This window comes from Streptomyces sp. NPDC034111 (assembly GCF_055575375.1).
Map to the genome: position 1 here is coordinate 452,609 of NZ_JBVIST010000004.1, position 56,526 is coordinate 509,134.

Consider the following 56,526-nt stretch of genomic DNA (forward strand, 5'->3'; position numbering starts at 1 on the left):
GTTGATCGTGTTGACCCCGGTGACCTTGACCGAGAAGACCGCCTCGACGGCCTGCTTGATCTGGGTCTTGTTCGCGCCGGGCGCGACGATGAACGTGTACTTGTTCTCGTCCAGCAGCGCGTAGCTCTTCTCGGAAACCACCGGCTTGACGAGAACGTCGCGGGGGTCCGTGAAGGTCTTGCTGGTGACGACGGCCTCAGTCATCAGGCGTCGCTCCCTTCGGTCTCAGCGTTGGCCTTGGGGCCAGACACGAAGGACTCGAAGGCGGCCTTGGTGAAGACCACGTCGTCGGAGACGAGCACGTCGTACGTGTTCAGCTGGCCCGGCTCCAGGATGTGCACCTGGGGCAGGTTGCGGGCGGACAGCCACGCGGCCTCGTCGCTGCGCTCGGCGACCAGGAGCACGTTCTTGCGCTCGCTGACCTTGCCGAGAAGAGCCTTGGCGGCCTTGGTGGAGATGTCGCCCTCGACCACGCCGGAAACGACGTGGATGCGGCTGTTGCGGGCCCGGTCGGTGAGGGCACCGCGCAGGGCGGCGGCCTTCATCTTCTTCGGGGTCCGCTGGCTGTAGTCACGCGGCACGGGGCCGTGGACGATGCCACCGCCGGCGAACTGCGGCGCACGGGTCGAACCCTGACGCGCCCGGCCGGTGCCCTTCTGGCGGTAAGGCTTCCTGCCACCGCCGCGGACCTCGCCGCGAGTCTTGGTCTTGTGCGTGCCCTGACGGGCCGCGGCCAGCTGTGCGACAACGACCTGGTGGATCAGCGGAACGCTGACCTTGGCGTCGAAGATCTCCGCGGGGAGCTCGACGGACCCGGCCTTGTCGCCTGCCGGCGAAAGGATGTCAATGGTGCTCATCGGTTACCTCAGGCCCCCTTGGCCGCGGTACGGACCAGGACGAGGCCGCCGTTCGGACCAGGAACTGCGCCCTTGATGAGCAGCAGACCCTTCTCCGCGTCAACGGCGTGGACGGTCAGGTTCTGGGTGGTGACCCGCTCATTGCCCATACGGCCGGCCATCCGCATGCCCTTGAACACGCGGCCCGGGGTGGCGCAGCCACCGATGGAGCCCGGCTTGCGGTGCACGCGGTGGGCACCGTGCGAGGCCTTGCCGCCGCCGAAGCCGTGACGCTTCATGACACCGGCGAAGCCCTTGCCCTTGCTCTTGCCGGTCACGTCCACCTTGACGCCCGACTCGAAGGTCTCGGCGGTCAGCTCCTGGCCGAGGGTGTACTCACCGGCATCGGGAGTACGGACCTCGACGAGGTGCCGGCGGGGGGTGACGTCGGCCTTCGCGAAGTGGCCCTTGAGGGGCTTGTTCACCTTGCGCGGGTCGATCTCGCCGAAGGCGATCTGGACGGAGTCGTAACCGTCCTGGTCATTGGTGCGCACCTGGGTAACGACGCAGGGGCCGGCCTTGACCACAGTGACCGGGACGACACGGTTGTTCTCGTCCCAGACCTGGGTCATGCCGAGCTTCTCGCCCAGGATGCCCTTGATCTGCTTAGCCATCTCTTCCGCGCCTCTCAGAGCTTGATCTCGATGTCAACGCCGGCCGGAAGGTCCAGGCGCATCAGCGAGTCAACGGTCTTGGGCGTCGGGTCGAGAATGTCGATCAGGCGCTTGTGCGTGCGCATCTCGAAGTGCTCGCGCGAGTCCTTGTACTTGTGCGGCGACTTGATGACGCAGTACACGTTCTTTTCAGTGGGCAGCGGCACCGGGCCCGCGACCGACGCACCAGTACGGGTCACCGTCTCGACGATCTTCTTCGCCGAAGAGTCGATGACCTCGTGGTCGTAGGCCTTGAGCCGGATGCGGATCTTCTGTCCCGCCATGGCTACTTCGTAGTCCTGTCTCTCGTAACGCTCTGGGACCCGGTGCGTTCCCGTTCTTCTCCGACCCACGCGGTCGGGCGTGTCGCACCCCTTCTCGTAAATCTCCGCACGAGAGATCCTTCAAGAAGGAGAAGGCAGGGGAAGAACACCCACCGGGCGCCTGGCCGAGGCACCCCGCTGACGCTTCCCGGAAGATTCCCGTACTTCCGCCCCTGAGAAGGGACGACGAATACCTGGGACTCGCTTCCAGTCCTCCCGGCGGGAGGCGCGCAGCATCGGCACTCAACCGAGCAACCTGGACAGTGTGCCACACCCGGGACGCCCAAGGCCAATCGGGCCCCAACTGTCAAGGAGCCCCGCCCACCTGATGGTGGACGGGGCTCCTTGCCGAACTGCTACCGGATCAACCGGATCAACAATTACTTGTTGATCTTGGTGACCTGGCCGGCGCCGACGGTCCGGCCACCCTCACGGATGGCGAACTTCAGGCCCTCCTCCATGGCGACCGGCTGGATCAGCTCGACCGACATCTCGGTGTTGTCGCCCGGCATGACCATCTCGGTGCCCTCGGGGAGGGTCACGACGCCGGTCACGTCCGTGGTACGGAAGTAGAACTGCGGGCGGTAGTTGTTGAAGAACGGGGTGTGGCGGCCACCCTCGTCCTTCGACAGGATGTAGGCCTGGGCCTCGAACGAGGTGTGCGGCGTGACCGAGCCCGGCTTGATGATGACCTGGCCGCGCTCGACGTCCTCGCGCTTGATGCCACGGAGGAGCAGACCGACGTTCTCACCGGCCTGGCCCTCGTCGAGGAGCTTCCGGAACATCTCGATACCGGTGACCGTGGTGGTGGTCTTCTCGGTCTTGATGCCGATGATGTCGACGGTCTCGTTGACCTTGAGGACACCACGCTCGATACGACCGGTGACGACGGTGCCACGACCGGTGATCGTGAAGACGTCCTCGATCGGCATCAGGAACGGCTTGTCGACGTCACGCTCGGGCTGCGGGATCGACTCGTCGACGGCGGCCATGAGCTTGAGGACGGAGTCGCCCCACTCCTTGTCGCCCTCGAGCGCCTTGAGCGCCGAGACCTTGACGACCGGAACGTCGTCGCCGGGGAACTCGTACTCGGAGAGGAGCTCACGGACCTCGAGCTCGACGAGCTCCAGGATCTCCTCGTCGTCCACCATGTCGGCCTTGTTCAGGGCGACAACGATGTACGGAACGCCGACCTGGCGGGCCAGGAGCACGTGCTCCTTGGTCTGCGGCATCGGGCCGTCGGTCGCGGCGACCACGAGGATGGCGCCGTCCATCTGCGCCGCACCCGTGATCATGTTCTTGATGTAGTCCGCGTGACCCGGGCAGTCGACGTGGGCGTAGTGACGGTTCTCCGTCTGGTACTCGACGTGCGCGATGGAGATGGTGATACCGCGCTGGCGCTCCTCAGGAGCCTTGTCGATCTGGTCGAAGGCCGAGGCCTCGTTCAGGTCCGGGTACGCGTCGTGCAGCACCTTGGTAATGGCGGCCGTGAGGGTCGTCTTACCGTGGTCAATGTGACCGATGGTGCCGATGTTGACGTGCGGCTTAGTCCGCTCGAACTTCGCCTTCGCCACTGGGGTCCTCCTGTGGAGTGGTTCTGTACGCCTTACTCATCGGCGCCAGGTGATCTTTGCTGGGGTGCCGGCTGCCGGGGCAATCCTCACGGATTGCGGGGATTGCCCCGTCAGACGGTGTCAAGCCTAAAGCGTGTTGCGGTCCGACTCTTACGAGACCGGACTTACTCGCCCTTGGCCTTCGCGATGATCTCCTCGGCGACGTTCCGCGGAACCTCGGCGTAGGAGTCGAACTGCATCGAGTAGCTTGCGCGACCCGACGTCTTGCTGCGGAGGTCTCCGACGTAGCCGAACATCTCCGAGAGGGGAACCAGGCCCGTGACGAGCTTGGCGCCGCTGCGGTCCTCCATGGACTGGATCTGACCACGGCGGGAGTTGATGTCGCCGATCACATCGCCCATGTAGTCCTCGGGCGTGGTGACCTCGACCTTCATCATCGGCTCGAGCAGGGCCGGGGAGGCCTTGCGGGCGGCCTCCTTGAAGGCCATCGAACCGGCGATCTTGAAGGCCATCTCGGACGAGTCGACCTCGTGGAACGCACCGTCGAGGAGCGTGACCTTGACACCGGTCAGCGGGTAGCCGGCGAGAACACCGAACTCCATGGCCTCCTGGCAGCCCGCGTCCACGGACGGGATGTACTCCCGCGGGATACGGCCACCGGTGACCTTGTTCTCGAACTCGTACCCGTCGCCCTCGAGCGGCTCGAGCGCGATCTGCACCTTCGCGAACTGGCCGGAACCACCAGTCTGCTTCTTGTGCGTGTAGTCGAGGCGCTCCACCGGCTTGCGCAGGGTCTCGCGGTAGGCGACCTGCGGCTTGCCGACGTTGGCCTCGACCCGGAACTCGCGCTTCATACGGTCGACCAGCACGTCGAGGTGCAGCTCGCCCATACCCGCGATGATGGTCTGGCCGGTCTCCTCGTCGGTGTGCACCTGGAACGAGGGGTCCTCTTCGGCGAGACGCTGGATGGCGACACCCAGCTTCTCCTGGTCGCCCTTCGACTTGGGCTCGATGGCGACCTGGATGACCGGGGCCGGGAACTCCATCGACTCCAGGATGACCTGGTTCGAGGCGTCGCAGAGGGTCTCACCGGTGGTGGTCTGCTTCAGACCCATGACGGCGACGATGTCACCGGCACCCACCGAGTCGATCTCCTCACGCTTGTTCGCGTGCATCCGGTAGATCTTGCCGATGCGCTCCTTCTTGCCCTTCACCGAGTTCTGCACCTGCGAGCCGGCCTCAAGGCGGCCCGAGTACACCCGGATGAAGGTGAGCTTGCCCAGGTGGGGGTCGCTCGCAATCTTGAACGCCAGGGCGGACAGCGGCTCGTCCTCGGACGGCTTGCGCTTGACGACCTCCTCCGGGTCGTTGACCGCGTGGCCCTCAATGGCCTCGACGTCCAACGGGGAGGGGAGGTAGCGCACGACCGCGTCGAGCAGCGGCTGAACACCCTTGTTCTTGAACGCGGTACCGCAGAACACCGGCGTGACAGTGGTGGTGTCAGCCTTGCCGGAGGCGATGGTGATCCGGCGGATCGCCGCGTAGAGCTGCTCCTCGGTGGGCTCCTGGCCCTCCAGGTAGAGCTCCATGATCTCTTCGTCGTTCTCGGCAACGACCTCGAGGAGCTTGCCGCGCCATTCGTCGGCGGCCTCGATGTGCGTGTCCGGGATGTCGACGGTGTCGTACATCTCGCCCTTGGCGGCCTCGGCCGACCAGACCAGGGCCTTCATCTTGACGAGGTCGACGACACCCTTGAAGTCCATCTCGGTGCCGATGGGCAGCTGCATCACGATCGGGGTCGCGCCAAGGCGGTCCGTGATCATGTCGACGCAGCGGTGGAACTCGGCGCCCGTACGGTCAAGCTTGTTGACGAAGCAGATACGCGGAACGCCATAGCGGTCCGCCTGACGCCAAACGGTCTCGGACTGGGGCTCGACACCGGCAACGCCGTCGAACACCGTCACCGCACCGTCGAGCACGCGCAGCGAACGCTCCACCTCGACGGTGAAGTCGACGTGGCCCGGCGTGTCGATGATGTTGATGGTGTTGTCGACGTTCTCCAGCGGCCAGTGGCAGGTCGTCGCGGCGGACGTAATCGTGATGCCGCGCTCCTGCTCCTGCTCCATCCAGTCCATCGTGGCAGCGCCGTCGTGGACCTCACCGATCTTGTACGAAACGCCGGTGTAGAACAGGATCCGCTCGGTGGTGGTCGTCTTGCCCGCGTCGATGTGGGCCATGATCCCGATGTTGCGGACCTTGGCCAGGTCAAGCGAAGTGGTAGCCATAGTGGCTCAATCTTCTCTCGGTCTCGATGTGGGTTGCGACTACCAGCGGTAGTGCGCGAAGGCCTTGTTGGACTCGGCCATCTTGTGCGTGTCCTCACGCTTCTTGACCGAAGCGCCGAGGCCGTTGGAGGCGTCGAGCAGTTCGTTCATGAGGCGCTCGGTCATGGTCTTCTCGCGGCGGGCGCGGGAGTAGCCCACGAGCCAGCGGAGCGAGAGGGTGGCGGCACGGCCGGGCTTGACCTCGACCGGAACCTGGTAGGTCGCGCCACCGACGCGGCGGGACTTGACCTCAAGGGTCGGCTTGATGTTCTCGAGCGCGCGCTTGAGCGTGATGACCGGGTCGTTGCCGGTCTTCTCGCGCAGACCCTCCATGGCGCCGTAAACGATGCGCTCAGCGGTGGAGCGCTTGCCGTTCAGCAGAACCTTGTTGATGAGGGAGGTCACCAGAGGAGAGCCGTAGACCGGGTCGATGATGACCGGGCGCTTCGGGGCGGGGCCCTTACGAGGCATTCTTACTTCTCCTTCTTGGCGCCGTAGCGGCTGCGAGCCTGCTTGCGGTTCTTGACGCCCTGCGTGTCGAGGGAGCCGCGGATGATCTTGTACCGAACACCCGGCAGGTCCTTCACACGGCCGCCACGCACGAGCACGATCGAGTGCTCCTGGAGGTTGTGGCCCTCACCCGGAATGTAAGCGGTGACCTCGATCCCGCTGGTCAGACGCACACGCGCGACCTTACGCAGGGCCGAGTTCGGCTTCTTCGGGGTGGTCGTGAAAACACGCGTGCAGACGCCACGGCGCTGGGGGGAACCCTCGAGCGCGGGCGTCTTGTTCTTCTCGACCTTGTCCTGCCGGCCCTTGCGGACCAGCTGCTGGATCGTAGGCACCGTTTCTCCGGTTTCTGTGTGCCAGTCTCGGTAAAGCTAACCTGGAACATCCCCGACCCACGCGGTCGGGTGTGTCGAATGCTGCAGTCCGGTCCCTCGCTGGAACGAGTGAGGCGGCAGATTGCGGTGTCAAAACCTGGCTTCCGTACTGATGGCCCTCCCGGTCGGAACTTGGGAGGATTGCGCGCACGGCAGCCCAGGGACACCCCAGGCACAAGGTCAGAGCGTACCTACCGCATTGGCTGCGGTCAAAACAAATGCACACGCGAAGGACACGCCGGACTCGTCACGGCGTTGCGGCCACCGTAGTGCGATCGACCGCCGTACGGAAGAAGGCGCCGCACCCCCGCAACACAACCGCGGCACCCCCGTGAACCGGTCAGAGGACCACCGCGGACAGAATGAACACCAGAAGGAACAGCGCCCAGCCGCCGATCGCCAGCCAGCCCAGGATCAGGCCCGTAATGGCCTGCCCGTCCCCGCGCTCGCCCGTACGACGGATCTCGGCCCGCGCCTTGTGGCCCAGGATGACCGCCGGAATCGCGGTGAGCCCCCACGTCACCGGCGTCATGATCCCGCAGACCAGCGAGCCGGTCGCCGAGCTGTTCGTCGTCACCGGCGCCGGCATGTGCATCGGCATGAACGTCGCAGGCACCGGCCGCTGCGGGACGAACTGCGCCTGCGGCACCGGCCCCATCGGCAGGTCCGAGACCAGCATCTGAAGCTCGGCATGCGTCTGCGCCTTGTAGGCCCGCGTGATCCGCTGCTCGTACTCCGGCTGCTGCAGCCGGCCCTCGGCAAACCCCGCCTTGAGCACATCGACCGTCCGCTCACGATCGGCGTGCGAGGCACGCATGGCCGGCACCTGATTCGCCGGCTGAACGGGCTGCCCACCCTGCCACGGCTGGAATGCCACTTCGCGCCCCTCCCCCCGCTCGACAGTTCTCCCCATCTTCTCATCAGAGACGCAGAGATGGGAGCACAAGTTCCCCTGCGCGGCCACCAATGCCGCAGGGCGGCCACCCCGTGAGGGATGGCCGCCCTGTTGCTGCGTACGGACCGGGATTACTGGTTGTACGGGCCGTAGTCGTAGTCCTCCAGCGGGACCGCCTGGCCGGAGCCGGTGCCGAAGGGCGAGTAGTCGATGTCGTCGTAACCGACGGCCGAGTACATCGCGGCCTTGGCCTCTTCGGTGGGCTCGACCCGGATGTTGCGGTAGCGGGACAGGCCCGTACCGGCCGGGATGAGCTTACCGATGATGACGTTCTCCTTGAGGCCGATCAGGGAGTCCGACTTGGCGTTGATCGCCGCGTCGGTCAGGACCCTGGTCGTCTCCTGGAAGGACGCCGCCGACAGCCAGGACTCGGTGGCCAGCGAAGCCTTGGTGATACCCATCAGCTGCGGACGGCCGGAGGCCGGGTGGCCGCCTTCCGCCACGACCCGACGGTTCTCACCCTCGAACTTCGTGCGCTCCACGAGCTCGCCCGGCAGCAGCTCCGCGTCGCCGGACTCGATGATCGTCACACGGCGCAGCATCTGCCGGATGATGATCTCGATGTGCTTGTCGTGGATCGCCACGCCCTGGCTGTTGTAGACCTTCTGGACCTCGCCGACCAGGTGGACCTGGACGGCACGCTGGCCGAGGATCCGCAGCACGTCGTGCGGGTTGATCGCACCCACGGTCAGCGGCTGGCCGACCTGGACGTGATCGCCCTCGCCCACCAGGAGACGGGCACGCTTGGAGACGCCGTAGGCCGTCTCGTCGCTGCCGTCGTCCGGCGTGACGATGACCTTCTTGGTCTTCTCGGTCTCCTCGATCCGGACGCGGCCGGCCGCCTCCGAGATCGGGGCGACACCCTTGGGCGTACGGGCCTCGAAGAGCTCGACGACACGCGGCAGACCCAGGGTGATGTCGTCACCGGCCACACCACCGGTGTGGAAGGTACGCATCGTCAGCTGGGTGCCGGGCTCACCGATGGACTGGGCGGCGATGATGCCGACCGCCTCACCGATGTCGACCAGCTTGCCGGTGGCCAGCGAACGGCCGTAGCAGTAGGCACAGGTGCCGACCGCGGACTCACAGGTCAGGACCGAGCGGGTCTTGACCTCCTCGACGCCGGCGTTGACCAGCGCGTCGATGAGCACGTCACCGAGGTCGACGTTCGCCGGGGCGACGACCTTGCCGTCGACGACGACGTCCTCGGCCAGCATGCGGGCGTAGACGCTGGACTCGACGTCGTCCGCCTTGCGCAGCACACCGTCCGCACCCTTCGAGGCGATCCGCAGCTTGAGGCCACGCTCGGTGCCGCAGTCCTCCTCGCGAATGATGACGTCCTGGGAGACGTCGACCAGACGACGGGTGAGGTAACCGGAGTCGGCGGTACGAAGGGCGGTGTCCGCAAGACCCTTACGGGCACCGTGCGTGGAGATGAAGTACTCCAGCACGGACAGACCCTCGCGGAACGACGCCTTGATCGGACGCGGGATGGTCTCGTTCTTCGCGTTCGACACCAGACCACGCATACCGGCGATCTGCCGCATCTGCATCATGTTTCCTCGGGCACCCGAGTCAACCATCATGAAGATGGGGTTGGTCTTGGGGAAGTTCTCGTTCATCGCCTCGGCGACCTCGTTGGTCGCCTTGGTCCAGATGTTGATCAGTTCCTGAGTGCGCTCGTCCTTGGTGATCAGACCGCGCTCGTACTGCTTCTGGACCTTCTCGTCCTGGGCCTCGTAGCCCGCGACGATGGCCTTCTTGGCCTCCGGCACGACGATGTCCGAGACGGCGACGGTGACGCCGGAACGGGTCGCCCAGTGGAAACCGGCCGCCTTCAGGTTGTCGAGCGTCGCCGCCACGATGACCTTCGGGTAGCGCTCGGCCAGGTCGTTGACGATCGCGGAGAGCTGCTTCTTGCCCACCGAGTAGTCGACGAACGGGTAGTCCTCGGGCAGCAGCTCGTTGAAGAGCGCACGGCCCAGGGTCGTCCGCAGCCGGAAGCTGTCACCCTGCTGCCACTCGGGCTCGCCCTCCTCCGGAACCGGCGGGGTCCAGCCGCGGGGCGGAACCGTACCGATCGGGAAGCGGATGTCGACCTTCGCCTGGAGCGAGAGCTCGCGGGCGTCGAAGGCCATGATCGCCTCGGCGACCGAGCCGAAGGCCCGGCCCTCGCCCTTGACCTCGCGCTCCTCTTCATCCGTGGTGAGGAAGAAGAGACCGAGCACCATGTCCTGGGTCGGCATGGTGACCGGACGGCCGTCGGCCGGCTTGAGGATGTTGTTCGAGGACAGCATCAGGATGCGGGCCTCGGCCTGCGCCTCCGCGGACAGCGGGAGGTGGACGGCCATCTGGTCACCGTCGAAGTCCGCGTTGAACGCGGTGCAGACGAGCGGGTGAATCTGAATGGCCTTGCCCTCGACCAGCTGCGGCTCGAAGGCCTGGATGCCGAGGCGGTGCAGGGTGGGCGCACGGTTCAGCAGCACCGGGTGCTCGGCGATGACCTCTTCGAGCACGTCGTAGACGACCGTGCGGCCGCGCTCGACCATGCGCTTCGCCGACTTGATGTTCTGCGCGTGGTTGAGGTCCACCAGGCGCTTCATCACGAACGGCTTGAAGAGCTCCAGCGCCATGGCCTTGGGCAGACCGCACTGGTGCAGCTTGAGCTGGGGGCCGACGACGATGACGGAACGCGCCGAGTAGTCGACTCGCTTACCGAGCAGGTTCTGACGGAAGCGGCCCTGCTTGCCCTTGAGCATGTCGGACAGCGACTTCAGCGGACGGTTGCCGGGACCCGTGACCGGGCGGCCGCGGCGGCCGTTGTCGAAGAGCGCGTCGACGGCCTCCTGGAGCATGCGCTTCTCGTTGTTCACGATGATCTCGGGCGCGCCGAGGTCGAGAAGCCGCTTCAGGCGGTTGTTGCGGTTGATCACACGGCGGTACAGGTCGTTCAGGTCGGAGGTCGCGAAGCGGCCACCGTCCAGCTGCACCATCGGACGCAGGTCCGGCGGGATCACCGGGATGCAGTCCAGCACCATGCCCTTGGGGCTGTTGCGGGTCTGCAGGAAGGCGGAGACGACCTTGAGGCGCTTGAGCGCACGGGTCTTCTTCTGGCCCTTGCCGGTACGGATGATCTCGCGGAGGCGCTCGGCCTCCTCCTCGAGGTCGAAGGTCTCCAGGCGCTTCTGCAGCGCAGCGGCACCCATCGAACCGTCGAAGTACGTGCCGAAGCGGTCCCGCAGCTCGCGGTAGAGCAGCTCGTCGCCCTCCAGGTCCTGGACCTTGAGGTTCTTGAAGCGGTTCCAGACCTCGTCGAGACGGTCGATCTCGCGCTGCGCACGGTCACGCAGCTGCTTCATCTCGCGCTCGGCACCCTCGCGCACCTTGCGGCGCACGTCCGCCTTGGCGCCCTCGGCCTCCAGCTCGGCCAGGTCGGTCTCGAGCTTCTTGGCGCGGGCCTCCAGGTCGGAGTCACGGCGCTGCTCGATCTGCTGACGCTCGACGGAGACATGGGCCTCCAGCGAGGGCAGGTCGCGCGTACGGCGCTCCTCGTCCACCCACGTGATCATGTAGGCGGCGAAGTAGATGACCTTCTCGAGGTCCTTGGGCGCGAGGTCCAGCAGGTAGCCCAGCCGGCTCGGCACGCCCTTGAAGTACCAGATGTGGGTAACGGGAGCGGCCAGCTCGATGTGGCCCATCCGCTCACGTCGCACCTTGGCGCGAGTGACCTCGACGCCGCAGCGCTCGCAGATGATGCCCTTGAAGCGGACGCGCTTGTACTTACCGCAGTAGCACTCCCAATCCCGGGTCGGACCGAAGATCTTCTCGCAGAAGAGTCCGTCCTTTTCGGGCTTGAGGGTGCGGTAGTTGATGGTCTCCGGCTTCTTGACCTCGCCGTGGGACCACTGACGGATGTCGTCAGCGGTGGCAAGGCCGATCCGCAGCTCGTCGAAGAAGTTGACGTCGAGCACTATGCGTCAATCCCTCTCAGGGTCGTGTCTCTATGGTCTGTACGGGGTCCGGGGCGGGGCCGGGACCTCCTCTGCACGAGGCGGTCCCGACCAGACCCGTCAGACCTCTTCGACGCTGCTCGGCTCGCGCCGGGACAGGTCGATGCCGAGCTCCTCCGCTGCGCGGAAGACGTCCTCGTCGGTGTCGCGCATCTCGATGGACATGCCGTCCGAGGACAGCACCTCCACGTTGAGGCACAGGGACTGCATTTCCTTGATGAGCACCTTGAAGGACTCGGGAATGCCGGGCTCGGGGATGTTCTCGCCCTTGACGATGGCCTCGTAGACCTTCACGCGGCCGGTCACGTCGTCGGACTTGATCGTCAGCAGCTCCTGGAGGGCGTATGCGGCGCCGTAAGCCTCCAGCGCCCACACCTCCATCTCACCGAACCGCTGACCACCGAACTGAGCCTTACCACCCAGCGGCTGCTGGGTGATCATCGAGTACGGACCGGTCGAACGCGCGTGCAGCTTGTCGTCGACCAGGTGGTGCAGCTTGAGGATGTACATGTACCCGACCGAGATCGGGTCCGGGAACGGCTCACCGGAGCGGCCGTCGAACAGCTGCGCCTTGCCGGAGCCCTTGACCATCCGCTCGCCGTCGCGGTTGGGGAGCGTCGAGTCGAAGAGACCCGCCAGCTCGTCCTCGCGCGCACCGTCGAAGACCGGGGTCGCGACGTTGGTGCGCGGCGCGACGTCGTCGGCGCCGATCGCCTGGAGACGCTGCTGCCAGTCCTCGTTGCCCTCGACCTTCCAGCCCTGGCTGGCGAGCCAGCCGAGGTGGATCTCCAGGACCTGTCCCGGGTTCATTCGGGACGGGACACCCAGCGGGTTGAGGATGATGTCGACCGGGGTGCCGTCCTCCAGGAACGGCATGTCCTCGACCGGCAGGATCTTCGAGATGACGCCCTTGTTGCCGTGACGGCCGGCGAGCTTGTCACCGTCGGTGATCTTGCGCTTCTGGGCGACGTAGACGCGGACCAGCTGGTTCACGCCCGGGGGCAGCTCGTCGCCCTCTTCGCGGTCGAAGACGCGGACGCCGATGACCTTGCCGATCTCACCGTGCGGCACCTTCAGCGAGGTGTCGCGCACCTCGCGCGCCTTCTCACCGAAGATCGCGCGGAGCAGGCGCTCCTCGGGGGTCAGCTCGGTCTCACCCTTGGGCGTGACCTTGCCGACGAGGATGTCGCCGGCGACGACCTCGGCACCGATACGGATGATGCCGCGCTCGTCGAGGTCGGAGAGGACCTCCTCGGAGACGTTCGGGATGTCCCGGGTGATCTCCTCGGGGCCGAGCTTGGTGTCACGGGCGTCGACCTCGTGCTCCTCGATGTGGATCGAGGAGAGGACGTCGTCCTGCACGAGGCGCTGCGACAGGATGATCGCGTCCTCGTAGTTGTGGCCCTCCCACGGCATGAACGCGACGAGCAGGTTCTTGCCGAGCGCCATCTCGCCCTGGTCCGTGGACGGACCGTCGGCGAGGACCTGGCCCTCGACGACCCGCGCGCCCTCGTCCACGACGACCTTCTGGTTGAAGGAGGTGCCCTGGTTGGAGCGGGTGAACTTGGCGACGCGGTACGTGGTGTACGTGCCGTCGTCGTTGGCGACGGTGATGTAGTCCGCGGAGACCTCCTGGACCACACCGTCCTTCTCCGCCTTGATGACGTCACCGGCGTCGACCGCACAGCGGTACTCCATGCCGGTGCCGACCAGCGGCGACTCCGCCTTGATCAGCGGAACGGCCTGGCGCATCATGTTCGATCCCATGAGCGCGCGGTTGGCGTCGTCGTGCTCGAGGAACGGGATCATGGCGGTCGCGGCCGACACCATCTGGCGCGGCGAGACGTCCATGAAGTCCACCTCGTCGGCGGGGACGAGGTCGACCTCGCCACCACGGCGACGGACCAGGACACGCTGCTCGGAGAACCGCATGTCGTCGGAGAGCTTCGCGTTCGCCTGGGCGATCAGGAAGCGGTCCTCCTCGTCAGCGGTGAGGTAGTCCACCTCCTCCGTGACCTGGCCGTCGACGACCTTGCGGTACGGCGTCTCGATGAAGCCGAAGACGTTCACACGGCCGTAGGACGCGAGCGAGCCGATCAGACCGATGTTGGGACCTTCAGGGGTCTCGATCGGGCACATGCGGCCGTAGTGCGACGGGTGCACGTCACGGACGTCGAGGCCGGCCCGCTCACGGGAGAGACCACCCGGGCCCAGCGCCGACAGACGGCGCTTGTGGGTCAGACCCGACAGCGGGTTGGTCTGGTCCATGAACTGGGACAGCTGGCTGGTGCCGAAGAACTCCTTGATGGAGGCGACGACCGGCCGGATGTTGATCAGGGTCTGCGGCGTGATCGCCTCGACGTCCTGGGTGGTCATGCGCTCACGCACGACGCGCTCCATACGAGCCAGACCCGTGCGGACCTGGTTCTGGATGAGCTCGCCGACGTTGCGCAGACGACGGTTGCCGAAGTGGTCGATGTCGTCGGTCTCGACGACGATCGTGTTGCCGTTCTCGCCGATCGTCTCGGTCTCGCCGGCGTGCAGCTTCACCAGGTACTTGATCGTGGCGATGATGTCGTCGGTGGTGAGCACACCGGCGTCGAGCGGCTCGTCGCCACCGAGCTTCTTGTTGACCTTGTAGCGGCCGACCTTGGCGAGGTCGTAGCGCTTGGGGTTGAAGTACAGGTTCTCGAGCAGCGTCTGCGCGGCCTCGCGGGTCGGCGGCTCGCCCGGACGCAGCTTGCGGTAGATGTCGAGCAGCGCGTCGTCCTGACCCTGGGTGTGGTCCTTCTCCAGGGTGGCGCGCATGGACTCGTACTCGCCGAACTCCTCGAGGATCTGCTCGGTGGTCCAGCCGAGCGCCTTGAGCAGGACGGTGACGGACTGCTTGCGCTTGCGGTCGATACGGACACCGACCATGTCGCGCTTGTCGATCTCCATCTCCAGCCAGGCACCCCGGGACGGGATGATCTTGGCCGAGAAGATGTCCTTGTCGGACGTCTTGTCGATGGAGCTGTCGAAGTAGACGCCCGGCGAGCGGACCAGCTGCGAGACGACGACACGCTCGGTGCCGTTGATGCAGAAGGTGCCCTTGTTGGTCATGAGCGGGAAGTCGCCCATGAAGACCGTCTGGGACTTGATCTCGCCGGTCTCGTTGTTGGTGAACTCGGCGGTGACGAAGAGCGGGGCGGCGTACGTGAAGTCGCGCTCCTTGCACTCGTCGATGGAGTTCTTCGGGGGCTCGAAGCGGTGGTCGCGGAACGTCAGCGACATCGACCCGGAGAAGTCTTCGATCGGGGAGATCTCTTCGAAGATCTCTTCGAGACCGGACTTGGTGGGGACTTCCTGCCCACTCTCCAGCGCAGCCTCGACGCGACCCTTCCATGCGGCATTGCCGAGCAGCCAGTCGAAGCTTTCGGTCTGCAGCGCAAGGAGGTTCGGAACCCCGAGGGGCTCCTTGATCTTCGCAAAGGAGATGCGCAGCGGGGCGGTGCTGTCGCCGTTGTTCGTATTGGCAGTCGAGGCGTTGCGCGAGGCGGCCAAGAGGGGGTCCTTCCGAGGGCTCGGACTCACTACGCGCGTACCGGTCCCGAATCGAGCAGACTGAGGGAAAGCCCAGGTCAGGGCGGATCATCCAGCTTTGCTCGGGCTCGGATATGCCCCTGGTGACGGGCAGGGAGCAGCTAACAGGCAGCGCAAAGGGTCAGTGTAGCCACAAGGCCCACTGATGTCCAGAGCGAGTTTCCGAAGACCGGTTCAGCACCGTGATACCGATCTTCTCCCTCCGGGAGTTCGCATCCTCCGCGGCGGAGGATCCCCTCGTTGTTCTTCTCAATGCCCTGCGCCTGCCGAAAGCCCTGCGCCAGTGGTGGCGCACACCGATGCTTCCCTCTTCGTCGGCGATCCATGCCTCGAACCCTGGATCGCTTCTGCGTCGCGTCCCGAGAATTGCGCGCCGCGTCCGGTTCGTCAAGGCCCCCCACCTCTGCGAGATCGTCACATGGGAGCAGGTCCGGGCAACGAAGATCACCATACTCGCACTCCGGCGCGGGGCAATGCAGCCGTGGCGAGCACGCCGAAGGGCGACCACCCGCATGGGTGATCGCCCTTGGCTTGGTGTCCGTTACACCTCAGGTGCTGCGGACGTGAGTCAGAGACTCAGCGGGGTCACTTGACCTCGACGGAGGCGCCGGCGCCCTTGAGGGACTCGGCGGCCTTCTCGGCGGCGTCCTTGGCGACCTTCTCCAGGACCGGCTTCGGGGTGCCGTCCACGAGGTCCTTGGCCTCCTTCAGGCCCAGGGAGGTCAGCTCACGCACGACCTTGATGACCTGGATCTTCTTGTCGCCGGCACCGGTGAGGATGACGTCGAACTCGTCCTTCTCCTCCTCGGCGGCGGCGGCCGGGGCACCCGGGGCACCGGCGGCGACGACGGCGGCCGGGGCGGCAGCGGTGACGTCGAACTTCTCCTCGAACGCCTTCACGAACTCGGAGAGCTCGATGAGGGTCATCTCCTCGAACTGCGCGAGCAGGTCTTCCTGGCTGAGCTTCGCCATGATGGGCGGTCCTTCCACTAATTCGGCTGGTGCCGGATGTACATGTGAGGCGGGCGTACGTCGGGCCCGCTGTGGCCTCTCCGCCTAGACGTGACTAGGCGAGAGCGACCAATGTGCGAGCCGAATTACTCGGCACCGCCCTGCTCGGCCTGCTTGGCACGAAGCGCCTCCGCGGTGCGGACGAACTTCGAGGGAAGCGCCTGGAAGAGCGCGGCAGCCTGGGACTGCTTGCCCTTCATGGCGCCCGCCAGCTTGGCGAGCAGAACCTCGCGGGACTCGAGGTCCGCAAGCTTCTTGATCTCGTCGGCGGACAGCGCCTTGCCGTCAAGGACACCGCCCTTGATGACGAGAGAGGGGTTCTCCTTGGCGAAGTCACGAAGACCCTTCGCCGCCTCGACCGGGTCACCGGTCACAAAGGCGACAGCCGTCGAGCCACTGAGGTGCTCGTCCAGCTGAATCCCGGCCTCATTGGCCGCGATCTTGGTCAGCGTGTTCTTCACCACACGGTACTGAGCGTTCTCGCCGAGCGAACGACGCAGCTGCTTGAGCTGCGCCACAGTCAGTCCGGTGTAAGAGGTCACAACAGCTGCGTTGGAGTTACGGAGCTTCTCCGTGATCTCCTCAACAGCTGCGATCTTGTCGGACGTCGCCATGAGCCTCGGCCTCCTTCCGGGTGATGAGGACCGCGCAGAAGGGGCTGGGCAAAACAAACGCCCCGGCGCAGGCGCACGGGGCGAGACTCAACCAGGCATGTACCCGGGAGTTCTTCCTCATTCACCTGCGCAGGCCGTCCGCAGCTAGCGGATCCTTCGGCCACCACACGCCCGCGATACGGACGCGCAGAGACAACCAGCGGTCTTTGGCTTCCCGGATACGGTACGGGAGCGACCCGCGTCAGGCAAATCGGCCGACGGGGGGCGCCGGCCGCGCCCCCCGCCCGCCGTTCAGCGGCTCACTTACTGCTTGCCGACCTTGTCGAAGTCCACCGTGTCACCGGCCGACGGCTCCGTGACGGTGACCTTGGTGCCGTAGTCCGAGTAGAAGACCGTCGAGTCGTACGCGACCGAGCCTCCGGTCATCTGCTCGCGCTTCTTGACCAGCAGGTTGTCCGAGCTGATCCACAGGTCGATGGTCTCGTTCTTCGCGCCGGACTGCTTCAGCTGCTGCTCCAGCGCCTGCATGTCCGACTCGCTGATGTCCTTGGACTGCATCCGCGTCAGCTCGGACACCGAGAGGGTGCCCGTGTAGTGGGTCGCCTGGACGCCGCGGACGTCCTCCTTGCCGGCTTCCTTGACCTTGCCCGAGGCGATCAGCAGCTGCATCGCGCGGTTCGGGTTGTTGTTGTTCATCTGGTCCTTGAGCAGCGCGCCGCTCGGGCCCATCTTCTTCGCCAGGGCGTCGTAGTCGTACTTGATCCAGGTCTTGCCGCCCATCGGCATGCCCATGTTCATGTACATCGCGTCCGGCGTGTACAGCGCCTTCATCGGCTTGCCGGCCATCGCCCCGGCGGACTGCGTGATGTCGACGGTCATCCGCATGCCCTGGGACCAGTCCATCGCACCCTTCATCGTCTGGGTGGAGGTGGCGTTCTTGACCGTGCCGTCGACCTTCGCGGACTTCTTGCCGTCCGTCTGCTGAGAGGCCTGCTTCAGCGACGCCAGCGCCGCCTCCAGCGGAGACTGGTGTGAGTCCGATCCCGAACCCCCGCCGCTCCCGCCGGCGTTGTCGGTCTTGCCGTTACAGGCCGTCAGACCGGCCACCATGACAACTCCCGCCACGACGGCGGCGATACGCGTGCTGCGCACTGAGGCTCCCCCTTTAGATCTTCCTTACGGACCTCGGGGTGACTCTAGACCAGATGGGTGACACCGCATGCGTCAGGCCCCGTTCTCCGTACGGAAAACGGGGCCTGACGGTAGCTACGCGCTACGAGGCGTCGATCAGGGAGATCAGACGGCCTCGTCCTCGACGAGGAGGTTGCGGGTGCGGTTGGCGTCCACCGGGATGCCAGGGCCCATCGTGGTGGTGATGGTGGCCTTCTTGATGTAACGGCCCTTGGCGGCGGACGGCTTGAGGCGGTTGATCTCCTCGAGCGCCGCGGCGTAGTTCTCCACCAGCTTGGTCTCGTCGAAGGAGACCTTGCCGATGATGAAGTGGAGGTTCGCGTGCTTGTCCACGCGGAACTCGATCTTGCCGCCCTTGATGTCGGTGACAGCCTTGGCGACATCCGGGGTGACGGTGCCGGTCTTCGGGTTCGGCATCAGACCACGGGGACCGAGCACGCGGCCGAGGCGGCCGACCTTGCCCATGAGGTCCGGGGTGGCGACGACGGCGTCGAAGTCCAGACGGCCCTTGGAGACCTCGTCGATCAGTTCGTCCGAGCCGACGATGTCGGCGCCGGCGGCTTCCGCGGCCGCAGCACGGTCACCGGTCGCGAAGACCAGGACCCGGGCGGTCTTACCGGTGCCGTGCGGGAGGTTCACGGTGCCACGGACCATCTGGTCGGCCTTGCGCGGGTCGACACCCAGACGCATGGCAACCTCGACGGTCGCGTCGAACTTGACGGAGGCGGTGTCCTTGGCGAGACGGACGGCCTCGAGGGGGGCGTACAGACGCTCCCGGTCGATCTTCGCGTCCGCGTTGCGAAGAGTCTTGCTGCGCTTCACTTCTGCTCCTGATGCAGTGGGGTGGAGTCGTGGTGCGGACCAGCGCCTGGTCCTGCCACGGGGTGCCTGTAGGGCTGGGATCAGCCCTCGACCGTGATGCCCATGGAGCGGGCGGTGCCGGCGATGATCTTCTCGGCGGCGTCCAGGTCGTTGGCGTTCAGGTCGGGCATCTTGGTGGTGGCGATGTCACGGACCTGGTCGCGGGTGATCTTGGCGACCTTGGTCTTGTGCGGCTCGCCGGAGCCCTTCTCCACGCCCGCGGCCTTCAGGATGAGCTTCGCGGCCGGCGGGGTCTTGGTGACGAAGGTGAAGGAACGGTCCTCGTAGACCGTGATCTCCACCGGCACGACCATGCCACGCTGCGACTCGGTCGCGGCGTTGTAGGCCTTGCAGAACTCCATGATGTTGACGCCGTGCTGACCCAGCGCGGGGCCGACCGGCGGAGCCGGGTTTGCGGCACCGGCCTGGATCTGGAGCTTGATAAGCCCCGTGACCTTCTTCTTCTTGGGAGGCATGCTCTCTCCGGGTCCTAGTGAGAGGTATTTCGCCGATCCACCCGGTCATCCGGATGGAGGCATACCGCACAACGATAACGGGTATCCTCGCGCGGCCAAAAACCGAGCAGGTCAGACCGGCATTCAGCCCGTCTGACCTGTTCGGTAGCTGGTTGTCCGGAAGGACCGCGGCCCTTCCGGATCAGATCTGCTCGATCAGTTCTTCTGGATCTGGTCGAAGGACAGCTCGACCGGGGTCTCCCGGCCGAAGATCTCGACCAGGCCCTTGACCTTCTTCGAGTCGGCGTTGATCTCGTTGATCGTGGCCTGGAGCGTCGCGAACGGACCGTCGGTGACGGTGACCGAGTCGCCCACCTCGAAGTCCAGCACCTGGACCTCGACCTTGCGGGACGGCGCCGGCTTGCCCTCGGCCGCGGCGGCCTCCTTGGCGGCCTTCTCCTCGGCCTCCGGGGCGAGCATCTTGACGATCTCGTCCAGCGTCAGCGGGTACGGGTCGTAGGCGTTGCCGACGAAGCCGGTGACACCCGGCGTGTTGCGGACGACGCCCCACGACTCGTTCGTCAGATCCATGCGCACGAGCACATAGCCCGGGAGCTTGTTCTGGCGGACGGTACGGCGGTCGCCGTTCTTGATCTGGACGACCTCTTCCTGCGGCACCTCGGCCTGGAAGATGTAGTCCTCGACGTTCAGCGAGACGGCGCGCTGCTCAAGGTTGGTCTTCACACGGTTCTCGTAGCCCGCGTAGGTGTGGATGACGTACCACTCACCGGGCAGGCCACGCAGTTCGTCGCGGAGGGCAGCGACCGGGTCGACCGGCTCCTGCTCCTCTGCGGACTCGTCCTCGGCGACCTCGGCGGTGGCCTCGGCCTCCTCCTCGACGTTCACCGCGGCCTCTTCGGCGGGCTCGCCGGCGGCAGCGTCCTCGGCGTCGAGCTCATCGACGTTGTCGGCGTTCTCGACGATCTCAACCGAGGTGTCGTCGCCCTCGACCTCGGCCGAGGCAGCCGCGTCAACGTCAGCCTCTGCCGCCTCGACGGATTCGGCGGCGTCGTTCAGGTTCGGGTCAGACACGGTGGCTGCTTCTTCCTGGCTTCAAGGGGTTGAACATGCGAAATGGGCGCCCGCGCAGGCGCCCTCCGCGGGATCAGCCGAAGACGTACCCGACGACTCGGTTGAGTCCCAAGTCAATCACGGTTACGAGACCGATGATGATGACAACGAAGACGATCACCACACTGGTGTACGTCGACAGCTGGTTGCGCGAGGGCCAGACGACCTTGCGGAGTTCCGCGATGACCTGACGGTAAAAGAGCGCGAGACGAGCGAAGGGGCCCTTCTTGCCGCGCTTGCCGCCACGACGGGGCTTCTTCCGGTCCGCCGCGGTCTCGTCCTCGGAGCGACCGCGCTCAGGCATGTCGATGGAGCCCAGGGCGTCCGTCACTCGTCCTCACCTGAATCCGGGTCGTGGCCGTGCCGCGCCCGGTGGAGCCGCACGGCGGTGCATACGTACGCGTGCACGCACTGCGGTGAGAGTGCGTGTAGCAGGGCCGGAGGGACTTGAACCCCCAACCGCTGGTTTTGGAGACCAGTGCTCTACCAATTGAGCTACGACCCTTTGTGGTTCCCCCAACCTACCGCATGCGGCCGACTGCACTACGTGCGTTCGTCGCGGCGACCTGTTAGGAGCCAACGGTCAGCGAGTGTACGTGTTTCCGGGCCGGGCGTCGAACAGGATTGTCCCGGTGACGCCCCGCAAACCCGTGTGCCGGGCTCGTGAGGGGTCTGCAACGATGCATCTATGAGCGCTGCAACCCCTCCCGTACCGTCCCCCACCGACCGCCGGGTCTCGGCCCGCGTCGGCTCGATCTCCGAGTCCGCGACCCTCGCCGTCGACGCCAAGGCGAAGGCCCTCAAGGCCGCCGGACGCCCGGTGATCGGCTTCGGCGCCGGTGAGCCCGACTTCCCCACGCCCGACTACATCGTCGAGGCGGCGATCGAGGCCTGCCGCAACCCGAAGTACCACCGCTACACCCCGGCCGGCGGCCTCCCCGAGCTGAAGTCCGCGATCGCCGCGAAGACGCTGCGTGACTCCGGCTACGAGATCGAGCCCGCGAACGTCCTGGTGACGAACGGCGGCAAGCAGGCCATCTACGAGGCGTTCGCGGCGATCCTGGACCCGGGCGACGAGGTCATCGTCCCGGCGCCGTACTGGACCACCTACCCCGAGTCGATCCGGCTCGCGGGCGGTGTGCCGGTCGAGGTTGTCGCCGACGAGACCACCGGCTACCGCGTGAGCGTGGAGCAGCTGGAGGCGGCCCGTACGGAGCGCACCAAGGTGCTGCTGTTCGTCTCCCCGTCGAACCCGACCGGCGCGGTCTACACCCGCGAGCAGGTCGAGGCGGTCGGCCGCTGGGCCGCCGAGCACGGCCTGTGGGTGCTGACCGACGAGATCTACGAGCACCTGGTCTACGGCGACGCCGCATTCTCGTCACTGCCGGTGGTCGTGCCGGAGCTGCGCGACAAGTGCATCATCGTCAACGGCGTGGCGAAGACGTACGCGATGACCGGCTGGCGGGTGGGCTGGGCGATCGGTCCCAAGGACGTCATCAAGGCCGCCGCGAACCTCCAGTCGCACGCCACCTCCAACGTCTCCAACGTCGCGCAGGCCGCGGCCATCGCGGCGGTCTCCGGTGACCTCGCGGCCGTCGAGGAGATGAAGGTCGCCTTCGACCGGCGCCGCAGGACCATCGTGCGGATGCTCAACGAGATCGAAGGGGTGCTCTGCCCGGAGCCGGAGGGCGCGTTCTACGCCTACCCGTCGGTGAAGGAGCTCCTGGGCAAGGAGATCCGCGGCAAGCGCCCGCAGAGCAGCGTCGAGCTGGCCGAGCTGATCCTGGAGGAGGCGGAGGTCGCGGTCGTCCCGGGTGAGGCCTTCGGTACCCCCGGCTACCTGCGGCTTTCTTATGCGCTGGGCGATGAGGACCTGGTCGAGGGCGTGTCCCGGATCCAGAAGCTGCTGGCGGAGGCCAAGTAGGCACCTCCCCATTTCGGTAGGTGATCGGAGCGGGCGGTCGGAGGATTCCGGCCGCCCGCTCATCCGTTCTCCCGGACACCTCATCGGGAAAGGGCCTACCGGCGTGCCGCCCGATACGGCAAGATCCTCAGATGGAGAGCATTCGTGCCCGCGACGGAGCCGCCGCGCGAGACCTGCGCCGGCTGCCGAAGGCCCATCTGCACCTGCACTTCACCGGCTCGATGCGGTCCGCGACCCTGCTGGACCTCGCCGACAAGTACGGCGTCCATCTGCCGGAGGCCCTGCGGGGCGGTGAACCACCCAGACTGAGGGCCACCGACGAGCGCGGCTGGTTCCGCTTCCAGCGGCTGTACGACATCGCGCGCTCGTGTCTGCGCGCGCCCGAGGACATCCAGCGGCTGGTGCACGAGGCCGCCGAGGAGGACGTCCGCGACGGATCGCGCTGGCTGGAGATCCAGGTCGACCCGACGTCGTACGCCCCCCGGCTGGGCGGGCTGATCCCGGCGCTGGAGATCATCCTGGACGCGGTGCGCAGCGCCTCGCGCGACACCGGTCTGGGCATCCGCGTGCTGGTCGCGGCGAACCGTATGAAGCACCCGCTGGACGCCCGTACGCTGGCGCGGCTCGCGGTGCGCTACGCGGACCAGGGCGTGGTCGGCTTCGGGCTCTCCAACGACGAACGCCGGGGGTTCGCCCGGGACTTCGACCGCGCCTTCGCCATCGCCCGGGAGGGCGGGCTGCTGGCGGCGCCGCACGGCGGTGAGCTGTCGGGGCCGGCCAGCGTCCGGGACTGTCTGGACGATCTGCACGCCGGGCGGGTGGGGCACGGCGTACGGGCCGCGGAGGACCCCGTACTGCTGCGCCGGCTGGCCGCGCGCGGGGTGACCTGCGAGGTCTGCCCGACGTCGAACGTGGCGCTGGGGGTCTACGAGAAGCCCGAGGACGTGCCGCTGCGGACGCTCTTCGACGCCGGGGTGCCGATGGCGCTGGGCGCGGACGACCCGCTGCTGTTCGGCGCCCGGCTGGCCGCGCAGTACGAGATCGCCCGCACCACGCACGGCTTCACCGATGCCGAACTGGCCGAGCTGGCCCGCCAGTCGGTCCGCGGCTCACGCGCGCCCGAGGACGAGCAGCAGCGGCTGCTGGCGGAGATCGACGCCTGGCTGGCCTCGTAGGCCCTGAGCGGCGCGCCTGGGGCCCTGAGCGGCGTGCCTGGGCGGTGCGGCCGGGCGGGGTGGCTAGAGGCTGACGCCGACCGTCACCGGTTCGTTGACGAGGGTGATGCCGAAGGCCGCGTGGACGCCGTCACGGACCTCGCGGGCCAGGGCGAGCAGGTCCTCGGTGGTGGCCGTGCCGCGGTTGGTGAGCGCGAGGGTGTGCTTGGTGGAGATACGGGCCGGGCCACTGCCGTAGCCCTTGGTGAAGCCGGCCCGGTCGATGAGCCAGGCCGCCGAGGTCTTCACCAGGCCGTCACCGGCCGGGAAGGCCGGCGGGGCGACCTCGGGGCCCAGGCGCTCCCGGACGCGCTCCAGGAAGGCGGCGTGCTCGGCCTCGGTGAGGATCGGGTTGGTGAAGAAGGAGCCGGCCGACCAGGTGTCGTGGTCCGCCGCGTCGAGCACCATGCCCTTGCCCGCGCGCAGGGCCAGGACGGTTTCCCTGGCGACGGCGGCCGGGACCCGGTCCCCGGGCTCGACGCCGAGGGCGCGGGCGGTCTCGGCGTACTTCAGGGGCGCGGAGAGCCCGCCGGCGTCCTCCAGGGCGAAGCGCACCCGCAGCACCACGAACCGGTCGGGGTGGGCCTTGAAACGGCTGTGGCGGTAGGAGAAGCCGCACTCCTCGCCAAGGAGCGTGACCGTCTCGCCGGACCGGCGGTCGTAGGCGACCACCTCGGTGATCGTGGCGGAGACCTCCTGGCCGTACGCGCCCACGTTCTGGATCGGGGTGGCGCCCGCCGAGCCGGGGATGCCGGCCAGGCACTCGATGCCGGCCAGTCCGGCCTCGACCGTACGGGCGACCGCCTCGGACCAGTTCTCGCCGGCGGCGAGCTCCAGCGCCGTGCCGTCGAGCGTGAAGCCGCTGGTGGCGATGCGCAGGGCGGTGCCGTCGAAGCCCTTGTCGCCGATGACGAGGTTGCTGCCGCCGCCGATGATCAGCAGCGGGGTGCCGGCGTCGTCGGCCGCGCGGACGGCGGCGATCACCTCGTCGTCGGTGGTGGCCGTGACGAGGCGGCTCGCCGGGCCGCCGAGGCGGAAGGTGGTCAGCGGGGCGAGGGGGGCGTCGTGTTCTACGTGGCGTTCCTGCACGCGCCCAAGAGTACGGGGGCGGTCGGACAGTCCCCTCCGGCCGCCCCCGGCACCCGCCCGCGGCCGGCTCAGGCCAGACGGACCACGGCGCGGGACATGCCCAGCACCTTCTGGCCGGCACTCATCGCGGTGAGGTCGACCCGGACCGTACGGGCGTCGTCGTCGAGCTTGGCCGCGACCTTGCCGCTGACCTCGATCTGCGCGCCCTCGTCGTCGTTGGGGACGACGACGGGCTTGGTGAAGCGCACCCCGTATTCGGCGACCGCGCCCGGGTCACCGGCCCAGTCGGTGACCACCCGGATCGCCTCGGCCATGGTGAACATCCCGTGGGCGATGACGTCGGGCAGTCCGACCTCCTTGGCGAACTTCTCGTTCCAGTGGATCGGGTTGAAGTCGCCGGAGGCGCCCGCGTAGCGCACGAGCGTCGCGCGGGTCACCGGGAAGGTCTGCGCCGGGAGTTCGGTGCCGACCTCGACGTCGTCGTAAGAGATCTTCGCGGTCATTTCAGGCCTCCTCGGCGCGACGGGACACCAGCTTGGTGAAGGCGGTCACGACGTGTTCGCCCGCCTCGTCGTGCACCTCGCCGCGGATGTCGATGATGTCGTTGCCCGCCATGGTCTTGACCGCCTCGATGGTGGAGGTGACGGCCAGCCGGTCACCGCTGCGCACCGGCCGGGTGTAGGCGAACTTCTGGTCGCCGTGCACCACCCGGCTGTAGTCCAGGCCCAGTTGCGGGTCCTCGATGACCTGTCCGGCGGCCTTGAAAGTGATCGCGAACACAAAAGTCGGCGGCGCGATCACATCGGGGTGACCGAGAGCCTTGGCCGCTTCGGCGTCGGTGTAAGCGGGGTTGGGGTCCCCGATCGCCTCGGCGAATTCGCGGATCTTTTCCCGGCCGACCTCATAGGGCTCGGTGGGCGGGTATGTGCGGCCGACAAAAGACTGGTCGAGCGCCATGGGCTCGCAACCTCCGTGTACTGATGGTGATAACGCCGTGAGGCCGCCCCCACGAATGGGGACGGCCTCACGGACTAGCCTGTGTTATCGCGTCTCGCGATGCGCAGTGTGCGAGTTGCAGCGCGGGCAGTGCTTCTTCATCTCAAGACGGTCCGGGTCGTTACGCCGGTTCTTCTTGGTGATGTAGTTCCGCTCCTTGCACTCCACGCAGGCCAGCGTGATCTTCGGGCGGACGTCGGTGGCAGCCACGTGAGTGCTCCTTGACGGACGGATGGACGGATGAACGCAGAAAAGAGTAGCCGATCGAAGGACCGACCCCACAATCGGCTACTGTCAGTAGCGGTGACCGGACTTGAACCGGTGACACAGCGATTATGAGCCGCTTGCTCTACCGACTGAGCTACACCGCTGTGATGCGAGGGGACCCCGCCCGAAGGCGGGAACCTCACACATCAGAGCCCCAATACGGAATCGAACCGTAGACCTTCTCCTTACCATGGAGACGCTCTGCCGACTGAGCTATTGGGGCGAGCGATGAAGACATTACACGGCCCGCCGCCAAACGTGAAATCCGTATCCCGGCAACGCCCCAACAGCCCCGCGCACCACACCGGTACGACTATTTCGCGCCTGCGCGAAGCTCTCCCGGCGGCGCCCTAGTCTCGGAAGCACGCTGCGTGATCTTGCACGCCCGGGTGCCTTCGAGGAGCGCGATGTCCGACAGCAGTTCGCCGCAGCCGCAGCCGGGAAAGCCGGGCGGCACCGGCCGGTTCACCAGGTCGGACAGCGGCGCACTGGTCCTGTGCGGCGCCCGGCTCGCCGACGGCCGCACCGTGGACGTACGGCTGGGCAGCGGGCGCATCGAGGCCGTGGGGACGGCCGGCAGCCTCGCCCCGCAGGGCGCCCGGGTCGACCTCGCCGGCTATCTGCTGCTCCCCGCCCCCGCCGAGCCGCACGCGCACTGCGACACCGCACTGACCGCGGACTCCGACGGCCCCGCCTCCGGCTCCCCCGAGGACGTCCAGCGGCGGACCACCGAGGCCGCGTTGCTCCAGCTGGGGCACGGCGCCACCGCCTCCCGCAGCCACGTCAGGATCGGCGACGTACAGGGCCTGCGCTCCCTGGAGGCGGTGCTCCAGGCGCGCCGTTCGCTGCGCGGGCTCGCCGATCTGGCGGCGGTCGCGGTGCCGCGGGTGCTGACCGGCGTCGCCGGCGCCGACGGCCTGGCGATGCTCCGCGACGCCGTCAAGATGGGCGCCTCGGTCATCGGCGGCTGCCCGGACCTGGACCCCGATCCGGCCGGCTATGTCGAGACGGTCCTGGAGCTGGCGGATGAACACGGCTGCCCGGTGGATCTGCACACCGACGGTGACGACCCGGCCCGGCTGGCCCGCTTCGCAGCGATGTCCGGCGGGCTGCGGCCGGGTGTGGCGCTCGGCCCGTGCGCCGGTATGGCGCGGATGCCGCGCAGTGTCGCCGGCCGGGTCGCCGAGCAGCTGGCCGCCGCCGATGTCGCCGTCGTATGCCTGCCGCAGGGCGACTGCACGGGGCTGGAGCGGTACGGCTCACGGGTGGCGCGGCCGGCTCCGGTACGGCTGCTGCGGGCCGCCGGGGTGCGGGTGGCGGCCGGCAGCGGGGCGCTGCGGGACGTGGCGAACCCGGTGGGGCGCGGCGACCCGTTGGAGGCCGCGTACCTTCTGGCATCCCTGGGCGAGGCGACCCCGGAGGCCGCCTACGAGACGGTGAGCTCGGCGGCGCGCATGACGCTGGGCCTGCCGGAGGTACGCGTCGAGGCGGGCTTCCCGGCGGAGCTGCTGGCCGTACGCGGTGAGCGGATCGCCGGGGTGCTCTCGCTCGCGTACAGCCGGATCGTGATCCACCGCGGGCGGGTGGTCGCCCGCACCAGCGCGGTGCGCGAGTACTGCGACTCGGCGGCGGAGGTGGCGCTGGAACTGCCCCGGCAGTCGCAGCGCTGAGCGGCTGATTCCGGGGAGGGGCCGGGGGCGGGAAGGCGCCCCTCGACCGGCCGGTCCCGCATCCGCCGACGGCGCTTCGGCGTACGGTCGGGATCATGCGCATTGTCATCGCAGGTGGACATGGTCAGATCGCGCTGCGGCTGGAGCGTTTGCTCGCCAAGCGCGGGGACGAGGTCGCGGGCATCATCCGGCGGCCGGAGCAGGCCGGCGACGTGCTGGCCGCGGGCGCCGAGCCGGTGGTCTGCGACCTGGAGTCGGCGTCCGTGGAGGACGTCGCCCGGCACATGGACGGCGCGGACGCGGCCGTCTTCGCCGCGGGCGCCGGGCCGGGCAGCGGCATCGAGCGCAAGGACACGGTGGACCGCGGCGCGGCGGCGCTCTTCGCGGACGCGGCCGAGGCCGCAGGCGTACGGCGCTTCCTCGTCATCTCCGCCATGGGCGCGGACCGCGAGCCCCCCGAGGGCACCGACCCGGTCTTCGCCGCGTACCTCCGCGCGAAGGGCGCCGCGGACGCGGACGTACGGGCCCGCGCGGGCCTGGACTGGACGATCCTGCGGCCCGGCCGGCTGACCGACGACGCCGGGTCCGGCCTGGTCACCCTGGCCGACGCCACCGGCCGGGGACCGGTGTCCCGCGACGATGTGGCGGCCGTCCTGGCGGAGCTGCTCGCCGAGCCGGGCACCATCGGCCGCACGCTGGAGCTGATCAGCGGGGACGTACCGGTCGCGGACGCGGTACGGGCGGTGGCGGGGTCCTGAGGGGCCCGGGCCCATGAGGCAGGGGTAACGAAAGGGGCCCCTGAACCGTATTTCTACGATTCAGGGGCCCCTTCACACCTGTGGCGGCGCCAGGATTCGAACCTGGGAAGGCGAAGCCGGCAGATTTACAGTCTGCTCCCTTTGGCCGCTCGGGCACACCGCCAGGGTTTGCTGCCGGGAGAGCCGCTTGGGGGCGGTGCTCCGTGGCAACGACGTAAACCATACCCGATGGCTGGGGGTGGTTCGCCACTCGATTCGAGAGCGCTGGATCTTGGCCGGGTGGCTAGGCTTGGCAGGCGGTCCGGGGACGGTCCGCACCCCTGACGGATCTACGTACGAGGAGCCAACTCAACATGGCCGACTCCAGTTTCGACATCGTCTCGAAGGTAGAGCGGCAGGAGGTCGACAACGCCCTCAACCAGGCCGCCAAGGAGATCTCGACGCGCTACGACTTCAAGGGCGTGGACGCCTCGATCGCATGGTCGGGCGAGAAGATCGAGATGCGGGCCAACGCCGAGGAGCGCGTCAAGGCCGTGCTCGACATCTTCCAGTCCAAGCTGGTCAAGCGCGGGATCTCGCTGAAGGCGCTGGACGCCGGCGAGCCGCAGGCCTCGGGCAAGGAGTACAAGATCTTCGCCTCCATCGAGGAGGGGATCTCCCAGGAGAACGCGAAGAAGGTCGCCAAGATCATCCGCGACGAGGGCCCCAAGGGCGTCAAGGCGCAGGTGCAGGGCGACGAGCTGCGGGTCAGCTCGAAGAGCCGGGACGACCTTCAGGCGGTGCAGCAGCTGCTCAAGGGCAAGGACCTGGACTTCGCCATTCAGTTCGTGAACTACCGGTAGCAGCCCGGTTTCCGGGTGCCATGGATGGGGCGGCGCGCTTCGGCGTGCCGCCCCACCGGCGTTCGGGGGCGGTCCGGTGCCCGGGCGAAGGTTGACCTCGATCGCGGTTGAGGTTGCAGGCTCGGGCCATGACTTCTTCACGGACTTCTTCGCGTGGTGCGCAGGGCGGGCCGGTGGCCGCCCCTCAGGACGGGTTTCTCGTGGATGTGTTCCCCGAGGTGCGGCGGCCGGATGCCGGGACCGTACTGATCAGTGAGTGGGACGCGGGCGGCCCCGAGGGGCAGCGGGCCGTCCTGGACGGTGTCGCCCGGGCGTGGGCGCAGACGCCGCTGCCCGCGGGCTTTCTGTCGCGGGTGCTGTTCGCCGGGACGGACGGGCGCAGCGTGCTCAACTACGCGCAGTGGACGAGCGACGTGGCGCACCGGGAGTTCGTACGGAGCGAGGACACCGGGCTGAGCGGGCGGATCGCGGCGGTGCTGGACGCCGTGGGGGACGTCGGCAATGCCGGGCCGGGCCGTTACCGGCTGTACCGCAGCATGCTGCCCCAGGGGGAGCCGGAGGTCCCGGGCTGCGTCGTCCGCGTGGCCTTCCGGACCACGGGGCACGAAGCGGCCCGGGAGCTCGTCGACGGCCTGTTCGGCCTGCTCGGCGAGCGGCAGCAGGGAACGGGCGGGATCGGCTCGCACTTCCACCTCAGCGAGGACGGCACCCGGGTCGTCAACTACAGCGAGTGGACGTCCCCGGAGGCCCACCAGCGGGTGGTGGACACCTCGCTCCGGGCAGGCGGCGAGGTGCAGAACCTCATCGCGAGCCTGCCCGGGGTCGAGCCGGCCGGGTTCAAGCGGTTCGTGACCCCGCGGGGGCTCGTACGGGTGTGACCACGGGGGGACCCGTACGGCCGGCGGCCGGGCTCGGCGTCAGCGGGTGGCGAACGGCTGGTCCGTGGGGACGATGTCGCGGCCCAGGGGGACGAGGGAGATCGGGATCATCTTGAAGTTGGCGATGCCGAACGGGATGCCGATGATCGTCACGCACAGGGCGAGACCGGTGACGATATGGCCCAGGGCCAGCCACCAGCCCGCGAAGATGATCCAGATGACATTGCCGATCGCCGAGCCGACGCCGGCGTCGTGCCGCACGACGGTCGTACGACCGAAGGGCCAGAGGGCGTAGCCGGCTATCCGGAACGACGCGATGCCGAACGGGATCGTGATGATCAGGATGCAGCAGATGATGCCCGCGACGACATAGCCGAGCGCCAGCCAGAGGCCGCTGAGGACCAGCCAGAGGACGTTGAGGAGGGTTTTCATGATCGGCAGCCTTCCACGGGCACGGCGGAGAACGTAACTGCCCTGCTAGACGCACCGGGACCGGTGAATCGTTGCACTCATGATGCGACGGGCGGGAGGGGGCTGCCACCGGCCGGCCGGCCCGTGGGTCTCAGGGGCGGTGGTGGCCCGCCATCCGTTCGAGGCGGGTGATCCGCTCGCGCATCGGGGGGTGGGTGGAGAAGAGCCGGGACCTGCCCTCGCCGGCCCGGAAGGGGTTGGCGATCATCATGTGTCCCGCGTTCTCCAGACGCGGCTCGGGCGGCAGCGGGAGCTGCTGGGTGCCGATCTCCAGCTTGCGCAGGGCGGAGGCCAGGGCGAGCGGGTCGCCGGTGAGCTGGGCGCCCGAGGCGTCCGCCTGGTACTCGCGGGAGCGGCTGACGGCCAGCTGGATCAGCGCGGCGGCGACCGGGCCGAGGATCATGATCAGCAGCATGCCCAGGATGCCGGGGCCCTCGTCGTCTTCGGAGCGGCCTATCGGGATCAGCCAGGCGAAGTTGACCAGGAACATCACGACTGAGGCCAGCGCGCCCGCGACGGAGGAGATGAGGATGTCGCGGTTGTAGACATGGCTGAGCTCATGGCCGATGACGCCGCGCAGTTCGCGCTCGTCGAGGAGCTGGAGGATGCCGTCCGTACAGCAGACCGCGGCGTTGCGGGGGTTGCGGCCGGTGGCGAAGGCGTTGGGTGCCTGGGTCGGGGAGAGGTAGAGCCGCGGCATGGGCTGGCGGGCCGCCGTCGAGAGCTCGCGGACCATCCGGTAGAGCTGTGGCGCCTCGAACTCGCTGACCGGGCGGGCCCGCATGGCCCGCAGGGCCAGCTTGTCGCTGTTCCAGTACGCGTAGGCGTTGGTGCTCAGGGCGATCAGGACGGCGACGATCAGGCCCGTACGGCCGAAGAAGCTGCCGATGACGATGATGAGTGCGGACAGCCCCCCGAGGAGTACGGCCGTCCTGAGCCCGTTGTGCCGGCGGTGCACGGTACGCCCTCCAAGCGGTGCGGCAGGGGAACCCTGTGCTTCGTTGCTCCACTCTCAGTGGACCCTTACGCACTGGTCAACGCGAGATGAAGGGGCCTGGTTCCCTTGTGCACGGCGAGGGGCCCGGGAGGCTCCCGGGTCCTTCCCCCTAGAGCAGCGCGCCGGACGCGAACCGCAGGACGAGCTGCGGGGCGCCGGAGAGGGCGACGCCGAGGACGGTGGCGAGGCCGATGGCCGTGGCGAGCGGGGCCGGGATCCTGGCGTGCGGCGGCCGCTGGGCCTCCGGTGCGGCCCCGGCCTCCTCGGCGCCCCGGAAGAGCACCGCGGTCCACTGGAGGTAGTAGTAGAGCGCGATCACGACATTGACGGCCATGAGCACGGCGAGCCAGGCCAGTCCGGCGTCGACGGCCGCGGAGAAGACCACGACCTTGGCGAACAGGCCGATGATGCCCGGCGGCAGACCGGCCAGGCAGAGCAGGAAGAAGCCGAGGGCGAGCGCCACCAGGGGGCGCCGGTGGTACAGGCCCCGGTAGTCGGCGATGCGGTTGGCGGGGCGCGTACGGGCCACCAGGGCCGCGACCGCGAAGGCGCCGAGGTTCACCGCCGCGTACATCAGGGCGTAGGCGACGGTGGCGCCGATGGCGTGCGCCGGACGGTGCGCGTAACCGGCCGCCGCGAGGGGGACCAGGAGGTAGCCGGCCTGGCCGACCGAGGACCAGGCGAGCAGACGTACCGCGCTGTGCGCACGCTGCGGGTCCTGGCGCAGGGCCGCGACATTGCCGACGGTCATGGTGAGCGCGGCGAGCACGGCCAGCGCCGGGCCCCAGACGTCGGCGTACGCGGGGAAGCCCTGGACGGTGACGAGGATCAGGCCGGAGAAGCCGACGGCCTTGCCGACCACGGAGAGGTAGCCGGCGATCGGCAGCGGCGCGCCGACGTAGGTGTCCGGCACCCAGAAGTGGAACGGGGCGGCCGCGGTCTTGAAGGCGAAGCCGACCAGGGTGAGCGCGACGCCGGCGCTCGCCAGGGTGGCCAGCCGCGGGTCGGGCAGGCCGGTGAGGGCGTGCGCCACCTTGGAGAGGTACAGGCTGCCGGTGGCGGCGTACAGGAAGCTCACGCCGAGCAGCATCACGGCGGTGGCGGCCACCGAGGAGAGGAAGAACTTCAGCGCCGCCTCGGAGGAGAGCCGGTCCCCGCGCCGCAGCCCTACGAGGGCGAACGCGGGCAGCGAGGCCACCTCCAGGGCGATGACGAGGGTGGCGAGGTCCCGGGAGGCGGGCAGCAGGGCGGCGCCGGCGGCCGACGACAGCAGCAGGAACCAGTACTCGCCGGTGGGCAGGTCGTGGTCCTTGATGGTGTCGATGGACAGCAGGGCGGTCAGCAGCGCGCCGGCGAGCACCAGGAACTGGATGACCAAGGTGAACGGGTCCGCCACATAGCTGCACACGTCGGGCTGCCCGGTGAGGCAGAAGGTGCGGCGGTCGCCGTTCAGGAGGGGCAGGAGCGAGAGGGCCGCGAGCGCGAGGCCGGCCGTGGCGATCCAGCCCAGCAGCGGCTTGCGGGCCGCCGGGAGGAAGAGGTCGGCGACGAGCACCACCAGGGCGACGGTCGCGGCGAGGGTGGGCGGCGCGATGGCGAGCCAGTCGACGGACTGGACCAGAGAGGTGACCTGACTCATCACTTACCGCCTCCGAGGAGCTGCTGGACGGCCGGGTCGGTGAGGCCGAGGAGGGCCGCGGGCCACAGTCCGGCGAGGACGGTCAGGACGGCGAGGGGGCTCCAGGCCGCGTACTCGTAGCGCGCGAGGTCGGGGAGGACGGCAGCGGTGACCGGCGCGGACTCTCCCGGGGCGGGGTCGTCCGGGTCGCTCCCGGCGCCGAGCGGCGCGGTCGTGGCGAGGTGCGGGGTGCCGCCCATGCAGACCCGGCGGACGACCAGCAGCAGATATGCGGCGGTCAGCAGGGTGCCGAGGCCGGCCAGGACCATGAACGTCAGGAAGGCGGGGCGGCTCAGGCCGGCGGCCGGCCGGAAGGCGCCGAACATGGCGAGCATCTCGCCCCAGAAGCCGGCCAGTCCGGGGAGGCCGAGCGAGGCGACGGCCCCGAAGGCGAGCAGGCCGCCGAAGCGGGGGGCCTTGCCGTAGAGGGCGGCGCCGGTGGTGCCGGCGAGGGTGTCGAGGTCGGTGCTGCCGGTGCGGTCCTTGAGGGCGCCGACCAGGAAGAAGAGCAGCCCGGTGATCAGACCGTGGGCGATGTTGGCGAACAGGGCGCCGTTGACGCCGGTGGGGGTCATGCTGGCGATGCCGAGCAGGACGAAGCCCATGTGGCCGACGGAGCTGTAGGCGATCAGGCGCTTGAGGTCGCCCTGGGCACCCTTGCGGACCAGGGCGAGGCAGGCGAGCGAGCCGTAGATGATGCCGACGGCGGCCAGTGCGGCGAGGTACGGCGCGAAGGTGTGCATGCCTTCGGGGGTGATCGGCAGCGCGATCCGGACGAACCCGTACGTGCCCATCTTCAGCAGGACGCCGGCCAGCAGCACCGAACCGACGGTGGGGGCGGCGGTGTGCGCGTCGGGCAGCCAGCTGTGCAGTGGCCACAGCGGGGACTTGACGGCCAGTCCGATGCCGATGGTGAGCACCGCGAGAAGCTGAACGGTGTGGCTGAGCTGGGCTTTCGGGCCGTTGTCAGTGGCGAGTGCCACCATGTCGAACGTGCCGGATTTCACGCCGATGAGGAGGAGGCCGAGCAGCATCACGACGGAGCCGAGCAGCGTGTAGAGGATGAACTTCCAGGCCGCCGCCTGCTTTCCCGCACCGCCCCAGCGGGCGATGAGGAAGTACATCGGGATGAGGACCATCTCGAAGGCGAGGAAGAAGAGCATCAGGTCCAGGACGGCGAAGGTGGCGAGGGTGCCGGCCTCCAGGACGAGCAGCAGGGCTACAAATGCCTTGGGAGACGGGCCCGTTGGCATGTGGAAGTACGAATAGAGCGCGCAGAGGAAGGTCAGCAGCGCGGTCATGACGACGAGGGGAAGCGAGATGCCGTCGACGCCGAGGTGGATATGGACGCCGAGCGCCGGGATCCAGCTGAGGTCGGTGGTGGCCTGCATACGGGCCGGGTGAGCGTGGTCGAAGCCGGCGGCCAGCGCGACGGCGGCGGCGAGCACAACGCCGGTGACGGTCACTCCGTGGCGCAGGACGGCCTGGTCGGGGTTCTTGCCCTTCAGGCCGGGCGGGGCCGGCAGCAGCGCGGCGAGCGCGCCGACAAGGGGGAGGACGACGACGGCCGCGAGGAGGATCTGCATGGCGGTGTGAGTCAGGTGCATCGGTCAGGCTCCCGTGCCCGTAGCGACGAGGACGGCGGCGATGGCCAGGACGAGCGAGCCCGCGAGCAGCGCGCCGAGGTAGGTCTGCACGTTTCCGGTCTGGGCGCGGCGGACCGCGGCGCCCAGCAGGCGGGGGGCGGCGCCCGCGCCGCGGACGTAGGCGTCGACGACCTCGCGGTCCAGGAAGCGGACGAGCGTGGCGGCGGCGCGTACGGGGCGGACGAACAGCGCGGAGTAGACGGCGTCGAGGTGGAAGCCGACGGCCGCGTGGCGGTGCAGCGGGCCGAGGAGGAGGCGGCCGGGGTCCGCGGGGTCGGCGGCGCCGGCGATGTTCCCGTAGACCGGGGCGTGGGTGGCGATGGCCGTCTCCTCGGCGAGGCCGGGGGCCGCGTCCGGGTCGACGACGACCGCCCCCATCGGGGTGCGGGCGGCGAGGGCCGTGGTGTGCCGCCAGGCGGCGTAGGTGACCAGGCCGCCGACGAGGGCGACACCGGTGCCCAGGACGGAGGTGGTCAGGGTCGGAGCGAGCGAGCGCCCGTCGAACCAGTCGGGCAGGAGGGGGGCCGCGAGGCCGAGCGCGAGGGTGGGGACGAAGAGCACCCACAGGACGGCGTTCATGACCACCGGCTGCGGGCCGTGGTCGGGGGCTTCGACGCCCTTGCCCTTGAACGCGAGCAGCCACAGGCGGGTGGCGTAGGCCGCGGTGAGGAGGGCGGTGAGCAGTCCGGAGAGCAGCACGGTCCAGCCGGCGGCGCCGGGGATGCCGTGCGCACCACCGGTGGCGGCGTGCTCGGCGGCGCCCAGGACGGCTTCCTTGGAGAAGAAGCCGGCGAACGGCGGGATCGCGGCGAGCGCGAGCAGCGCGACGGTGACGGTCCAGTACGCGTCCGGGATGCGCCGGGCCAGACCGCTCATCCGGGACATGGCGGCCAGCGAGTTGGTGCCGGCGGCGTGGATGATCACGCCCGCGCCGAGGAAGAGGAGGGCCTTGAACGCACCGTGCGTCATGAGGTGGAACATGGCGGCGCCGCGGTCGCCGACGGCCAGCGCGCCGAGCATGTAGCCGAGCTGGCCGACCGTCGAATAGGCCAGGACCCGCTTGATGTCGTCCTGGGCCAGCGCGGCCAGACCGGAGCCGACCATGGTGACCGCGGCCATGACGGCGAGGACGACCAGCGCGGCCGCGGAGGCCGCGAAGACCGGGAGGAGACGGGCCACGACATAGACACCGGCCGCCACCATCGTCGCGGCGTGGATCAGCGCGGAGACCGGCGTCGGGCCGGCCATCGCGTCCGGGAGCCAGGTGTGCAGCGGGAACTGCGCCGACTTGCCCGCGACGCCGCCGAGCAGCAGCAGGGCGATCAGCGTCGGATGTTCCAGTCCGCCGTTGGCGACCGAGCCGAGGATGCCGGTGATGCGGAAGGTGCCGGTGTCGGCGGCCAGCGCGAAGATGCCGAAGAGGAAGGGGACATCGCCGAGCTTGGTGACCAGGAAGGCCTTGAGGGAGGCGGCGCGGGCGGTCTCGGTCTCCCAGTAGTGGCCGACGAGGAAGTAGGAGCAGATGCCCATGACTTCCCAGCCGACCAGCAGCACCATCAGGTCGCCGGTGTAGACGACCAGCAGCATCGCCGCGGTGAACAGCGAGACCAGCGCGGCGTAGGAGGGGTAGCGCGGGTCGTCACGCAGATAGCCGGTGGAGTAGAGCTGCACACAGGTCGCCACGAGCCCGACCAGCACGGCGATCAGTGCGGCGAAGCCGTCGATGTGCAGGGCCAGGTCGATGGGGACCGAGCCGGTCGGGGTGAGCCGGGTGGCGACGTCGGTGGCCGGGCCGCCGCCCTGGCCGACGGCGACGACCACGGTCAGCGCGGCCGCGGCCAGCGTCGGCAGCACGGCCAGCGGCCGTACGAAACCGGGCGCGGTGCGCCCCAGGAGGAGGCCGGCGACGGCCCCGAGGAAGGGCAGGAGGGGAACGAGAACGGCGGTGGTCGTGAGCGTCACGCGGTGGCCTCCGCCTTGGTGTCCGGCTGCGCTGTCGCCTCGGCGGCGTCCGTCCCGTCCGGCCGCTCGGCGAGGTCACGGAGCCGGTCGATGTCGGAGCTGCCGCGGTTGCGGTAGACGAGCAGCACGATCGCCAGGCCGATGCCGATCTCGGCGGCGGCGATGGCGATGGTGAAGAGGGTGAGCGCCTGGCCGGCGTGCAGGGTGTCGCGCAGCCAGACGTCGAAGGCGACGAGGTTGAGGTTGACGGCGTTGAGCATCAGCTCGACGGACATCAGCACCAGGATCGCGTTACGGCGGGCGAGCACGCCGTACAGACCGGTGCAGAAGAGGAGGACGGCGAGGACGGCCGGATAAGCGAGGTGCATCAGCGCTGCTCCTCTCGCGGGGCGGGGGCATCAAAAGCGCGGGCGCCGTCCCTGAGGGCCGCCGCGGGGGCCTTACCCTCACCGCCCTTGCGGGACAGCACGATCGCCCCGACGAGCGCGGCGAGCAGCAGTACCGACAGCGCCTCGAAGGGCAGCACCCAGTACTGGAAGAGGCTGCGCCCGGAGACCTCGGTGGAGCCCTGGGCGGCGCCGTCGAGGTTGATCCAGGTGGCGCGGAAGGCGTCGACGACGACCCAGACCAGGGCGCCGGCCGAGGCGAGCGCCACCACGAGCGCGGCCCAGCGGTTGCCCGAATCGGCATCCGGGGAGCGGCCGATGGGCGCCTTCGTCAGCATCAGCCCGAAGAGCAGGAGGACGACGACGGAACCGACGTAGATCAGTACCTGCACCCAGGCGATGAACTCGGCCGTGAGGAGGAGGTATTCGATCGCGACCCCGCCGAGGGCGACGACCAGCCAGAGGGCGGCGTGCACCAGCTGCCGGGTGGTGACGGTGATGACGGCCGCGCCGAGCGTGCCGATACCGACGAGGAGGAAGGCGATTTCGACACCGGTGGGCGAGAGGAAGCCGTGGCCTGCTGCGGTGGCGGCGAGCGTCACGTGCCCTCCCCTGGGTTCTCCGGTCGTTCCTGGTCCCCGTCCTGGGCCGCGGCTTCGGCCTGGGCCTGTGCCTCGGCCTCCGCGGCCTGCTGGGCGGCGAGCTTGTCCGCGGCCTTACGGGCGGCGGCGATCTCCTTGGGCTCCTCGGCCGCCGGGTCGAGGGCCGGCGGCTCGGGCACCGTCCACATCCACTCCCGGAGCTTGTCGCGCTCATGGGTCAGGTCGCGGATGTCCGTCTCGGCGTACTCGAACTCCGGCGACCAGAAGAGCGCGTCGAAGGGGCAGACCTCGATGCAGATCCCGCAGTACATGCACAGCGCGAAGTCGATCGCGAAGCGGTCCAGCACATTGCGGCTGCGCTCACGGCCTCCGGGCGCGGCGGGCGGCACCGTCTCCTTGTGGGAGTCGATGTAGATGCACCAGTCCGGGCACTCCCGCGCACACAGCATGCAGACCGTGCAGTTCTCCTCGAACAGCCCGATGACACCGCGCGTACGAGGCGCGAGGTCGGGCTGGACGTCCGGGTACTGCGCGGTGACCGAACGCTTCGTCATCGTCCGCAGGGTGACGGCCAGGCCCTTGGCGAGGCCGGATCCGGGGAAGCTCATGAGGAGATCACCACCTTGACGATGCCGGTGAGGGCGATCTGGGCGAGGGCGAGCGGGATGAGGGCCGTCCAGGCGAGCTTCTGCAACTGGTCCTCGCGCAGCCGCGGATAGGTCACCCGCAGCCAGATGACGCCGAAGGCGAGGATCGCGGTCTTCAGCAGCGTCCACAGCCAGCCCAGGCCGTCGGCGCCGAACGGGCCGTGCCAGCCGCCGAGGAAGAGTACGGAGGTCAGCGCGCAGAGGACGACGATGCCCGCGTACTCGGCGAGCAGGAAGAGCGCGAAGCGCAGCCCGGTGTACTCGGTGTACGCACCGAAGATGATCTCCGAGTCGGCGACCGGCATGTCGAACGGCGGCCGCTGGAGCTCGGCGAGCCCCGCGGTGAAGAAGACCACGCCGCCCACGATCTGCCACGGCACCCACCACCAGTGGAAGGCTTCGATGATGCCGGGCAGCGACAGCGTGCCGGCCGCCATCGCGACCGACGCCGCGGCGAGCAGCATCGGCAGCTCGTACGCGAGCAGCTGCGCGGCGGTCCGCAGACCACCGAGCAGCGAGAACTTGTTCGCCGAGGCCCAGCCCGCCATCAGCGAGCCGAGCACGCCCACGCCCATGACCGCGAGGACGAAGAAGATCCCCGCGTCCAGGTCTTGTCCGACGGCGTTGTGCGGCCCTATCGGGATGGCGACCAGGACCAGGAGGTACGGCAGCAGGGCGACGGCGGGCGCGAGCTGGAAGATCCGCCGGTCGGCGCCGGCCGGCACGATGTCTTCCTTCTGCGCGAACTTCACACCGTCGGCGACCAGCTGCGCCCAGCCGTGGAACCCACCCGCGTACATGGGCCCGAGCCGGCCCTGCATATGGGCCATGACCTTGTGCTCGGTCTGCCCGATGACCAGGGGGAACACCAGGAAGACGGCAAAGACGGCGAGGAGGCGCAGCGCGATGTCGAGAGCGTCGCTCATGGGGTGTCGCCTCCTGCCGGGTGCTCGGGCTCGGTCTTCTCGTCGGGGGCGGGCTCCGTCGCGGGGGCGGGGCGCTGCTCGGGCTCGGGCTTCGGTTCCGGCTCAGGCTGCGGTTCCGGCGTGGGCTCCGTCGGCTTCGCCGGCTCCTCGAAGGCCGGGCGGGCGTGGTGCCACGGCGCATCGGAGGAACGCGGCGCCGGCGCCGGGGCGCCCGTCGCCGGAGCCTCAGCCTCCTCGGCCTTGGCCCCGTCCGTCGCCGCCGGCCGCTGACCGGCCGATCCCTCGCTCGCCGAGCGGGTACGACGTACCGGGCGCTCCGGGCGCTCCGGCCGCTCGGCACGCGCCGGTGCGGCCGCCGGAGCCTCGGGGGTTCCCGCCGCCTCCCCCGCCGTCTGCTGGCTCGCCGAACCCGCGCTCGCGGTGCGGGTACGCCGGGCCGGACGCTCGCCCGCCGCGGCTCCGGCCGCACGGGCACCGCCGGCCGCCCGCGCACCCCGCGCCGGACGCGCCGGTGCGGGCGGCAGCTGGCCCTTCAACGGACCCCACTCGTTCGGGTCCGGGACACCCGGGGGCAGCATCTGCCGGCGCTTGGGCCCGCCGTGCTCGGACTCCCCTGGCTCCTTGGCTCCCGGCCACGCCTTGGCGACCCGCGCCGCCAGTACGAAGTCCTTGCGCAGCGGGTGCCCCTCGAAGCCCTCCGGGAGCAGCAGCGGCACGAGGTGGGGGTGTCCTGTGAAGTCCACACCGAACATCTCGTGCGTCTCGCGCTCGTGCCAGCCGGCGCCCGCGTACACCCCCACGGCGCTGGGCAGCGCGGCCGTCTCGTGCGGGACCGTCGTCCGTACGACCAGCCGGCGGACGGTGCCGGGGTGCGCCACATCGGCGAGGTGCGCACAGATCCGGAAGCCGGTGCCGGGCTCGTCGACGGCGCTCAGCCAGTCGAAGTAGGTGCAGCCGAGGTCGTCACGGGCGGCCGTCAGCGCGCTGAGCCAGCCGTCCACCGGAACGTCGACGGTCAGCAGGTCGTACGCCAGCTCGGCGGTGGCGCCGGTTCCGAAGAGCTCGCTCGCGGGCCGCGGCAGCCAGCCGACGACGGGCTCCGCGGCGCTCTCGGCCCCCTGAGCCTGCTCGGGCTGCTGAGCCTGCTCGGGCTGCTGCTCACTCATCGGAGCTCCTCCCCGAAGCCTTCGGCTGCTCCGCCGTCTCCGGCTGCTCCGCCGTCTTCGGCGCGGGCGGCGTCACCAGCCCGCTGCGCAGTGCGGCCGCCGAAGGCCGGCCGGCGCCGCCCTTCTTGTACCGCTCCCCCAGCGACTCGCGCGCGATCTTCTCCTGGAGCTTGAGGATGCCCTGGAGCAGCGCCTCGGGCCGCGGCGGGCAGCCCGGTACGTACACATCGACCGGGATGATCTGGTCGACGCCCTTGGTGACCGAGTACGAGTCCCAGTAGGGACCACCGCAGTTGGAGCAGGCCCCGAAGGAAATCACGTACTTCGGCTCGGGCATCTGCTCATAGAGCCGCTTGACCGCGGGCGCCATCTTGTCGGTGACGGTGCCGGAGACGACCATCAGGTCGGCCTGGCGCGGGCCGGGCGCGAACGGGATCACGCCGAGCCGGATGAAGTCATGGCGCGCCATGGACGCGGCGATGAACTCGATGGCGCAGCAGGCCAGACCGAAGTTGAAGACCCACAGGCTGTAGCGGCGGCCCCAGTTGAGGACCACCTTCATCGGTTCGGGCGCGAGCCGGGCGAGGGTGCCCAGCCGGCGCGGCTCCGGCAGGAACTGGGGCGCGGCGCCCTCGGCCGCGGCTGCGGAGCTGTTGGAGGCGGGGGTCACGTCCATTCCAGGACGCCCTTCTTCCATGCGTAGAGCAGGCCGACGGCGAGGAAGCCGAGGAAGATGAACATCTCCACCAGCGTCACCCCGCCGAAGCCGGGGGCGGCGAAGATCGTCGCCCAGGGGAACAGGAAGATCGAGTCGACGGCGAAGATGACGTAGAGGAAGGCGTAGACGTAGTAGCGGACCTGGGTGTGCGCCCAGCCCTCGCCGACCGGGTCCACTCCGCACTCGTACGTCAGCATCTTCTCGGGCGTCGGCACGACAGGCCGCAGCAGCCGCCCGGCCCCGAAGGCCACGGCGACGAAGAGCACACCGATCACGGCGATGATCCCGACGACCGAATAGCCCTGGAAATAGTCCGCGGCGACGGTAGTGCGTACGGTCGCGTCCGGCACGTCCGCCCCTCGCTCCCTGACTGCGCTTGTTCAACGACTTCGACGATCTGTACGGACGGGAGTCTAGGCCCTGCCCAGGCCGCCCCGAGCAGCCGCGTCGTCGCCGACGGTGAGCTTGTCCCTACTTCGCCCTACCTGGGCGGCAGGCAGCGTAGACGCCCTGTTCGATTGTCTCAGAGTGTGTCTCACGGAGCGGACGGACGGACCGGACCGGCGGGGCAGGGCGGGCGAGGCGGGGCGGGAGGCACCGCGGAGCGGCGGCTCAGCGGAGCGGGCCGCCATCGAAGGGACTCCGGCTCCCGGGATCGGCGGGGCCGGGGCTCGCGGGGGCGGGGCCCGCGGGGGCACCAGGGGCGCCCGGGCCCTGTGGAGCCGCCGTGTGCGGCGGTACGGGAGGACGCACCGGGGCGGGGGACTGGGCCGGAGCGGGAGCCGGGGCCGAGCCTTGCGCATACGTCGTCCCCGCCGGGCCTTGTACATACGTCGCCCCCGCCGGGCCTTGTACATACGTCGCCCCCGCCGGACCTGGTACGTACGTCGTCCCCGCCGGGCCGTGCACGTACGTCGCCCCCGCCGGGCCCTGCACCGATGTCGTCCCCGGCTGCCGATGCTGCCGCCGGCCCGGGTCCCGCGAGACCGCGCGGTCCATCACCTCGGCCGCGATCCGCGCCGCCGCCTCCCGCGTCCGCTCGCCGAGCAGCTCCGTACGGATCGCGCCGCCGGCCGCCAGATGACGGTCGTACGGCAGCGGCAGCACCGCCGCACCGCCGGCGCCCAGATGCTCGGCGGCCTTGCGTACCTCGACGCCGCTGTCGGGTGAGGAGTGGGTGAGCACGACCACCGTGGTCGGCAGCAGGCCTGGGTGCAGACCGCCGACCCAGTTCAGTACGGAACGGGTGGCCGCCACGCCCTCCGGGGTGGCCGGGGTCACCAGCACCCGCGCCTGTGTCGTCACCAGCGCGGTGCGCGCCACCTCGGCGGGCAGCGTCTCGCAGTCCACGACCGTGGCCGCGAAGTGCCGGCGCAGCGATGTCATCACGACCCGGTAGGTGTCGAGGTCGAGCCGGGTGCCGATGGCGCCCTGGCTGCCGGGCAGCAGCCAGCCGCCGCCGGCGAACGGCAGCAGATAGCCGGTCAGGTCCGTGATCAGCATCGACGGATCGACGATCTGCGCCAGATCGCTGCCGGACCAGCGCACCTCGCGTGCGCCGAGGCGGTGCGGCAGCGTGCCGAGCGCCGGATCCGCCTCGACGGCGAGCACGGGGTCGGAGCGGAAGTGCGCGTAGGTGAGCGCCAGGAGGGCGGCAACGGTGGACTTGCCGGCGCCGCCGCGGATGCTGGACACCGCGATCTGCCGGCCGGACGTCACGGGCTGCTGGATGGCGTGCGCGGCCTGGGTGACGGCGGCCGTCTCGGCGGCCGGGGACGAGGCGAACACCCGGCGCAGCGCGCGGCCGGCCCGGCGGGCCAGTGGGTCACCGCGTCGGGGCCTGGGCTGTCCGTCGGCCAGTTCGGGCGGCAGAAGGGGTACCGAGATCGGTGTCCGCGCCGGTAGCCCGGGCCGGCCGTAACGGCTGGGCGCGGGGGCCTCGCCCACGGGGGCCGGAGCCTGGTGGGCGGGGGCGGCGGGGGCCGAAGGAGCGGACGCGGACGGCTGGGGCATGCCGATATGCGGCTGCGGTGCGGCCGGGGACGCCTGCGGCTGGGGGGCCGCGGGCGGTGCCGGGGCAGGAGGCGGCCCGGCCGGTGGCGGGGGCGCGGACGACGGCATCGACCCTGCGGAAGACGAAATCGACCCGGCGGACGGCGGCATCGTTCCGGCGGGCGACGGCATCGCCCCGGCGGCCGGTATCGGTGTGGCAGCCGGCCCCGGGGCAGCGGGCATCGGCCCCGCGGTGGGGAGGGCACCAACACCTGGCCCGGACGCCCCGTCCTTCGCGCTCATCGCATCCCCACCTCCTCCCACTCCGCTTCCAGCTCCCTCTTCCGCGCCTGCTCCTGCTTCTGCTCCCGCGCTTGCTCCCGCGCCTGCTTCTGCGCCGGCGCCAACTCCCTCGCCATACGCTCCCGACGACGTCACGGCCCCTCCACCACCCTCCGGGTCAGGACCCGCCGAACAGCGGGCCGTAGAGCCCGAAGGCCCCGAGGGCCACCGGGATCAGCGCCACCACGCTCACCGACTCCACCACATCCAGCCACCGCCACAGCCGGTCCCGCAACGGCTCCGGTACCCGCACCGCGAGCACCACAACAGGCAGCGCGGCCAGCAGACCCAGCGCGGCCAGGCCGAGCGCCGGCGCCCCGCCGTCGGTGGCCCAGAGCAGCACCAGGCGGACGCACACCGCCAGCCCGGCCGCCAGCACCGCGACGACCTCCACCGCCAGCGGATACGCACGCGCCCGCGACCAGAGGACGACGCACAGCAGCAGTGCGCCGAGCACCGTCCACAGACCGGGCGTCCGCACCGCCAGCACCCCGGCCGCGCCCGCCGAGGCCGCCATCGCGACCGTGGCCAGGGCCAGTTCCCGGTGGGCGGCGCCCCACGCCGCACCAACCTGGTGCCTGCTGACGGGCGTACCGCCGGAGCGCTGGTCGTCGAGCCGGGTCAGACCGGCCGTCCTCAGGGCGAGCCGCGGCAGCCAGCCGAGGACGAGTACGGAGGCGAAGCCGAGCGCAACTCCCGTACGTGCGACGGTGGTCAGGGCGAGCCCCGCCTCCCATGCGCCCACGGCGAGCGCGACGGACACCGCGCCTATGAGGCCGGCGCGTCCCAGGCCCGTCAAGAATCCGAGGAGGGCGAGCACCGCCGCGAGGGTCAGTCCGACGGCGGCGAGCCTGGCACCGGCGCCCGGGGCGCCCTGCCACGCGGCGGCCACACCGAGGACACCACCGAGCAGCACCAGGGCGGCAGCCGGCGCGGGCCGTCCACCGCGCCCGGCGAGCGCGCCCACCGCGACCCCCGCGCCCGCGACCACGACGGCGGCAATCCCGAGTCCCAGGGCGGCACCGTCCGCGTACCAGGTGTGCGCGCAGGAGCCGGCGACCGCCGCGAGCAGCACACTCGCCGTCATCGCGGTCCAGTTCCTGCTGTGCTCGCCCCAGCCCCAGCCGCGGACTTCGAGGGGGCCGGCCACGGCGTCGGTGAGGTCACACGCCATGGCGTCAGGCTGCCGCGCGGCGAACTCCGGCTTCAGCAGCCGGCCGTCGTAACTCCCCGCCATCGCCCCTCGCCCCTCCCGTTGTGCACCGCCACACAATACGGTCCCGCCGGCGCGCCGTGTCCACCGCTGTGGATAACGAGACGGCCACCGCTCCAGCGGCGGCGCCCCGCCCCGCGCCAGGGCGTTGACCTGCGGCGGGGCGTACCGCGCCCACCGAAGGTAGGGCAAACCCCACCCCTACCACCCCAGCTGCCCCATGGCACCCGCCGGTCGTGGCCGGGCAGGCTGGGCACATGACGGAGAGTTCCCGGTCCCACGCCACCGACGACGGCCTTGACGGCGTTTCACCACCACCGCCCCGCGCGCCTTTCAGCGGGGCGACATGGCGGGAGATCGGATATCTGCTGGCCAATCTCCCGGTGGGCGTCGTGGCGTTCGTGGTGCTGGTGGTGTGGCTGGCGCTGGGCACCGGGCTGTCGGTGACCGTGGTCGGGCTGCCGCTGCTGGCCGCGGGGCTGGGGATGTGCCGGCAGTACGGGAAGCTGGAGCGGGCCCGGGCGCGGGCGCTGCTGGGGGTGCGGATCGAGGAGCCCAGTCCGCTGCGGCCGCGGGAGCGCGGGTTCTTCCCGTGGCTGTGGACGCGGTTGAAGGATCCGGTCGCCTGGCGCCATGCGCTGTTCACCTTCATCCGGCTGCCGTGGTCCCTGTTCACCTTCGCGGTCGTCCTGGTCTCGCTCTTCGTGGGGTGGCCGGTGCTGCCGTGGACGGCGCGCTGGCTGGCGAATGCGGACCGGGCGATGGCGCGCGGGCTGCTGTCGCCGTCCGACGAGCTGGAGCGGCGGATCGCCGAGCTGGAGTCGGACCGGGTGACGGTCACCGACACCGCGGCCGCCGATCTGCGGCGCATCGAACGGGATCTGCACGACGGCGCGCAGGCCCGGCTGGTGGCCCTGGCCATGGGGCTGGGCCTGGCGAAGGAGAAGCTGCTGGAGGGTCAGGCCGACGAGAGCGTGGCGGCGATGGTGGACGAGGCGCACGGCGAGGTGAAGCTGGCACTTCAGGAGCTGCGGGACCTGGCCCGGGGTATCCACCCGGCGATCCTCACCGACCGCGGACTGGGCCCCGCGCTGGCCTCGCTGGCCGGGCGCTGCACGGTGCCCACGACGACGGCCGTGGATCTGGACGAGCGGCCCGCGCCCGCCATCGAGGGCATCGTCTACTTCACCGTCTCCGAGCTGCTCCAGAACGTCTCCAAGCACAGTGCGGCGCGGCAGGCGTCCGTCGAGGTGTGGCGGGCGCGGGACCGGCTGCTGATCCAGGTGGTGGACGACGGGCGGGGCGGGGCGCGGCTGGACGGCGGCAGCGGGATGGCCGGGCTCGCCGAGCGGCTGGGGTCGGTGGACGGGCTGTTCGTGCTGGATTCGCCGGCCGGCGGGCCGACCCGGGTGACGGCGGAGCTGCCGTGGCGGGCGCGTACCGAGACGCGGGTGCGCGGGTGAGAGGGAGAGCAGGCGGCGGGGCCCGGCCGGTACCGCGGGGGCGCTGACCCGCCGGGCGGGCCCTTCCCCCGGTGGCGGGGGTGGGGAAAACCCCCGGGAAGGACTGCGAGGACCCTCATGGTGCGGGAGGCCCGGCTCGCGGAGGCTTGGCGTGGCGGAAAGAGCCGCAGGGCCCGCGGAGGACCTGCGCTCAGGCAGCGGCGCCGGCAGGCAGGGACCGCACACGGCAGAACGGACGACGCGACGATGGACAGTGCCTACGCACCCCGGCCCCACGGCCCGATGGTGCCCATGGGGCTGCGCGCCCCCTTCTCCGGGCGCACCTGGCGGGAGTTCCTGTACCTCTTCCTCGGCCTCCCGATGTCCGTCGTGATGTTCGCGTACGCGACAGCCGTGCTCGCGCTCGGCGCCGGCCTGCTGGTGACGTTCCTGGGCATTCCGGTGCTGGCCGCCGGTCTGGCCGGCAGCCGGGCGCTGGGGAGCGTCGAGCGGGCGCGGGCCCGGGGCCTGCTGGGTGTGGGCGTGGCCGATCCGGAGCCGGTGCGCCCCGCGAAGCCCGGCCCCATGGGGTGGATCGCGGCGGTGCTGAAGAGCGGGGTGTCCTGGCGGCACCTCCTCTACGCGCTGCTGCACTTCCCGTGGGCGCTCTTCTCCTTCGTCCTGTCGGTGACCTTCTGGGCCATCGGCTGGACGCTGCTGGCCTATCCGCTGTGGCGGTGGACGTTCCCCGCGTACCTCGGCCGGCCCGGCCTCCAGATGTGGGGCGACGGCAACGGCCATGGCTTCTTTCTCGACACCCCGGCGGAGATCGGGTTCACCAGCGGGGCCGGACTGCTGCTCGTACTGGCCGGGCCGTGGCTGATCCACGGGCTGACGCAGGTGGACCGGGTCATGGTGCGCGGTCTGCTGGGCCCCTCCTCGCTCGCCACCCGGGTCTCACAGCTGGAGTCCGACCGCGGGGTGGTGGTGGACACCGCGGCGGCCGATCTGCGGCGGATCGAGCGCGATCTGCACGACGGCGCGCAGGCCCGGCTGGTGTCGCTCGCCATGGATCTGGGCCTGGCCAGGGAGAAGCTGGCGGAGGACCCGCAGGCCGCGGCGAAGATGGTCGACGAGGCACACGGCGAGGTGAAGATCGCGCTCCAGGAGCTGCGGGACCTGGCCCGGGGCATCCACCCGGCGATCCTCACCGACCGGGGGCTCGGCCCGGCCCTCTCGGCGCTGGCCGCGCGCTGCGCGGTTCCGGTGCGGGTGACCGTGGACCTGGAGCACCGGCCGGCCGCGGCGATCGAGGGCATCGCGTACTTCACCGCCTCCGAGCTGCTCCAGAACGTCTCCAAGCACGCCCGTGCCACCGGCGCGACGCTGGACATCTGGCGCACCGGGGACCGGATCATGCTGCTGGTGACGGACGACGGGCGGGGCGGTGCCCACACCGACGCCGGTACCGGCCTGGCCGGTCTCGCCGAGCGGCTCGACTCCGTGGACGGCCTGCTGATGGTCGACTCCCCGGCCGGCGGTCCGACCTCCGTCACCGCCGAACTCCCCTGGCGCGGATGACCACCGGCGCCCCGGAGCAGGGCCGGCCGCGGGCCCTCTGATGCGAGCCACGGGGCGCCTCATGGTCTCCGGCCGGCACGGGTCCGTACCGCCTCATCGGCACCCGCGCCCCGCATCCCCCGGGCCCGTTCCGTCCGGATGCTGGGATGCTGGGGCCGGCAGGGTGGGCGCGACGAGGCAGGGGGAGTCTGAACCGTGGAGGACAAGGTGCGGGTGGTCATCGCCGAGGATTCGGTGCTGCTCCGGGAGGGGCTGACCCGGCTGCTCACGGACCGTGGCCATGAGGTCGTGGCGGGTGTGGGGGACGCCGAGGCGCTGATCAAGGCGATCGGGGAGCTGGCCGACGAGGGTGCGCTGCCGGATGTGGTGGTGGCGGACGTACGGATGCCGCCGACGCACACCGACGAGGGGGTTCGGGCCGCCATCCGGCTCCGCCGCGACCACCCGGACCTCGGGGTCCTGGTGCTGTCGCAGTACGTCGAGGAGCAGTACGCCACGGAGCTGCTGGCCGGCTCCAGCCGGGGCGTCGGCTATCTGCTCAAGGACCGGGTGGCCGAGGTGCGGGAGTTCGTCGACGCGGTGGTCCGGGTCGCCGGGGGCGGGACCGCGCTGGACCCGGAGGTGGTGGCCCAGCTGCTGGGCCGCAGCCGTAAGCAGGACGTGCTGGCCCATCTGACGCCACGGGAGCGCGAGGTGCTGGGGCTGATGGCCGAGGGCCGGACGAACTCCGCGGTCGCCCGGCAGCTGGTGGTCAGCGACGGTGCGGTGGAGAAGCACGTCAGCAACATCTTCCTGAAGCTGGGGCTGGCGCAGAGTGACGGGGATCACCGCAGAGTGCTCGCCGTCCTGACCTACCTCAACTCCTGACCGTCTGACACCCTGTCAGACGGACTGGTCAGGGCGGTACCGCCCGGGTCCAGGACTTCGGTCGTAGAACCAAGGGACGAGTCCGGAGCGTCATGAAGAGGGGGGCACGGGGGCGATGATTTCATGACAAAACGCACCAGATCACTGTCTCATCTCCACGTCCACCATGTGACCGACCCAGGGAAGGGCACCCTTACCCACGTACGATGGTTATGGGACAACCGGTCGGTACGACACGTCCCGAGCCCTGCCTCCGGCGGGGACGCCGCACCCCTCGAGGGAGGTCCGAAGCAGTGACCAGCCAGGTCAGTAGCCCAGCCGAGCAGACCGACGCAGCGCTTGTCGGGGAACAGCGCTCTTCCGGTCATGGCGGGGAGGGCAAGGAAGTCCGGCGCCTGGACCGGGTGATCATCCGGTTCGCCGGTGACTCCGGCGACGGAATGCAGCTCACCGGGGACCGGTTCACGTCCGAGACGGCGTCGTTCGGTAACGACCTGTCGACGCTGCCGAACTTCCCCGCCGAGATCCGGGCGCCTGCCGGCACGCTGCCGGGTGTCTCCAGCTTCCAGCTGCACTTCGCCGACCACGACATCCTCACGCCCGGTGACGCTCCGAACGTGCTGGTCGCGATGAACCCGGCCGCGCTCAAGGCGAACATCGCCGATGTGCCGCGGGGCGCGGAGATCATCGTCAACACCGATGAGTTCACCAAGCGCCCGATGGCGAAGGTCGGCTATGCCACCAGCCCGCTGGAGGACGGCTCGCTGTCGGCCTACAACGTCCACCCGGTGCCGCTGACCACGCTGACGATCGAGGCGCTGAAGGACTTCGGGCTCTCCCGTAAGGAGGCCGAGCGCAGCAAGAACATGTTCGCGCTGGGTCTGCTGTCGTGGATGTACCACCGGCCCACCGAGGGCACCGAGAAGTTCCTGCGGTCGAAGTTCGCCAAGAAGCCGGAGATCGCGGAGGCGAACGTCACCGCCTTCCGGGCGGGCTGGAACTTCGGCGAGACCACCGAGGACTTCGCGGTCTCGTACGAGGTCGCCCCGGCCACCCAGGCTTTCCCGACCGGCACCTACCGCAACATCTCCGGCAACCTCGCGCTGTCCTACGGCCTGATCGCCGCCTCGCAGCAGGCGGATCTGCCGCTGTATCTGGGCTCGTACCCGATCACCCCGGCCTCCGACATCCTGCACGAGCTGTCCAAGCACAAGAACTTCGGTGTGCGGACGTTCCAGGCGGAGGACGAGATCGCGGGCATCGGCGCGGCGCTGGGCGCGGCGTTCGGCGGTGCGCTGGCGGTGACCACCACCTCCGGCCCCGGTGTGGCGCTGAAGTCGGAGACCATCGGTCTCGCGGTCAGCCTCGAACTGCCGCTGCTGGTCGTGGACATCCAGCGCGGCGGGCCCTCGACGGGTCTGCCGACGAAGACCGAGCAGGCCGATCTGCTCCAGGCGATGTACGGGCGCAACGGCGAGGCCCCGGTGCCGATCGTGGCGCCCCGCACGCCCGCCGACTGCTTCGACGCGACGCTGGACGCGGCCCGTATCGCGCTCACCTACCGCACCCCGGTCTTCCTGCTCTCCGACGGCTACCTGGCCAACGGCTCCGAGCCCTGGCGGATCCCCGACCTCGACGAACTCCCGGACCTGCGCGTCCAGTTCGCCTCCGGCCCCAACCACGAGCTGGCGGACGGCACCGAGGTGTTCTGGCCGTACAAGCGCGACGAGCAGTCGCTCGCCCGCCCCTGGGCGGTGCCGGGCACGCCGGGTCTGGAGCACCGCATCGGCGGCATCGAGAAGCAGGACGGCACCGGCAACATCTCCTACGACCCGGCCAACCACGACTTCATGGTGCGCACCCGCCAGGCGAAGGTCGACGGCATCGCCGTACCGGACCTCGAGGTCGACGACCCCGCCGGCGAGAGCGGCCAGGGTGCCCGCACCCTCGTCCTCGGCTGGGGGTCGACGTACGGGCCGATCACCGCGGCGGTACGGCGCGTACGGGGCGCGGGGGAGCGCATCGCGCAGGCCCACCTGCGCCACCTCAACCCCTTCCCACGGAATCTCGGCGAGGTCCTGGCGCGTTACGACAAGGTGATCGTGCCGGAGATGAACCTCGGACAGCTCGCCACTCTGCTGCGCGCCAAGTACTTGGTGGACGCGCGCTCGCACACCCAGGTCAGCGGAATGCCGTTCAAGGCCGAGCAGCTCGCGGAGGTCTTTAAGGAGGCCATCAATGACTGAGGCGATCTCGGAGAGGCCCTCGCAGATCGAGGCGCTCTCCCTGGTGCCCAAGGCCGACGCCAAGCAGTCCATGAAGGACTTCAAGTCCGATCAGGAAGTGCGCTGGTGCCCCGGCTGCGGTGACTACGCCGTCCTCGCCGCCGTGCAGGGCTTCATGCCCGAGCTCGGCCTGGCGAAGGAGAACATCGTCTTCGTCTCCGGCATCGGCTGCTCCTCCCGCTTCCCGTACTACATGAACACCTACGGGATGCACTCCATCCACGGCCGCGCCCCGGCCATCGCCACCGGCCTGGCCTCCTCGCGGCGCGATCTGTCCGTATGGGTCGTCACGGGCGACGGCGATGCGCTGTCCATCGGCGGCAACCACCTCATCCACGCCCTGCGGCGCAACGTCAACCTCAAGATCCTGCTGTTCAACAACCGGATCTACGGGCTGACCAAGGGCCAGTACAGCCCCACCTCCGAGGTCGGCAAGATCACCAAGTCGACGCCGATGGGCTCGCTGGACGCGCCGTTCAACCCGGTCTCGCTGGCGCTCGGCGCCGAGGCTTCCTTCGTGGCGCGCACGGTCGACTCCGACCGCAAGCACCTGACCTCCGTGCTGCGCGAGGCCGCCGCCCACCCGGGCACGGCGCTGGTGGAGATCTACCAGAACTGCAACATCTTCAACGACGGCGCCTTCGACGTCCTCAAGGACAAGGAGAAGGCCCAGGAGGCCGTCATCCGCCTGGAGCACGGGCAGCCGATCCGCTTCGGTGCCCTGGCCCCCGACGGTATGGGCTCCAAGGGCGTGGTCCGCGACCCGGCCACCGGCGACCTCAAGGTCATCGACGTACAGGAGGAGGGCACGGACGGCGTGCTGGTGCACGACGCCCACAACCCCTCCCCCACCACCGCCTTCGCCCTCTCCCGCCTCGCCGACCCCGACACCCTCTACCGCACCCCCATCGGTGTGCTGCGCAGCGTCGACCGGCCGGTCTACGACACCCTGATGTCCGAGCAACTGGACACCGCCATCGAGCAGAAGGGCAAGGGCGACCTCGCCGCGCTGCTGGCCGGCAACGACACCTGGACGGTCGTCGGCTGACGGCCCGGCCACCCGGCCACTCGGTCCCCACGGGTGCCTCCGGGAGTGCTGTACGCGCTCCCGGGGGCACCCGTTTCGTCGTCCACGGGCCCGACCGCACCGCCCGCCCGGGGCGGTCGCGGAGGCGCTGAACCGGCCGCCCCTCTGAGGGCACGCGGGTCGCCCTCCGGATGTCATGACCGTATATCGGAACGCACATGACAGGCGGGTCGCAGGGCGCTACCGTCGCAGGAACGACGGAGCACACCGGGAGGGTCCTCTTGCAGCCTCGATCCGATCAGCGCACCGGACTCGCCTATGGCTTCGCCGCCTACACCATGTGGGGCCTGCTGCCGCTCTACTGGCATCTGCTGGACGCCGCCTCGCCGTCCGAGATCCTGGCCCACCGGATGGCGTGGTCACTGCCCGTCGCGCTCGTCATCCTGGCCGTGCTGCGCCGCTGGTCCTGGATAGGCCCGCTGCTGCGGCGACCCAAGAAGCTGGGGCTGATTCTCGTCTGCGCCCTGGTCATCTCGGCGAACTGGTTTCTCTACATCTGGGCGGTCAACGCCGGGCACGTCCTGGAGGCGTCGCTCGGCTACTTCATCAACCCGCTGGTCAGCATCGCCTTCGGGGTCCTGGTGCTGCGGGAGCGGCTGCGTCCGCTCCAGTGGACCGCGGTGGGCATCGGCGCCCTGGCCGTCGTCGTGATGACCATCGCCTACGGCAAGGTGCCCTGGATCGCGCTCGCGCTGGCCTTCACCTTCGCGACGTACGGGCTGGTCAAGAAGGGCATCAAGCTCGACGGCATCGAGGGCTTCAGCGCCGAGACCGCCATGCAGCTGCTGCCCGCGCTGGGCTATCTGGTCTTCCTCGGCGCACACGGCGAGTCCAGCTTCCTCAGCGGCGGGGTGGGCCAGGCGCTGCTGCTCTCGGGCTGCGGTATCGCCACGGCGGTGCCGCTGATCTGCTTCGGCGCCGCGGCGATGCGGCTGCCGCTGACCGTGATCGGGATGATGCAGTACCTGGCGCCGACCTTTCAGTTCCTGCTGGGGCTCACGGTCTTCCACGAGGAGATGCCGCCGGAGCGCTGGGCCGGTTTCGCGCTGGTGTGGGGCGCCCTCGCGGTGCTGACCTGGGATGCGCTGCGGACGGCGCGCCGGGCGCGGACGGAGCTGGCCAGGGCCGCGGACCGGGCGGGCGAGGCGGCCGCGGCCGGGGCGCGGGAGGCCGCGACCGGTGGTGTCGAGGCCTCGACCGGTGGTGTGGCCCCCGCCGCGCAGACCGCGGCACCCGGGAACCCCGGCGTCACGCAGTGATGTCCCGCGTGGTGAACCGCGCCCAGGCCGCCGAGCCGAACACCACCGCGTACAGCGCCTGAAGGCCGAGGTTCTTCTGCAACTGGTCCCAGTAGACGGGGTCGCGGAGCAGATCCGCGAAGGACAGCCAGTAGTGCGGGAAGAGGTACGGCTGGACGGCTTCCAACTGCGGGATGGTGTCCAGGATCTGCACGGTGATCAGCAGGCCGACGGTCGTCGCCATGGCGGCGACACCGCTGGTGGTGAGCGTGGAGAGGAACAGGCCGACGGCGGCCACCCCGATGAGCGACAGCGCCACCACCCCGGCGATGGCCAGCGCCCTCAGCAGCCCCTCGGTGAAGGGTATGGAGGTCCCGGACAGCAGGGTGACCTCGCCCAGAGGGAAGAGCAGCGCCCCCGTCACCAGCGCGGAGAGCGCCACGACCAGGGTGCCCACCAGACAGAACGTCAGCGTGGTGGCGTACTTGACCAGCAGAAGACGCGTCCGGCCCGCAGGGGCGACCAGGAGGTAGCGCAGCGTTCCGGTGTGCGCCTCGCCGGCTATGGAGTCGCCCGCGATCACACCGATGGCCATCGGCAGGAAGAACGGCAGCGTCACTGCGAGCGAGGTGAAGACCAGGAAGAGGCCGTTGTTCGTGACCTGGGAGATGAACGCCGGGCCGGCCTCGCCGCCACCGCCGCCCGTGGAACCGCCGTCGCCGGTCTCCATCTTGACGGCGGTACCGACCAGGACCGGTACGCCCGCGAGCACCGCCAGCAGTGCGAGGGTGCGCCAGCGCCGGAAGGTCGTGGTGATCTCGTTGCGCAGCAGGCCGAGCGACCACAGCGGTCGGGGCCGGCGCGACACCGCCTCGGCCTGCGACACCTCAGCCTGCGACATCGAAGCCCTCCCCGGTCAGCTCGACGAAGATGTCCTCCAGCGAGGCGCGCTCGGTACCGAAGGCCCGGACGCGGACCCCGGCGTGTACCAGCGCGGCGTTGAGGTCGGCGAGTTCGGGCGGCGCCTGGCCGTCCGGGGTGCCCGGCAGCTCCCCCGTCACCCGCTCGCCGGCGGTCCGGAGATCGGTCATGCCCTGCTCCTTCAGCACCCGGACGGCGTCCGCCGGGTCCGGGGTGGTCACCGTCAGCCGGCCGCTGCCCCGCGGGCCGAGGACCGTGGCGGAGAGGTCGGCGACCGTGCCCTGGGTGATCAGCCGGCCGCGCGCCATCACCGCGGCATGGGTGCAGACCTGCTCGATCTCGTCGAGGAGGTGGGAGGAGAGAAAGACGGTGGTGCCGTCCGCCGCCAGCTCGCGGACCAGGGCCCGGATCTCCCGCATGCCCTGCGGGTCCAGGCCGTTGGTCGGCTCGTCGAGCACCAGCAGCTCGCGGGGCTGGAGCAGGGCGGCGGCCAGCCCGAGGCGCTGCTTCATCCCGAGGGAGTAGGCGCGTGCCTTCTTGCCGGCCGCTGCGGCCAGGCCCACCCGCTCCAGCGCCCGGCCGACCCGCTCCTCGCGGGTGCGGGGGTCGGCCGCCGGGTCCGCGGCGTCGAAGCGCCGGAGATTGTCGCGGCCGCTGAGGAAGCCGTAGAGCGCCGGGCCCTCGATCAGGGCGCCGACCCTGGGCAGCACCCGGCGGCCCGCGGCGGGCATCGGCTGCCCCAGCACCCGGGCGGTGCCGGCGGTCGCGTCGATCAGGCCCATCAGCATGCGGATGGTGGTGGTCTTGCCGGAGCCGTTGGGGCCGAGGAAGCCGAAGACGCTGCCGCGCGGTACGACCAGATCGAGGCGGTCGACGGCGAGCTGGCCGCCGCGGTAGGCCTTGGTCAGCCCCCGCGTCTCGATCGCCGGGTCCTGGGCCGGCGCGCTCCCGGGCGCGCCCGCGGGCAGGGGTGGGCGCGCGCCGTCGGGCCGCGTCGCGGGCGGCTGTGGCATCGGCTCCCCCATGGTCTGCGCAAGGCCTGCGGGCCGCGCCACGCCACCGGAGACGGCGGCGCGGCGGGCCCTCGTTCGCTGCGGTTGCCCGTTACTTGGCGGCGTTGGCCGCGTCGATCAGGGCCTGCTTGTCGACGGCGCCGACGTAGATCGTGCCGTGGTCGGTTATCAGGGCGTTGACCAGGCGCGTGCTGAAGATCCGGCCGGAGCCGAAGGAGCCGCTGACCTTGTCGCCGAGGCTGTCCAGGAACTTGCCCGCGTCGCCTGCGGGGCCCTGGTCCTTGCCGGAGGGCAGGCCGGCGCCGGCGCCCTTGATCGTGGCGATGGACGTCCAGCCCTTGCCGATGACGTTCAGTCCGCCGAGGTCCTTCTCGAGGTCCTTCGCGCCCTTGCCGGCGGCGAAGTCGTGGGCGCCCTTGGCGTGTTCGCGCTCGGCCTCGGCCCGCGCCTTGCCGCCGTCGACGACCTTGGCGCCCTTGGGCGGGGCGAAGGAGAACTGGCCCGCGTCGGGCTTGCCGAAGTCGACGCTGGTGTAGCCGACGTCGATGGCCGCCGCGCCACCGCTCTTGGGGGTGAGGGTGAACTTCAGCGGGGTGCCGTTGTCGGCGTCCACCGCGATCCGGATCGAGCCGACCGTCGAGGCGGCCTGCTTGGGCTTGATCAGCAGCTGGTAGGCGTCCCGCCCGGCGACCCTGGCGGTGCCGTCGACGGTGACCGAGGTCGTGTCACCGGCCGCCTCCAGGGCCTGCTTCGCCAGGTCCTGCGGGGTGGCGTTCTTCAGGTCCTTGGGGAGGTCCTTGGGCTTGTGTCCCTGCGTCCCGGGCCGGCCGGCGCCGGGCGCGGTGCTGTGGACGGCGGTGTTGCTGCCGCTGTCGTACGCCCAGACGTCCTTGCCGTTGTGGACGAGGCTGTACTCGGCGGCCTTGTCGACGATGGAGAGCCGCTGCTTGTCGGGGCCGTCGGCGGCGACGCGGAGCGTGTGCTCACCGGACGCCAGCTCCATCAGCTTGTTCTGGGGAGAAGCGGACGCACCGTCCCCGCCCTTCGCGCCCTCTTCGCCGCCGCCCTGGCTGCCGCCGAAGCCGCCGGCGCCTCCGCCCATGCCCGCCAGGGACGGCAGGCCGAGGTCCGTGGTGACACGGACCGTGCCGGACAGCTGCTGGACATCCGACGTGGCGACCTTGGCTATGAGGTCCTGTGCCGAGATCTTCGGCAGGTCCGGGGAACCGGAGCCGGCGAACGCC

General features: G+C 69.8%; 51 protein-coding genes and 4 tRNA genes (2 of these 55 only partly in view). 12 read left to right on the plus strand and 43 right to left on the minus strand.

The features are described 5' to 3' along the window. From rplW to ACZ55A_RS14230, 19 genes are all read right to left on the minus strand, one after another. Positions 1-204, minus strand: the 5' portion of a protein-coding gene (gene rplW / locus ACZ55A_RS14140) for a 50S ribosomal protein L23 (RefSeq protein ID WP_042155860.1). It extends 120 nt beyond the left edge of the window; only the first 204 of its 324 coding nucleotides appear in the window; its start codon is at positions 202-204; the stop codon falls past the left edge of the window. Next, a complete protein-coding gene (gene rplD, locus ACZ55A_RS14145) occupies positions 204-857 on the minus strand; it encodes a 50S ribosomal protein L4 (protein ID WP_468838916.1) in 654 nt (217 codons plus the stop codon). Before rplD ends, rplW begins: the two co-directional genes overlap by 1 nt. An 8-nt stretch (positions 858-865) precedes the next feature. Next, positions 866-1,510 carry a 50S ribosomal protein L3 gene (gene rplC / locus ACZ55A_RS14150; protein WP_030413011.1) on the minus strand — a complete coding sequence of 215 codons (645 nt, stop codon included), beginning with the start codon at positions 1,508-1,510 and terminating at the stop codon, positions 866-868. Between the two features lie 14 nt (positions 1,511-1,524). Next, entirely contained in the window at positions 1,525-1,833 is a 309-nt protein-coding gene (gene rpsJ / locus ACZ55A_RS14155) for a 30S ribosomal protein S10 (RefSeq protein ID WP_003948644.1), read from the minus strand. Positions 1,834-2,252: 419 nt separating this feature from the next. After that, the gene (tuf, locus tag ACZ55A_RS14160; protein WP_159481495.1) at positions 2,253-3,446 is read right to left on the minus strand and encodes an elongation factor Tu; all 1,194 of its coding nucleotides are present in this window, start codon (positions 3,444-3,446) and stop codon (positions 2,253-2,255) included. A gap of 164 nt (positions 3,447-3,610) precedes the next feature. Further along, entirely contained in the window at positions 3,611-5,731 is a 2,121-nt protein-coding gene (fusA, locus tag ACZ55A_RS14165) for an elongation factor G (RefSeq protein ID WP_468838922.1), read from the minus strand. Positions 5,732-5,770: 39 nt separating this feature from the next. Continuing rightward, on the minus strand, positions 5,771-6,241 hold the full coding sequence (gene rpsG / locus ACZ55A_RS14170) for a 30S ribosomal protein S7 (protein ID WP_004571813.1): 471 nt from the start codon (positions 6,239-6,241) through the stop codon (positions 5,771-5,773). A gap of 2 nt (positions 6,242-6,243) precedes the next feature. Then, positions 6,244-6,615 (minus strand): 30S ribosomal protein S12, encoded by a 372-nt coding sequence (gene rpsL / locus ACZ55A_RS14175; protein ID WP_003948652.1) that lies wholly within the window; start codon positions 6,613-6,615, stop codon positions 6,244-6,246. Positions 6,616-6,994: 379 nt separating this feature from the next. After that, entirely contained in the window at positions 6,995-7,471 is a 477-nt protein-coding gene (locus tag ACZ55A_RS14180) for a DUF1707 and DUF4190 domain-containing protein (RefSeq protein ID WP_468839160.1), read from the minus strand. 209 nt (positions 7,472-7,680) lie between these two features. Further along, positions 7,681-11,580 (minus strand): DNA-directed RNA polymerase subunit beta', encoded by a 3,900-nt coding sequence (locus ACZ55A_RS14185; protein ID WP_468838927.1) that lies wholly within the window; start codon positions 11,578-11,580, stop codon positions 7,681-7,683. 99 nt (positions 11,581-11,679) lie between these two features. Beyond that, positions 11,680-15,162: a DNA-directed RNA polymerase subunit beta gene (gene rpoB / locus ACZ55A_RS14190; RefSeq protein WP_468838930.1), complete on the minus strand. Its 3,483-nt coding sequence runs from the start codon at positions 15,160-15,162 to the stop codon at positions 11,680-11,682. Between the two features lie 624 nt (positions 15,163-15,786). Next, positions 15,787-16,173 carry a 50S ribosomal protein L7/L12 gene (gene rplL, locus ACZ55A_RS14195; RefSeq protein ID WP_468838933.1) on the minus strand — a complete coding sequence of 129 codons (387 nt, stop codon included), beginning with the start codon at positions 16,171-16,173 and terminating at the stop codon, positions 15,787-15,789. A gap of 125 nt (positions 16,174-16,298) precedes the next feature. Continuing rightward, positions 16,299-16,826 (minus strand): 50S ribosomal protein L10, encoded by a 528-nt coding sequence (gene rplJ, locus ACZ55A_RS14200; protein ID WP_033269715.1) that lies wholly within the window; start codon positions 16,824-16,826, stop codon positions 16,299-16,301. A 303-nt stretch (positions 16,827-17,129) separates the two neighbouring features. Further along, on the minus strand, positions 17,130-17,978 hold the full coding sequence (locus ACZ55A_RS14205; protein ID WP_468838936.1) for an SCO4651 family lipoprotein: 849 nt from the start codon (positions 17,976-17,978) through the stop codon (positions 17,130-17,132). A 144-nt stretch (positions 17,979-18,122) separates the two neighbouring features. Beyond that, positions 18,123-18,839: a 50S ribosomal protein L1 gene (gene rplA, locus ACZ55A_RS14210; protein ID WP_468838939.1), complete on the minus strand. Its 717-nt coding sequence runs from the start codon at positions 18,837-18,839 to the stop codon at positions 18,123-18,125. An 80-nt stretch (positions 18,840-18,919) separates the two neighbouring features. Beyond that, on the minus strand, positions 18,920-19,354 hold the full coding sequence (rplK, locus tag ACZ55A_RS14215) for a 50S ribosomal protein L11 (RefSeq protein ID WP_030412999.1): 435 nt from the start codon (positions 19,352-19,354) through the stop codon (positions 18,920-18,922). A gap of 195 nt (positions 19,355-19,549) precedes the next feature. Beyond that, positions 19,550-20,425 (minus strand): transcription termination/antitermination protein NusG, encoded by an 876-nt coding sequence (gene nusG / locus ACZ55A_RS14220; RefSeq protein ID WP_468838943.1) that lies wholly within the window; start codon positions 20,423-20,425, stop codon positions 19,550-19,552. Positions 20,426-20,498: 73 nt separating this feature from the next. Beyond that, the gene (gene secE / locus ACZ55A_RS14225) at positions 20,499-20,795 is read right to left on the minus strand and encodes a preprotein translocase subunit SecE (protein ID WP_468838946.1); all 297 of its coding nucleotides are present in this window, start codon (positions 20,793-20,795) and stop codon (positions 20,499-20,501) included. Between the two features lie 101 nt (positions 20,796-20,896). Beyond that, positions 20,897-20,969, minus strand: a tRNA-Trp gene (locus ACZ55A_RS14230). Between the two features lie 183 nt (positions 20,970-21,152). Between ACZ55A_RS14230 and ACZ55A_RS14235 the strand changes: the two genes are divergently transcribed. Continuing rightward, positions 21,153-22,388 carry a pyridoxal phosphate-dependent aminotransferase gene (locus ACZ55A_RS14235; protein WP_468838949.1) on the plus strand — a complete coding sequence of 412 codons (1,236 nt, stop codon included), beginning with the start codon at positions 21,153-21,155 and terminating at the stop codon, positions 22,386-22,388. A gap of 131 nt (positions 22,389-22,519) precedes the next feature. Further along, positions 22,520-23,563, plus strand: coding sequence for an adenosine deaminase (locus ACZ55A_RS14240; RefSeq protein WP_468838952.1), 1,044 nt, complete (start codon positions 22,520-22,522; stop codon positions 23,561-23,563). Between the two features lie 63 nt (positions 23,564-23,626). Here ACZ55A_RS14240 and ACZ55A_RS14245 read toward each other — a convergent pair whose 3' ends face one another. The 6 genes from ACZ55A_RS14245 to ACZ55A_RS14270 form a co-directional block, all read right to left on the minus strand. Then, the gene (locus ACZ55A_RS14245) at positions 23,627-24,691 is read right to left on the minus strand and encodes a UDP-N-acetylmuramate dehydrogenase (protein ID WP_468838955.1); all 1,065 of its coding nucleotides are present in this window, start codon (positions 24,689-24,691) and stop codon (positions 23,627-23,629) included. Between the two features lie 68 nt (positions 24,692-24,759). Continuing rightward, a complete protein-coding gene (locus tag ACZ55A_RS14250; RefSeq protein WP_468838957.1) occupies positions 24,760-25,194 on the minus strand; it encodes a MaoC family dehydratase in 435 nt (144 codons plus the stop codon). Position 25,195: 1 nt separating this feature from the next. Further along, on the minus strand, positions 25,196-25,648 hold the full coding sequence (locus ACZ55A_RS14255; protein WP_468838960.1) for an FAS1-like dehydratase domain-containing protein: 453 nt from the start codon (positions 25,646-25,648) through the stop codon (positions 25,196-25,198). An 84-nt stretch (positions 25,649-25,732) separates the two neighbouring features. Next, the gene (gene rpmG / locus ACZ55A_RS14260; protein ID WP_006604855.1) at positions 25,733-25,897 is read right to left on the minus strand and encodes a 50S ribosomal protein L33; all 165 of its coding nucleotides are present in this window, start codon (positions 25,895-25,897) and stop codon (positions 25,733-25,735) included. Between the two features lie 88 nt (positions 25,898-25,985). Beyond that, positions 25,986-26,058, minus strand: a tRNA-Met gene (locus ACZ55A_RS14265). 46 nt (positions 26,059-26,104) lie between these two features. Further along, positions 26,105-26,177, minus strand: a tRNA-Thr gene (locus ACZ55A_RS14270). A gap of 184 nt (positions 26,178-26,361) precedes the next feature. On the opposite strand from ACZ55A_RS14270, the gene ACZ55A_RS14275 reads away from it, so the two are divergent. Together ACZ55A_RS14275 and ACZ55A_RS14280 are read left to right on the plus strand one after the other, a co-directional pair. Beyond that, positions 26,362-27,624: an amidohydrolase family protein gene (locus ACZ55A_RS14275; protein ID WP_468838963.1), complete on the plus strand. Its 1,263-nt coding sequence runs from the start codon at positions 26,362-26,364 to the stop codon at positions 27,622-27,624. A gap of 95 nt (positions 27,625-27,719) precedes the next feature. After that, on the plus strand, positions 27,720-28,382 hold the full coding sequence (locus ACZ55A_RS14280; RefSeq protein ID WP_468838966.1) for an NAD(P)H-binding protein: 663 nt from the start codon (positions 27,720-27,722) through the stop codon (positions 28,380-28,382). 81 nt (positions 28,383-28,463) lie between these two features. Here ACZ55A_RS14280 and ACZ55A_RS14285 read toward each other — a convergent pair. Then, positions 28,464-28,545 (minus strand) — tRNA-Tyr (locus ACZ55A_RS14285). 190 nt (positions 28,546-28,735) lie between these two features. On the opposite strand from ACZ55A_RS14285, the gene ACZ55A_RS14290 reads away from it, so the two are divergent. Both ACZ55A_RS14290 and ACZ55A_RS14295 read left to right on the plus strand, forming a co-directional pair. Further along, positions 28,736-29,224 (plus strand): YajQ family cyclic di-GMP-binding protein, encoded by a 489-nt coding sequence (locus ACZ55A_RS14290; RefSeq protein WP_385860563.1) that lies wholly within the window; start codon positions 28,736-28,738, stop codon positions 29,222-29,224. Positions 29,225-29,352: 128 nt separating this feature from the next. Then, positions 29,353-30,102, plus strand: a complete 750-nt coding sequence (locus ACZ55A_RS14295; protein WP_468838969.1) for an antibiotic biosynthesis monooxygenase — start codon at positions 29,353-29,355, stop codon at positions 30,100-30,102. A gap of 39 nt (positions 30,103-30,141) precedes the next feature. On the opposite strand, the gene ACZ55A_RS14300 is transcribed toward ACZ55A_RS14295, so the two are convergent. From ACZ55A_RS14300 to ACZ55A_RS14365, 14 genes are all read right to left on the minus strand, one after another. Then, complete coding sequence (locus ACZ55A_RS14300) at positions 30,142-30,534, minus strand: YccF domain-containing protein (RefSeq protein WP_468838972.1); 393 nt, start codon at positions 30,532-30,534, stop codon at positions 30,142-30,144. A 130-nt stretch (positions 30,535-30,664) separates the two neighbouring features. Continuing rightward, complete coding sequence (gene htpX, locus ACZ55A_RS14305; protein ID WP_468838975.1) at positions 30,665-31,531, minus strand: zinc metalloprotease HtpX; 867 nt, start codon at positions 31,529-31,531, stop codon at positions 30,665-30,667. 148 nt (positions 31,532-31,679) lie between these two features. Beyond that, entirely contained in the window at positions 31,680-33,209 is a 1,530-nt protein-coding gene (locus tag ACZ55A_RS14310; RefSeq protein ID WP_468838978.1) for an NADH-quinone oxidoreductase subunit N, read from the minus strand. Continuing rightward, positions 33,209-34,834 carry a complex I subunit 4 family protein gene (locus ACZ55A_RS14315; protein ID WP_468839163.1) on the minus strand — a complete coding sequence of 542 codons (1,626 nt, stop codon included), beginning with the start codon at positions 34,832-34,834 and terminating at the stop codon, positions 33,209-33,211. Before ACZ55A_RS14315 ends, ACZ55A_RS14310 begins: the two co-directional genes overlap by 1 nt. Positions 34,835-34,858: 24 nt before the next feature. Then, entirely contained in the window at positions 34,859-36,856 is a 1,998-nt protein-coding gene (locus ACZ55A_RS14320) for an NADH-quinone oxidoreductase subunit 5 family protein (RefSeq protein ID WP_468838980.1), read from the minus strand. Further along, positions 36,853-37,224: an NADH-quinone oxidoreductase subunit NuoK gene (nuoK, locus tag ACZ55A_RS14325; RefSeq protein ID WP_468838983.1), complete on the minus strand. Its 372-nt coding sequence runs from the start codon at positions 37,222-37,224 to the stop codon at positions 36,853-36,855. Before nuoK ends, ACZ55A_RS14320 begins: the two co-directional genes overlap by 4 nt. Beyond that, complete coding sequence (locus ACZ55A_RS14330) at positions 37,224-37,844, minus strand: NADH-quinone oxidoreductase subunit J family protein (protein ID WP_468838985.1); 621 nt, start codon at positions 37,842-37,844, stop codon at positions 37,224-37,226. The genes nuoK and ACZ55A_RS14330 overlap by 1 nt, the downstream gene beginning before the upstream one ends. Then, positions 37,841-38,452: a NuoI/complex I 23 kDa subunit family protein gene (locus ACZ55A_RS14335; RefSeq protein WP_468838987.1), complete on the minus strand. Its 612-nt coding sequence runs from the start codon at positions 38,450-38,452 to the stop codon at positions 37,841-37,843. Before ACZ55A_RS14335 ends, ACZ55A_RS14330 begins: the two co-directional genes overlap by 4 nt. After that, positions 38,449-39,417: a complex I subunit 1/NuoH family protein gene (locus ACZ55A_RS14340; RefSeq protein ID WP_468838990.1), complete on the minus strand. Its 969-nt coding sequence runs from the start codon at positions 39,415-39,417 to the stop codon at positions 38,449-38,451. Before ACZ55A_RS14340 ends, ACZ55A_RS14335 begins: the two co-directional genes overlap by 4 nt. Then, a complete protein-coding gene (locus ACZ55A_RS14345; RefSeq protein ID WP_468838993.1) occupies positions 39,414-40,583 on the minus strand; it encodes an NADH-quinone oxidoreductase subunit C in 1,170 nt (389 codons plus the stop codon). Before ACZ55A_RS14345 ends, ACZ55A_RS14340 begins: the two co-directional genes overlap by 4 nt. Next, on the minus strand, positions 40,576-41,259 hold the full coding sequence (locus ACZ55A_RS14350; protein ID WP_468838996.1) for an NADH-quinone oxidoreductase subunit B: 684 nt from the start codon (positions 41,257-41,259) through the stop codon (positions 40,576-40,578). Before ACZ55A_RS14350 ends, ACZ55A_RS14345 begins: the two co-directional genes overlap by 8 nt. Continuing rightward, entirely contained in the window at positions 41,250-41,651 is a 402-nt protein-coding gene (locus tag ACZ55A_RS14355; RefSeq protein ID WP_468838998.1) for an NADH-quinone oxidoreductase subunit A, read from the minus strand. Before ACZ55A_RS14355 ends, ACZ55A_RS14350 begins: the two co-directional genes overlap by 10 nt. A 262-nt stretch (positions 41,652-41,913) precedes the next feature. Beyond that, positions 41,914-43,314 carry a hypothetical protein gene (locus tag ACZ55A_RS14360; RefSeq protein WP_468839001.1) on the minus strand — a complete coding sequence of 467 codons (1,401 nt, stop codon included), beginning with the start codon at positions 43,312-43,314 and terminating at the stop codon, positions 41,914-41,916. 439 nt (positions 43,315-43,753) lie between these two features. Further along, positions 43,754-44,872 carry a secretion protein snm4 gene (locus tag ACZ55A_RS14365; protein WP_468839004.1) on the minus strand — a complete coding sequence of 373 codons (1,119 nt, stop codon included), beginning with the start codon at positions 44,870-44,872 and terminating at the stop codon, positions 43,754-43,756. A gap of 233 nt (positions 44,873-45,105) precedes the next feature. On the opposite strand from ACZ55A_RS14365, the gene ACZ55A_RS14370 reads away from it, so the two are divergent. From ACZ55A_RS14370 to rarD, 6 genes are all read left to right on the plus strand, one after another. Beyond that, a complete protein-coding gene (locus ACZ55A_RS14370; RefSeq protein ID WP_468839007.1) occupies positions 45,106-46,311 on the plus strand; it encodes a sensor histidine kinase in 1,206 nt (401 codons plus the stop codon). Positions 46,312-46,557: 246 nt separating this feature from the next. Then, positions 46,558-47,871, plus strand: a complete 1,314-nt coding sequence (locus ACZ55A_RS14375; protein WP_468839010.1) for a sensor histidine kinase — start codon at positions 46,558-46,560, stop codon at positions 47,869-47,871. 207 nt (positions 47,872-48,078) lie between these two features. Continuing rightward, a complete protein-coding gene (locus ACZ55A_RS14380) occupies positions 48,079-48,738 on the plus strand; it encodes a response regulator (protein ID WP_468839166.1) in 660 nt (219 codons plus the stop codon). A gap of 293 nt (positions 48,739-49,031) precedes the next feature. Then, positions 49,032-50,984, plus strand: a complete 1,953-nt coding sequence (locus ACZ55A_RS14385) for a 2-oxoacid:acceptor oxidoreductase subunit alpha (RefSeq protein WP_468839013.1) — start codon at positions 49,032-49,034, stop codon at positions 50,982-50,984. After that, complete coding sequence (locus ACZ55A_RS14390; protein ID WP_468839016.1) at positions 50,977-52,071, plus strand: 2-oxoacid:ferredoxin oxidoreductase subunit beta; 1,095 nt, start codon at positions 50,977-50,979, stop codon at positions 52,069-52,071. The genes ACZ55A_RS14385 and ACZ55A_RS14390 overlap by 8 nt, the downstream gene beginning before the upstream one ends. 260 nt (positions 52,072-52,331) lie before the next feature. After that, on the plus strand, positions 52,332-53,369 hold the full coding sequence (gene rarD / locus ACZ55A_RS14395) for an EamA family transporter RarD (RefSeq protein WP_468839019.1): 1,038 nt from the start codon (positions 52,332-52,334) through the stop codon (positions 53,367-53,369). Here rarD and ACZ55A_RS14400 read toward each other — a convergent pair. The 3 genes from ACZ55A_RS14400 to ACZ55A_RS14410 all read right to left on the minus strand — a co-directional run. Then, positions 53,359-54,249 carry an ABC transporter permease gene (locus tag ACZ55A_RS14400; protein ID WP_468839022.1) on the minus strand — a complete coding sequence of 297 codons (891 nt, stop codon included), beginning with the start codon at positions 54,247-54,249 and terminating at the stop codon, positions 53,359-53,361. The two genes, rarD and ACZ55A_RS14400, sit on opposite strands and share 11 nt — an antisense overlap. After that, positions 54,236-55,282 (minus strand): ABC transporter ATP-binding protein, encoded by a 1,047-nt coding sequence (locus ACZ55A_RS14405; protein WP_468839024.1) that lies wholly within the window; start codon positions 55,280-55,282, stop codon positions 54,236-54,238. Before ACZ55A_RS14405 ends, ACZ55A_RS14400 begins: the two co-directional genes overlap by 14 nt. 91 nt (positions 55,283-55,373) lie before the next feature. Next, positions 55,374-56,526, minus strand: the 3' portion of a protein-coding gene (locus ACZ55A_RS14410) for a LolA family protein (protein ID WP_468839027.1). The gene runs 134 nt beyond the window's last position; the window shows 1,153 of its 1,287 coding nt (coding positions 135-1,287); its start codon lies beyond the right edge, outside the window — the gene reads right to left on this strand; its stop codon occupies positions 55,374-55,376.

Excerpts from the sequence above, each read along its gene's own strand:
- ACZ55A_RS14370 (WP_468839007.1), top strand. The coding sequence starts at position 45,106 with ATGACGGAGAGTTCCCGGTCCCACGCCACCGACGACGGCCTTGACGGC.
- ACZ55A_RS14360 (WP_468839001.1), bottom strand. The coding sequence starts at position 43,314 with ATGCCCCAGCCGTCCGCGTCCGCTCCTTCGGCCCCCGCCGCCCCCGCC.
- ACZ55A_RS14275 (WP_468838963.1), top strand. The coding sequence starts at position 26,362 with ATGTCCGACAGCAGTTCGCCGCAGCCGCAGCCGGGAAAGCCGGGCGGC.
- ACZ55A_RS14345 (WP_468838993.1), bottom strand. The coding sequence starts at position 40,583 with ATGAGTGAGCAGCAGCCCGAGCAGGCTCAGCAGCCCGAGCAGGCTCAG.
- ACZ55A_RS14375 (WP_468839010.1), top strand. The coding sequence starts at position 46,558 with ATGGACAGTGCCTACGCACCCCGGCCCCACGGCCCGATGGTGCCCATG.
- ACZ55A_RS14340 (WP_468838990.1), bottom strand. The coding sequence starts at position 39,417 with ATGAGCGACGCTCTCGACATCGCGCTGCGCCTCCTCGCCGTCTTTGCC.
- ACZ55A_RS14240 (WP_468838952.1), top strand. The coding sequence starts at position 22,520 with ATGGAGAGCATTCGTGCCCGCGACGGAGCCGCCGCGCGAGACCTGCGC.
- ACZ55A_RS14235 (WP_468838949.1), top strand. The coding sequence starts at position 21,153 with ATGAGCGCTGCAACCCCTCCCGTACCGTCCCCCACCGACCGCCGGGTC.
- ACZ55A_RS14405 (WP_468839024.1), bottom strand. The coding sequence starts at position 55,282 with ATGCCACAGCCGCCCGCGACGCGGCCCGACGGCGCGCGCCCACCCCTG.
- rplK (WP_030412999.1), bottom strand. The coding sequence starts at position 19,354 with ATGCCTCCCAAGAAGAAGAAGGTCACGGGGCTTATCAAGCTCCAGATC.
- ACZ55A_RS14280 (WP_468838966.1), top strand. The coding sequence starts at position 27,720 with ATGCGCATTGTCATCGCAGGTGGACATGGTCAGATCGCGCTGCGGCTG.
- ACZ55A_RS14255 (WP_468838960.1), bottom strand. The coding sequence starts at position 25,648 with ATGGCGCTCGACCAGTCTTTTGTCGGCCGCACATACCCGCCCACCGAG.
- ACZ55A_RS14310 (WP_468838978.1), bottom strand. The coding sequence starts at position 33,209 with ATGAGTCAGGTCACCTCTCTGGTCCAGTCCGTCGACTGGCTCGCCATC.
- ACZ55A_RS14295 (WP_468838969.1), top strand. The coding sequence starts at position 29,353 with ATGACTTCTTCACGGACTTCTTCGCGTGGTGCGCAGGGCGGGCCGGTG.
- rplL (WP_468838933.1), bottom strand. The coding sequence starts at position 16,173 with ATGGCGAAGCTCAGCCAGGAAGACCTGCTCGCGCAGTTCGAGGAGATG.
- ACZ55A_RS14350 (WP_468838996.1), bottom strand. The coding sequence starts at position 41,259 with ATGGACGTGACCCCCGCCTCCAACAGCTCCGCAGCCGCGGCCGAGGGC.
- ACZ55A_RS14365 (WP_468839004.1), bottom strand. The coding sequence starts at position 44,872 with ATGGCGGGGAGTTACGACGGCCGGCTGCTGAAGCCGGAGTTCGCCGCG.
- ACZ55A_RS14390 (WP_468839016.1), top strand. The coding sequence starts at position 50,977 with ATGACTGAGGCGATCTCGGAGAGGCCCTCGCAGATCGAGGCGCTCTCC.
- fusA (WP_468838922.1), bottom strand. The coding sequence starts at position 5,731 with ATGGCTACCACTTCGCTTGACCTGGCCAAGGTCCGCAACATCGGGATC.
- rplD (WP_468838916.1), bottom strand. The coding sequence starts at position 857 with ATGAGCACCATTGACATCCTTTCGCCGGCAGGCGACAAGGCCGGGTCC.
- ACZ55A_RS14290 (WP_385860563.1), top strand. The coding sequence starts at position 28,736 with ATGGCCGACTCCAGTTTCGACATCGTCTCGAAGGTAGAGCGGCAGGAG.
- ACZ55A_RS14250 (WP_468838957.1), bottom strand. The coding sequence starts at position 25,194 with ATGACCGCGAAGATCTCTTACGACGACGTCGAGGTCGGCACCGAACTC.
- ACZ55A_RS14335 (WP_468838987.1), bottom strand. The coding sequence starts at position 38,452 with ATGAGCTTCCCCGGATCCGGCCTCGCCAAGGGCCTGGCCGTCACCCTG.
- ACZ55A_RS14400 (WP_468839022.1), bottom strand. The coding sequence starts at position 54,249 with ATGTCGCAGGCTGAGGTGTCGCAGGCCGAGGCGGTGTCGCGCCGGCCC.
- rplJ (WP_033269715.1), bottom strand. The coding sequence starts at position 16,826 with ATGGCGACGTCCGACAAGATCGCAGCTGTTGAGGAGATCACGGAGAAG.
- ACZ55A_RS14180 (WP_468839160.1), bottom strand. The coding sequence starts at position 7,471 with ATGCGTGCCTCGCACGCCGATCGTGAGCGGACGGTCGATGTGCTCAAG.
- rpsJ (WP_003948644.1), bottom strand. The coding sequence starts at position 1,833 with ATGGCGGGACAGAAGATCCGCATCCGGCTCAAGGCCTACGACCACGAG.
- ACZ55A_RS14300 (WP_468838972.1), bottom strand. The coding sequence starts at position 30,534 with ATGAAAACCCTCCTCAACGTCCTCTGGCTGGTCCTCAGCGGCCTCTGG.
- rplC (WP_030413011.1), bottom strand. The coding sequence starts at position 1,510 with ATGGCTAAGCAGATCAAGGGCATCCTGGGCGAGAAGCTCGGCATGACC.
- rpsG (WP_004571813.1), bottom strand. The coding sequence starts at position 6,241 with ATGCCTCGTAAGGGCCCCGCCCCGAAGCGCCCGGTCATCATCGACCCG.
- ACZ55A_RS14315 (WP_468839163.1), bottom strand. The coding sequence starts at position 34,834 with ATGCAGATCCTCCTCGCGGCCGTCGTCGTCCTCCCCCTTGTCGGCGCG.
- nuoK (WP_468838983.1), bottom strand. The coding sequence starts at position 37,224 with ATGCACCTCGCTTATCCGGCCGTCCTCGCCGTCCTCCTCTTCTGCACC.